Origin of the sequence: Acinetobacter sp. YH01019 (assembly GCF_013420285.1) — a bacterium.
Lineage (GTDB): Bacteria > Pseudomonadota > Gammaproteobacteria > Pseudomonadales > Moraxellaceae > Acinetobacter > Acinetobacter gandensis.
The window spans coordinates 1-57,671 of the sequence record NZ_VOYM01000011.1 but is presented as its reverse complement, the minus strand read 5'-3'; the positions used below and the strand labels follow the sequence as shown (position 1 = coordinate 57,671).

56 protein-coding genes and 2 pseudogenes (1 of these 58 running past the window's edge) are annotated in these 57,671 nt (G+C 39.2%); 11 read left to right on the top strand and 47 right to left on the bottom strand.

Annotated features, from left to right (window positions below; all coding sequences use genetic code 11):
• From FTT84_RS04710 to FTT84_RS04700, 3 genes are all read right to left on the bottom strand, one after another.
• On the bottom strand, positions 1 to 1,583 hold the 5' portion of the coding sequence (locus FTT84_RS04710; protein ID WP_067767448.1) for a malate synthase G. The gene continues 580 nt to the left of window position 1, outside the view; the window shows 1,583 of its 2,163 coding nt (coding positions 1-1,583); it begins with the start codon at positions 1,581 to 1,583; the stop codon falls past the left edge of the window.
• Between the two features lie 525 nt (positions 1,584 to 2,108).
• Positions 2,109 to 3,260 (bottom strand): cell division protein ZapE, encoded by a 1,152-nt coding sequence (gene zapE / locus FTT84_RS04705; protein WP_067767451.1) that lies wholly within the window; start codon positions 3,258 to 3,260, stop codon positions 2,109 to 2,111.
• Positions 3,261 to 3,344: 84 nt separating this feature from the next.
• Positions 3,345 to 4,352: an AraC family transcriptional regulator gene (locus FTT84_RS04700; RefSeq protein WP_180058804.1), complete on the bottom strand. Its 1,008-nt coding sequence runs from the start codon at positions 4,350 to 4,352 to the stop codon at positions 3,345 to 3,347.
• A gap of 154 nt (positions 4,353 to 4,506) precedes the next feature.
• On the opposite strand from FTT84_RS04700, the gene FTT84_RS04695 reads away from it, so the two are divergent.
• A complete protein-coding gene (locus FTT84_RS04695) occupies positions 4,507 to 6,036 on the top strand; it encodes an NAD(P)/FAD-dependent oxidoreductase (RefSeq protein ID WP_067767624.1) in 1,530 nt (509 codons plus the stop codon).
• Between the two features lie 50 nt (positions 6,037 to 6,086).
• Complete coding sequence (locus FTT84_RS04690) at positions 6,087 to 6,995, top strand: lysine exporter LysO family protein (protein ID WP_180080163.1); 909 nt, start codon at positions 6,087 to 6,089, stop codon at positions 6,993 to 6,995.
• Positions 6,996 to 7,071: 76 nt separating this feature from the next.
• Here FTT84_RS04690 and pyrF read toward each other — a convergent pair whose 3' ends face one another.
• The 28 genes from pyrF to FTT84_RS04550 form a co-directional block, all read right to left on the bottom strand.
• Complete coding sequence (gene pyrF / locus FTT84_RS04685) at positions 7,072 to 7,752, bottom strand: orotidine-5'-phosphate decarboxylase (RefSeq protein ID WP_180057025.1); 681 nt, start codon at positions 7,750 to 7,752, stop codon at positions 7,072 to 7,074.
• 252 nt (positions 7,753 to 8,004) lie between these two features.
• Positions 8,005 to 8,370 (bottom strand): lipopolysaccharide assembly protein LapA domain-containing protein, encoded by a 366-nt coding sequence (locus FTT84_RS04680; RefSeq protein WP_067767461.1) that lies wholly within the window; start codon positions 8,368 to 8,370, stop codon positions 8,005 to 8,007.
• A 26-nt stretch (positions 8,371 to 8,396) separates the two neighbouring features.
• Positions 8,397 to 8,699 carry an integration host factor subunit beta gene (locus tag FTT84_RS04675; RefSeq protein ID WP_067767464.1) on the bottom strand — a complete coding sequence of 101 codons (303 nt, stop codon included), beginning with the start codon at positions 8,697 to 8,699 and terminating at the stop codon, positions 8,397 to 8,399.
• Positions 8,700 to 8,861: 162 nt separating this feature from the next.
• Positions 8,862 to 10,541 (bottom strand): 30S ribosomal protein S1, encoded by a 1,680-nt coding sequence (rpsA, locus tag FTT84_RS04670; protein ID WP_067767467.1) that lies wholly within the window; start codon positions 10,539 to 10,541, stop codon positions 8,862 to 8,864.
• 107 nt (positions 10,542 to 10,648) lie between these two features.
• Positions 10,649 to 11,332, bottom strand: coding sequence for a (d)CMP kinase (gene cmk / locus FTT84_RS04665; RefSeq protein WP_067767470.1), 684 nt, complete (start codon positions 11,330 to 11,332; stop codon positions 10,649 to 10,651).
• A gap of 15 nt (positions 11,333 to 11,347) precedes the next feature.
• The gene (locus tag FTT84_RS04660) at positions 11,348 to 11,779 is read right to left on the bottom strand and encodes an SRPBCC family protein (RefSeq protein ID WP_067767473.1); all 432 of its coding nucleotides are present in this window, start codon (positions 11,777 to 11,779) and stop codon (positions 11,348 to 11,350) included.
• Positions 11,780 to 11,806: 27 nt separating this feature from the next.
• Positions 11,807 to 12,358, bottom strand: a complete 552-nt coding sequence (tadA, locus tag FTT84_RS04655; protein ID WP_067767476.1) for a tRNA adenosine(34) deaminase TadA — start codon at positions 12,356 to 12,358, stop codon at positions 11,807 to 11,809.
• A gap of 3 nt (positions 12,359 to 12,361) precedes the next feature.
• Entirely contained in the window at positions 12,362 to 13,486 is a 1,125-nt protein-coding gene (locus tag FTT84_RS04650; RefSeq protein ID WP_067767479.1) for an enoyl-CoA hydratase/isomerase family protein, read from the bottom strand.
• The gene (gene ung, locus FTT84_RS04645; RefSeq protein WP_067767482.1) at positions 13,483 to 14,196 is read right to left on the bottom strand and encodes a uracil-DNA glycosylase; all 714 of its coding nucleotides are present in this window, start codon (positions 14,194 to 14,196) and stop codon (positions 13,483 to 13,485) included. Before ung ends, FTT84_RS04650 begins: the two co-directional genes overlap by 4 nt.
• A gap of 38 nt (positions 14,197 to 14,234) precedes the next feature.
• Positions 14,235 to 14,831 (bottom strand): 6-carboxytetrahydropterin synthase, encoded by a 597-nt coding sequence (locus tag FTT84_RS04640; protein WP_067767484.1) that lies wholly within the window; start codon positions 14,829 to 14,831, stop codon positions 14,235 to 14,237.
• Positions 14,832 to 15,004: 173 nt separating this feature from the next.
• Positions 15,005 to 15,952 (bottom strand): type II secretion system minor pseudopilin GspK, encoded by a 948-nt coding sequence (gene gspK / locus FTT84_RS04635; protein WP_180057039.1) that lies wholly within the window; start codon positions 15,950 to 15,952, stop codon positions 15,005 to 15,007.
• 36 nt (positions 15,953 to 15,988) lie between these two features.
• The gene (gene gspJ / locus FTT84_RS04630) at positions 15,989 to 16,618 is read right to left on the bottom strand and encodes a type II secretion system minor pseudopilin GspJ (RefSeq protein ID WP_067767490.1); all 630 of its coding nucleotides are present in this window, start codon (positions 16,616 to 16,618) and stop codon (positions 15,989 to 15,991) included.
• Entirely contained in the window at positions 16,615 to 16,995 is a 381-nt protein-coding gene (gene gspI / locus FTT84_RS04625) for a type II secretion system minor pseudopilin GspI (RefSeq protein WP_067767493.1), read from the bottom strand. Before gspI ends, gspJ begins: the two co-directional genes overlap by 4 nt.
• Positions 16,985 to 17,542, bottom strand: coding sequence for a type II secretion system protein (locus FTT84_RS04620; protein WP_180080161.1), 558 nt, complete (start codon positions 17,540 to 17,542; stop codon positions 16,985 to 16,987). The genes gspI and FTT84_RS04620 overlap by 11 nt, the downstream gene beginning before the upstream one ends.
• 9 nt (positions 17,543 to 17,551) lie before the next feature.
• Positions 17,552 to 18,166: a TetR/AcrR family transcriptional regulator gene (locus FTT84_RS04615; RefSeq protein WP_067767499.1), complete on the bottom strand. Its 615-nt coding sequence runs from the start codon at positions 18,164 to 18,166 to the stop codon at positions 17,552 to 17,554.
• Between the two features lie 44 nt (positions 18,167 to 18,210).
• Positions 18,211 to 18,984, bottom strand: coding sequence for a TatD family hydrolase (locus FTT84_RS04610; RefSeq protein WP_067767502.1), 774 nt, complete (start codon positions 18,982 to 18,984; stop codon positions 18,211 to 18,213).
• 31 nt (positions 18,985 to 19,015) lie between these two features.
• Positions 19,016 to 19,357 (bottom strand): PilZ domain-containing protein, encoded by a 342-nt coding sequence (locus FTT84_RS04605; RefSeq protein ID WP_067767505.1) that lies wholly within the window; start codon positions 19,355 to 19,357, stop codon positions 19,016 to 19,018.
• Between the two features lie 15 nt (positions 19,358 to 19,372).
• On the bottom strand, positions 19,373 to 20,356 hold the full coding sequence (locus tag FTT84_RS04600) for a DNA polymerase III subunit delta' (RefSeq protein WP_067767508.1): 984 nt from the start codon (positions 20,354 to 20,356) through the stop codon (positions 19,373 to 19,375).
• Positions 20,357 to 20,368: 12 nt separating this feature from the next.
• A complete protein-coding gene (kdsB, locus tag FTT84_RS04595) occupies positions 20,369 to 21,130 on the bottom strand; it encodes a 3-deoxy-manno-octulosonate cytidylyltransferase (RefSeq protein WP_067767511.1) in 762 nt (253 codons plus the stop codon).
• 3 nt (positions 21,131 to 21,133) lie between these two features.
• Positions 21,134 to 22,147 carry a tetraacyldisaccharide 4'-kinase gene (gene lpxK, locus FTT84_RS04590; protein WP_180080157.1) on the bottom strand — a complete coding sequence of 338 codons (1,014 nt, stop codon included), beginning with the start codon at positions 22,145 to 22,147 and terminating at the stop codon, positions 21,134 to 21,136.
• 3 nt (positions 22,148 to 22,150) lie between these two features.
• Positions 22,151 to 23,878: a lipid A export permease/ATP-binding protein MsbA gene (gene msbA / locus FTT84_RS04585; RefSeq protein ID WP_180080154.1), complete on the bottom strand. Its 1,728-nt coding sequence runs from the start codon at positions 23,876 to 23,878 to the stop codon at positions 22,151 to 22,153.
• A complete protein-coding gene (locus FTT84_RS04580; RefSeq protein WP_067767521.1) occupies positions 23,878 to 24,300 on the bottom strand; it encodes a biopolymer transporter ExbD in 423 nt (140 codons plus the stop codon). Before FTT84_RS04580 ends, msbA begins: the two co-directional genes overlap by 1 nt.
• A gap of 14 nt (positions 24,301 to 24,314) precedes the next feature.
• On the bottom strand, positions 24,315 to 24,956 hold the full coding sequence (locus FTT84_RS04575) for a MotA/TolQ/ExbB proton channel family protein (protein ID WP_067767524.1): 642 nt from the start codon (positions 24,954 to 24,956) through the stop codon (positions 24,315 to 24,317).
• Positions 24,957 to 24,987: 31 nt separating this feature from the next.
• On the bottom strand, positions 24,988 to 25,875 hold the full coding sequence (locus FTT84_RS04570; protein WP_180080151.1) for a ParB/RepB/Spo0J family partition protein: 888 nt from the start codon (positions 25,873 to 25,875) through the stop codon (positions 24,988 to 24,990).
• Positions 25,872 to 26,654 (bottom strand): ParA family protein, encoded by a 783-nt coding sequence (locus tag FTT84_RS04565; RefSeq protein ID WP_067767530.1) that lies wholly within the window; start codon positions 26,652 to 26,654, stop codon positions 25,872 to 25,874. Before FTT84_RS04565 ends, FTT84_RS04570 begins: the two co-directional genes overlap by 4 nt.
• 24 nt (positions 26,655 to 26,678) lie before the next feature.
• The gene (rsmG, locus tag FTT84_RS04560; RefSeq protein WP_067767533.1) at positions 26,679 to 27,311 is read right to left on the bottom strand and encodes a 16S rRNA (guanine(527)-N(7))-methyltransferase RsmG; all 633 of its coding nucleotides are present in this window, start codon (positions 27,309 to 27,311) and stop codon (positions 26,679 to 26,681) included.
• 84 nt (positions 27,312 to 27,395) lie between these two features.
• Complete coding sequence (gene murU / locus FTT84_RS04555; RefSeq protein WP_067767536.1) at positions 27,396 to 28,085, bottom strand: N-acetylmuramate alpha-1-phosphate uridylyltransferase MurU; 690 nt, start codon at positions 28,083 to 28,085, stop codon at positions 27,396 to 27,398.
• On the bottom strand, positions 28,085 to 29,098 hold the full coding sequence (locus FTT84_RS04550; RefSeq protein ID WP_180080148.1) for an aminoglycoside phosphotransferase family protein: 1,014 nt from the start codon (positions 29,096 to 29,098) through the stop codon (positions 28,085 to 28,087). Before FTT84_RS04550 ends, murU begins: the two co-directional genes overlap by 1 nt.
• Before the next feature lie 120 nt (positions 29,099 to 29,218).
• On the opposite strand from FTT84_RS04550, the gene FTT84_RS04545 reads away from it, so the two are divergent.
• Both FTT84_RS04545 and FTT84_RS04540 read left to right on the top strand, forming a co-directional pair.
• Positions 29,219 to 31,690: an LPS-assembly protein LptD gene (locus FTT84_RS04545; protein ID WP_180080145.1), complete on the top strand. Its 2,472-nt coding sequence runs from the start codon at positions 29,219 to 29,221 to the stop codon at positions 31,688 to 31,690.
• Positions 31,690 to 32,997, top strand: coding sequence for a peptidylprolyl isomerase (locus FTT84_RS04540; protein WP_180080142.1), 1,308 nt, complete (start codon positions 31,690 to 31,692; stop codon positions 32,995 to 32,997). Before FTT84_RS04545 ends, FTT84_RS04540 begins: the two co-directional genes overlap by 1 nt.
• A gap of 128 nt (positions 32,998 to 33,125) precedes the next feature.
• On the opposite strand, the gene hfq is transcribed toward FTT84_RS04540, so the two are convergent.
• The 4 genes from hfq to tsaE form a co-directional block, all read right to left on the bottom strand.
• Positions 33,126 to 33,641 (bottom strand): RNA chaperone Hfq, encoded by a 516-nt coding sequence (hfq, locus tag FTT84_RS04535; protein ID WP_067767545.1) that lies wholly within the window; start codon positions 33,639 to 33,641, stop codon positions 33,126 to 33,128.
• 92 nt (positions 33,642 to 33,733) lie between these two features.
• Positions 33,734 to 34,678 (bottom strand): tRNA (adenosine(37)-N6)-dimethylallyltransferase MiaA, encoded by a 945-nt coding sequence (miaA, locus tag FTT84_RS04530; RefSeq protein WP_180080139.1) that lies wholly within the window; start codon positions 34,676 to 34,678, stop codon positions 33,734 to 33,736.
• 6 nt (positions 34,679 to 34,684) lie between these two features.
• Positions 34,685 to 36,709 carry a DNA mismatch repair endonuclease MutL gene (gene mutL / locus FTT84_RS04525; protein ID WP_067767551.1) on the bottom strand — a complete coding sequence of 675 codons (2,025 nt, stop codon included), beginning with the start codon at positions 36,707 to 36,709 and terminating at the stop codon, positions 34,685 to 34,687.
• Positions 36,699 to 37,178: a tRNA (adenosine(37)-N6)-threonylcarbamoyltransferase complex ATPase subunit type 1 TsaE gene (tsaE, locus tag FTT84_RS04520; RefSeq protein WP_067767630.1), complete on the bottom strand. Its 480-nt coding sequence runs from the start codon at positions 37,176 to 37,178 to the stop codon at positions 36,699 to 36,701. The genes mutL and tsaE overlap by 11 nt, the downstream gene beginning before the upstream one ends.
• A 129-nt stretch (positions 37,179 to 37,307) precedes the next feature.
• Here tsaE and FTT84_RS04515 point away from each other — a divergent pair, with 129 nt between their 5' ends.
• The 3 genes from FTT84_RS04515 (at position 37,308) to FTT84_RS04505 (ending at position 39,216) form a co-directional block, all read left to right on the top strand.
• Positions 37,308 to 38,216 (top strand): RluA family pseudouridine synthase, encoded by a 909-nt coding sequence (locus FTT84_RS04515; protein ID WP_373684993.1) that lies wholly within the window; start codon positions 37,308 to 37,310, stop codon positions 38,214 to 38,216.
• A 112-nt stretch (positions 38,217 to 38,328) separates the two neighbouring features.
• Positions 38,329 to 38,676: a type II toxin-antitoxin system RelB/DinJ family antitoxin gene (locus tag FTT84_RS04510; protein WP_180080133.1), complete on the top strand. Its 348-nt coding sequence runs from the start codon at positions 38,329 to 38,331 to the stop codon at positions 38,674 to 38,676.
• Between the two features lie 96 nt (positions 38,677 to 38,772).
• On the top strand, positions 38,773 to 39,216 hold the full coding sequence (locus FTT84_RS04505; RefSeq protein WP_067767559.1) for a GNAT family N-acetyltransferase: 444 nt from the start codon (positions 38,773 to 38,775) through the stop codon (positions 39,214 to 39,216).
• 168 nt (positions 39,217 to 39,384) lie between these two features.
• Here FTT84_RS04505 and FTT84_RS04500 read toward each other — a convergent pair whose 3' ends face one another.
• Positions 39,385 to 40,092, bottom strand: coding sequence for a pseudouridine synthase (locus FTT84_RS04500; protein WP_180080130.1), 708 nt, complete (start codon positions 40,090 to 40,092; stop codon positions 39,385 to 39,387).
• Between the two features lie 151 nt (positions 40,093 to 40,243).
• On the opposite strand from FTT84_RS04500, the gene FTT84_RS04495 reads away from it, so the two are divergent.
• Positions 40,244 to 40,699: a DUF441 domain-containing protein gene (locus FTT84_RS04495; RefSeq protein WP_067767565.1), complete on the top strand. Its 456-nt coding sequence runs from the start codon at positions 40,244 to 40,246 to the stop codon at positions 40,697 to 40,699.
• 58 nt (positions 40,700 to 40,757) lie between these two features.
• Here the strand turns inward: FTT84_RS04495 and FTT84_RS04490 are convergent, their stop codons facing one another.
• From FTT84_RS04490 to hrpA, 9 genes and pseudogenes are all read right to left on the bottom strand, one after another.
• Positions 40,758 to 41,921: a CynX/NimT family MFS transporter gene (locus FTT84_RS04490; protein WP_180080128.1), complete on the bottom strand. Its 1,164-nt coding sequence runs from the start codon at positions 41,919 to 41,921 to the stop codon at positions 40,758 to 40,760.
• 90 nt (positions 41,922 to 42,011) lie between these two features.
• Positions 42,012 to 43,029: pseudogene (locus FTT84_RS04485) on the bottom strand (diguanylate cyclase domain-containing protein).
• Between the two features lie 201 nt (positions 43,030 to 43,230).
• Complete coding sequence (locus tag FTT84_RS04480; protein WP_180080126.1) at positions 43,231 to 43,560, bottom strand: gamma-glutamylcyclotransferase; 330 nt, start codon at positions 43,558 to 43,560, stop codon at positions 43,231 to 43,233.
• A gap of 18 nt (positions 43,561 to 43,578) precedes the next feature.
• Positions 43,579 to 44,499, bottom strand: coding sequence for a LysR family transcriptional regulator (locus tag FTT84_RS04475; RefSeq protein ID WP_067767570.1), 921 nt, complete (start codon positions 44,497 to 44,499; stop codon positions 43,579 to 43,581).
• Between the two features lie 231 nt (positions 44,500 to 44,730).
• Positions 44,731 to 46,446: an AAA family ATPase gene (locus FTT84_RS04470; RefSeq protein ID WP_180080124.1), complete on the bottom strand. Its 1,716-nt coding sequence runs from the start codon at positions 46,444 to 46,446 to the stop codon at positions 44,731 to 44,733.
• 90 nt (positions 46,447 to 46,536) lie between these two features.
• Positions 46,537 to 48,567 carry a hypothetical protein gene (locus tag FTT84_RS04465; RefSeq protein WP_180080121.1) on the bottom strand — a complete coding sequence of 677 codons (2,031 nt, stop codon included), beginning with the start codon at positions 48,565 to 48,567 and terminating at the stop codon, positions 46,537 to 46,539.
• 134 nt (positions 48,568 to 48,701) lie between these two features.
• Positions 48,702 to 49,466, bottom strand: a complete 765-nt coding sequence (locus FTT84_RS04460; protein ID WP_067767579.1) for a 1-acyl-sn-glycerol-3-phosphate acyltransferase — start codon at positions 49,464 to 49,466, stop codon at positions 48,702 to 48,704.
• 9 nt (positions 49,467 to 49,475) lie between these two features.
• On the bottom strand, positions 49,476 to 50,591 hold the full coding sequence (locus FTT84_RS04455; protein WP_067767582.1) for a beta-ketoacyl-ACP synthase III: 1,116 nt from the start codon (positions 50,589 to 50,591) through the stop codon (positions 49,476 to 49,478).
• 30 nt (positions 50,592 to 50,621) lie between these two features.
• Positions 50,622 to 54,542, bottom strand: a complete 3,921-nt coding sequence (hrpA, locus tag FTT84_RS04450; protein WP_180080118.1) for an ATP-dependent RNA helicase HrpA — start codon at positions 54,540 to 54,542, stop codon at positions 50,622 to 50,624.
• Between the two features lie 544 nt (positions 54,543 to 55,086).
• On the opposite strand from hrpA, the gene ahpC reads away from it, so the two are divergent.
• The 3 genes from ahpC to FTT84_RS04435 all read left to right on the top strand — a co-directional run bounded on the left by ahpC (position 55,087) and on the right by FTT84_RS04435 (position 56,837).
• The gene (gene ahpC / locus FTT84_RS04445; protein ID WP_067767636.1) at positions 55,087 to 55,650 is read left to right on the top strand and encodes an alkyl hydroperoxide reductase subunit C; all 564 of its coding nucleotides are present in this window, start codon (positions 55,087 to 55,089) and stop codon (positions 55,648 to 55,650) included.
• A 279-nt stretch (positions 55,651 to 55,929) separates the two neighbouring features.
• Positions 55,930 to 56,406 carry a hypothetical protein gene (locus tag FTT84_RS04440; RefSeq protein ID WP_180080116.1) on the top strand — a complete coding sequence of 159 codons (477 nt, stop codon included), beginning with the start codon at positions 55,930 to 55,932 and terminating at the stop codon, positions 56,404 to 56,406.
• Between the two features lie 224 nt (positions 56,407 to 56,630).
• Complete coding sequence (locus FTT84_RS04435) at positions 56,631 to 56,837, top strand: KTSC domain-containing protein (RefSeq protein ID WP_081410344.1); 207 nt, start codon at positions 56,631 to 56,633, stop codon at positions 56,835 to 56,837.
• A gap of 77 nt (positions 56,838 to 56,914) precedes the next feature.
• On the opposite strand, the gene FTT84_RS04430 is transcribed toward FTT84_RS04435, so the two are convergent.
• Positions 56,915 to 57,508, bottom strand: coding sequence for an O-methyltransferase (locus FTT84_RS04430; protein ID WP_180080113.1), 594 nt, complete (start codon positions 57,506 to 57,508; stop codon positions 56,915 to 56,917).
• Between the two features lie 52 nt (positions 57,509 to 57,560).
• Positions 57,561 to 57,671, bottom strand: a pseudogene (locus FTT84_RS04425) (IS701 family transposase); the annotation flags it as partial.

Genomic DNA, 57,671 nt, shown 5'->3' with positions numbered 1-57,671 from the left:
TCTGGATGCTCAATCTTCGTTTTGTACATATCAAGCAACATATCTGGTTTTGGCCACATGCCTTTACCGATTTGCGCTTTACCACGTAAGCCTGCTTGTAGACCGATCATCACGTTACGGTTTTCGTAAGCTGGGAACCAGATTTGAGATTTCACTTCGCCTTTACGAACGAATGGACCTGCTTCCATGAAAGTATGGATTTCGTCACCTGTACGGTCCATGAAACCTGTATTAATAAAGATCGTGCGATCTTTCGCTTGTGCGATACAGTTTTTCAAGTTCACAGAAGTACGACGTTCTTCGTCCATGATACCGATTTTCAAAGTCTTCGCAGGTAGACCAAGCGCTTGTTCAGCACGCTCAAATAATTCAACTGCAAATGCAACTTCTTCTGGACCGTGCATTTTTGGTTTAACGATGTACATAGAACCTTTACGAGAGTTCTTGTTTTCGTTTTCGCCCTTGATGTCTGCAAACGTCAATAACGGTGTGATCAATGCATCCATGATGCCTTCGTAGATTTCAGCACCATCTACAAGGATCGCAGGGTTTGTCATCAAATGACCCACGTTACGAAGAAGCATCAATGAACGACCGTGAAGCGTAGTTTCACCACCGATCAAGTTTTTGTGCGTACGGTCTTTGTTCAATGTACGAGTAACAGTTTTACCATTTTTCTCAATAGACTCAGAAAGTGTACCTTTCATTAAGCCTAACCAGTTACGGTAGCCTTCAACTTTCTCTTCAGCATCAACTGCAGCAATTGAGTCTTCCAAATCTTGAATTGTGGTTACCGCAGCTTCAAGAACTAAGTCTTTAACGCCAGCAGCATCTGTTGAACCAATTGGACTCGTCGCATCAACTTCAATGATTACATGTAAACCATTGTTTAAAAGTACGATTTCAGTTGGTGCAGCTTCGTCACCATTAAAACCAACAAACTGAGCTTCTTTCGCTAAAGTTGCAGTTGAGCCATCTTTTAGGCTTACAACTAACTTTTTGCCCTCTACCGCATATTTAGTTGCATCTGCATGCGAACCATTAGCTAGCGGGAAAGTTTCATTTAAGAAGTTTTTAGCAAATTCGATAACTTTTGCGCCACGAGCTGGGTTATAGCCCTTACCTTTTTCCGCGCCGCCTTCTTCAGAGATCACGTCAAAACCGTAAAGCGCATCGTAGAGTGAACCCCAACGTGCATTCGCAGCGTTTAAGCAGTAACGTGCATTACGCACAGGTACTACCAATTGCGCACCAGCCAATAATGCGATTTCTTCGTCTACATTTTCTGTGCTGATTTGAAAATCTTCTACTTCTGGTAATAAGTAGCCAATTTCAGTAAGGAAAGCTTTGTAAGCTTCGAGTTCAAATTTGTTGTTGCGGTGCCATTCATCAATTTTAGCTTGAATGTCGTCACGCTTAGCCAATAGTGCTTTGTTCTTTGGGCTAAGATCGACAACGACTTGTTCAAAGTTTTTCCAGTAAGTTTCACTATCTAAACCTGAACCCGGTAGTGCTTCATTTTCGATGAAATCGTAAAGTTCTTTAGCAATCGCTAACTTGCCTTTTTGAATACGTGCAGTCATTGTCTTTCCTGATATTGCTATTTTTTATAACAAGAGATTCTAGTATACCCATTTATACTTTGCTGAATAGTACTATCACATTCCTAAATAATGATCATTTTCTATGTAATGAAATACCCTCATCATTCAACATAATAAAGATCAGAAATACGACGTCATCATCAGCCTGAATACCTTTTTACAGTGTATAAAGTTTTTGAAATGTCGAAATTAGACTTAAGTGCAGAATTTTGTTCTAAAACTGAACAAATAGACCCAAGCATCTAACAAACTCACTCGATTAAGCCATGAAATACGCTGAATGTCGATGCTGCAACTTCAACCAATCAGTTTAAATTTAACGCTTTTATCGTTGAATTATTAAACAGCCCGACTTCTTATTAAATGATGCTTTTATCTTGCGAAATCGCTTTTAAAGTCGATTGTTCGTTCTACATTTTTTCTTATCTATACAAGTAATCTAAAACTAAAAATCAAAAAAAAGAACGCCATCAAGACGTTCTTTTTTCATTACAACAAAAACTCTTAATTTTCTACGGTAGATTCTGGTGCATTGATTTGACGATGCGATGTTTGAAGATAATCATCAGACTGCATTTCAAGCAAACGTGAGCGGGTACGCTCAATTTCAAATGCCAACTTCTCACCTTGATAAATATCAATAATACTATCTTCAGATGTAAGGAGTAATTTTACGCCACGATCATAGAATTCATCGACCAAATAAATAAAACGACGTGTACCTTCAGAAAGGTAATCTGTTAAATGCGGAACATTACTCACCAAAACCGTATTATAAATATTGGCAATTTCAATAAAGTCTGCAGGACTACGTGGCTTCAAGCATAGCTCAGAATATTCACACCAAAGCACATCCTCAGTATGGCCAATCGTTTCCACAATTCGATTATTAATTAAAATTGCTTCTTGTGACTGCACCTGTGTTTGCGTCAATGCTGTAAAGCGCTGTGCCATCCACAACTTATGTTCGTGGGTTAAGGGTGATTTAAACAACTGTGCTTGCTTCAATACACGTAAACGGTAATCCACACCTGCATCGACATTTAAAATCACGCAGTTCTTTTTCACCATTTCAATGGTCGGAATAAAACGGTCACGATGAATACCATTTTTATATAAACCATCTGGTGCAATGTTTGAAGTTGCTACAAGTGTGATTCCACGTGTAAATAATTTCTGGAACAAGTCACTTAAAATCATTGCATCAGTAACGTTCGATACAAAGAACTCATCGAAACAAATCACCACAGCTTCTTTGTAAATTTGATCTGCAACAAGCTCTAATGGATTACGTTGTCCTGATAGCTTATTTAACTCGCGATGCACATATTGCATGAAGTGATGGAAATGCATACGGGTTTTACGGCGAAATGGTACAGATTCATAGAACTGATCCATTAACCATGTTTTACCACGACCTACACCACCCCACATGTACACACCCTTCGGTGCAGTTTGACGGCGGAAGCGACGGAATGCTTTTTTCGACGCTTTAAAACGCTGTATTAATTCCTGCCAAACACGATCCAGCTCATGCACTGCTTGCGCCTGCTCTTGATCTGGTAAAAATTGACCAGATGCTAAAGCTTGAGCATAACGCTCAGCCGGTGAAATCGGTGTGAAAGAGGTGTTTTGTGTAGACTGAAATTCGGACATATCATTGAATACTTTTTTGGGCTACATAAATTATAGCGGAGATTGAATTTGAAGATATAACACTTTGGCATTAATCAACTTAGGCTATTTGTTATATTGACGCGGACTATGACCAAACCAGCGTTTAAATGCGTGATTGAACGCCGCCGGCTCAGAATAACCGAGCAATTCTGCAATCATTTCAATTGAATACTCATTATATTCAATCAGGCGTAAAGCCTTATCTTTAATAATATCTTCACGAATTTGCTTATAACTGGTATTTAACTGCTGCAATTGATGACGTAAAGTTCGTTCCGGCAAATTTAGTGCCTGTGCAGTTGCCGCCATACTCGGCATAGCTCCACTTTGCAATTCTAAATAATCCTGAACACGTTGAATTAGTGATGGTGCATTTTCATCAGCAGACAAACGCTCTAGCTCAGTAATACATTTCGACTCATACAAACGAAAGGTAATAATATCCGCCGATGGAATACGGATATCTAATACATTTTCATCAAACCAAAAGGCAGCACATGGTGCTCCAAAACGAACTTGGGTTCCATAATAGTCTGTGTACATTTGCAGCTTTTCAGCTTGTTCAGGTTGAGCAAATGGCAAATCTATTTCAACTTGAGGCGTCGAAAGCCCCATCATCTTATATAAGTCACGAATGAACTTATACGTCCCAGAAATTTCAGACTGCGCAAGTAAAGCACCCAAAGGTGAATACACATCTTGCGGCTGATAGCATAGTGCAACTTTATGGTTACTCATTTGCAAACTCAACCGTCCAGTTAAGTGCGTCAGTTGTTGAAAACGAATACCTTGATTAAGTGCTTGGCGTAATGTGTCACTGGTGACCAAAAGCATCAGCAATGGACCATATCCAGCGAGTGCATAATGCTGCCCTATATAAAGTCCTTGCTCAGGTTCTACATCTTTACCTATAACTTTAAGGACATCCCATTCCAAACTCGGATGTATAACAGATGTGGGATCAAGTGCATCAACACGCAGCCCAATGCTTTGCAAACGCTGATCTACATCTACGCCTGCTTTACGCATACCTTGCACTAAATACATCAGGCTGAGAATAGATCGCTTCATAGACTCTAGAAAATATAAATTTCTTCTTTTTTACTACAAAATGATGACTTTGAAAATTGCCGTTTTGATCAATATTCCTGTCATCACTATCATATGCTTTGAATAGCTAGGTCATATATGCTAGTTAAAAAATAAGCATGGATTTCTCAGCATGATGCCAGAAGCAACAACAAAAACATCTCAAAACAAGACCACACCAAACACACTTCGCACTCAAGTTGCCATTATTGGCGGCGGTTTTGGTGGAATAGCGATGGCGATACGCTTACTCCAACAAGGCAATCAAGACTTTCTAATTTTAGAAAAAGCCAATGAGTTCGGCGGAACGTGGCGTGAAAACCGTTATCCAGGCGCTGCATGTGATGTGCAGTCACATATGTACTCTCTTTCATTTGCACCTAAAACAGATTGGTCTAAACGCTATGCTGAAGCCCCAGAAATATTTAGCTATATCCAAAGCGTAACTCAAGAATATAACCTCAAACAATTCTGCCGCTTTAATTGCGAAGTTTTATCTGCCAAGTATGATGAGCAAAACTGTGAATGGAAACTTGATTTAAAAGATCAATCTACACTGATTGCTCAATATGTCATTTTTGCTTCAGGCCCACTGCATGTACCGCAAATTCCACATATTCAGGGTATTGATAAATTTAAAGGCAAGGTTTTTCACTCCTCACAATGGGAACATGACTACTCACTTGAAGGTAAAACAGTTGCTTCGATTGGCACTGGTGGCAGTGCAATTCAGTACATTCCTGAAATTGCCCCTCAAACTAAGCAACTTTACGTTTTTCAACGGACTGCTGCTTGGGTCATTCCACGTGATGAACGTAGTTATCATGGTTTAGAAAAATCATTATTTAAAAAATATAATTGGTTTCGAAAAATTCACCGTGCTCGCCTGTATTGGACCAACGAATCACGTGTCGTTCCAATTGTTAAGCCTATGACCATGAAATACGCACAAAAACTTGCTGAGTTATATATTAAATATCAAGTAAAAGATCCTTCTTTGGCGCAAAAGTTGATACCCAACTACATTATGGGCTGTAAGCGTATTCTTATCTCTAATAAATATTTTCCAACCTTTAACCGTAAAAATGTGGAATTGGTAACAGATGCCATTCAAGAGATCACTGAAAATAGCATTATTACCAAAGATGGAAAATCCCGTGAAATTGACTGCTTAATCTACGGGACTGGTTTTATTACTGACCCACGTATTTATCTCAAGTCCTTTGAATGTATTGGTGAAGAAGGTAAAGAACTGAAGCAGCAGTGGCAAGATGGCGCAGAGAGTTATTACGGCATTAGTACTAAAGGCTTTCCAAATTTGTTTCAACTATTAGGGCCAAATACTGTACTTGCACATAACTCTGTGGTCTTTATGATCGAAGCGCAAGTCGAGTATATTTTACAAATGATGAAACTGGTTTCAAAGAGTAAATCCAATGCCATTGTGGTTAAAGATGAAACTCAAAACCAATACAATGATTATGTGCAACACATGCTTGAAGGTACAGTTTGGCAGTCAGGTTGCGTCAGTTGGTATCAACAAAATGGTGGTAAAAACTTTGCATTATGGCCAACGTATACATGGAAATACTGGCTTGCTACACGCAAAGTTAACCCGGCAGACTTCAGACTTTTAAGTAAAAGCAAAGCAAGTCATGCAGCTTAAGCAATAACAGTTCATAATAAGCAGATATTGATTATCTGCTTATTGATTTTATGCAATCTTTTTGGTTAATTTTTCAACTCTTAGCATGCCTAGGATTAGGTTTTCTTTTTGCTAAAAGACTTCCAAGCTGGTTAGAAAAACTAGCTTTCAAAATACTTCCCTATTTCACCTATGTTTTACTATTTGCGATTGCAATCGAATTTTCTGAAACAATTCATACCATTACTGCGCCTTGGCAAATCCTTTCATCAGCTATGCTCATTGCTCTAAGCACATCGGTTGGTGCTTTTATTTGTTGTTATATTTTATTTAAATCATTGGGCTATCAACCCAGTCATGGCAAAGTATCCATGCAATTGGTCACGAGCTCACTGATTAATATCAGCTACGCATTTATCGCCCTAGGTGCTGGCTATGCTTTCGCTGAAATCGTCGCATATTTCCATATTAACCCACACATCAGTACATGGAATTTACTTTTAGTTTTTATGTTCCTGATTGGACTTGACCTTGCTTATTCTCCACTCGACCGTTCTTGGTTAAATTGGAAAATTTTCCTCGTGCCTTTAGGTTGTATTGTTGGGTCATTAATTGGAGCATTTATTGCTGCATATTTTTTACCTAATATAAATTTAAAAGATTTAATTATGCTGTCTCAGGGTTATGGTTTCTATTCCATGACGGGTATTGTGGTTACAGAATTAAAGAATGCACATTTAGGCAGTATTGCACTGATGAATGATTTATTTAGAGAAATCTTTGCAATCGTATTTATGTATATTATTGGCTGGCGTTATCCACGATCAGCTATTTCATCTGCAGGTGCAACAGCAATGGACGTTACATTACCAATGGTGAAACAAGCCTGTGGTAATGATTTTATTCCACATGCAATGGTAAGTGGTTTTATCTTATCAGTACTCGCACCAATATTTGTGAGTATATTGGCAGCTATCTAACCCCTCACCTAAATCCTCTCCCAAAGGGAGAGGAGCTCCTCCTTCCCATGGCAGAGAGTTAGAGAGAGGGTAAATATTAAAGTGTCGCTAAAATATCTTTCATTGTCTGACGCATATTTTCCGACTTGGTAATCGGACGACCAATCACCAAATGGGTAGAACCATCAAGCATCGCTTGTTTCGGTGTCACAATACGTTTCTGATCATCTGCTGCTGAGCCTTCAGGACGAATACCAGGTGTAACCAAAGCAAAATCATTTCCCAATGTATCACGCAACATTTTTGCTTCTTGTGCTGAACATACTACGCCATCCAGACCACTTTCTTTTGTCAGTGTTGCAAGACGCTTCACATGCTCAAACGGCTCTATATCTAGACCCAAATCTTTTAAGTCTTCGCGACCCATTGACGTCAAAACAGTTACGGCAATTAACTGTGTATTATAACTACCCGCTTTTAAACGCTCTACACAAGTTTCCATCATTTTACGGCCGCCAGACGCGTGAACATTCACCATCCAAACGCCCATATCTGCCGCTGCACATACCGCTTGTGCTGTGGTATTCGGAATATCGTGGAATTTTAAATCCAAAAAGACTTCGAAACCTTTGTCATGTAATGCTTTAACAACAGATGGTCCTTCGTGAGTAAATAGCTCTTTACCAACTTTTACCCGACATAATGCAGGATCTAACTGCTCTGCAATTGTAAGTGCGTCATATTGGCTTTTAGCATCTAATGCAACAATGATACTCAAGAGATCTACCCTTCATTCTGACAAAATAAAAAGCATTATAAATACATTCCACGTGCGCAGATAGTCATAAAACTCAAGTTAATTGAATCGTTTAATTTAAACCAAGCTATGTAATTATTTTATATAGAATATGTGAGTTTGAGAAAATGAAATCCCATAAAAAAACACCCTAGTATTCACTAGAGTGTTCAAAATAATAAATTTAAGTGACTGTTAGAAAATTAACAGTACACCTAATCAGCAAATATTGCTTTATAACGGATTTGAAGGATGCTCATTCGCATCAATATCTAATACTGTCTTTTCATGACGAGTATGAGCTGCAGCTTCAGCAGCAGCCAGTTGAGCAGTTTGAATCTGCTCCTTACGTAGACGGTCAATATCTTTACGTAAACGCTTAATTTCCCAATTGTTCTGAAATACTCGGAACACTTGAACAGCAATTAAAAGACCTAAAACTATACCTAAAGCAAGTGTTAAGAGTAGTAAAAGCCCCAATCGCATTGCAGGTACTTGTGTAAACAACAAGTCTACTGAAAGCTCAGTTCCATTTTGTAGAACCATCGCCAATGAGTAACCAAAAAGTACGACTAATATAACGACCAATACATAACGCATAAATACCCCTAACTTTCTTTATAGTATTAGTTTGCTGATTCGTTTACCGCATCACGTAAAGCCTTACCTGGTTTAAAGTGAGGTACAGCTTTAGCAGCAACTTCTACAGACTTACCAGTCTTCGGGTTACGACCTACACGTGGTTCACGGTGGTGCAAGGCAAAACTACCAAAACCACGAATCTCGATTCGATTATCAGTTGATAATGCTTCAATCATCTGATCAATCATAATCTTAACAGCTTCTTCCACTAATGGTTCAGCTAGGTGTGGATTTTTAAGAGAAATACGCTCTATTAAGTCAGACTTATTAAGTGCTTCAGTAGTCATCTGCGACCTCTTTAATTATCAAGCTATTTAGGATCTATTCGCCGATAATAACCTGTTTAAATACAAAACGGTAGCGTAATAATCACTTACTACGCTACCGTTACAGTAATTGTGTAAAAAGTATTAATTAACTTACATTAACAATACAATTCAAACGCTTACTTAGTGGTTCATTTGAGCTTTGATCAAATCACCAATAGTCTTAGGACCATTGTCTGAAGTTGCTGTAGCTGTCTTGTTAAGGTTAGCTACTGCTTCTTTTTCTTCAGCTTCGTCTTTCGCTTTGATAGACAAGTTGATAGAACGTGATTTGCGGTCTACGTTGATGATTTTCGCTTCAACTTCTTGACCAACTTCAAGGAACTTAGTTGCATCTTCAACGCGATCGCGGTTGATTTCAGATGCTTTAAGAGTCGCTTCAACTTCGTCAGCCAACTTAACAGTAGCGCCTTTAGCGTCAACTGCAGTTACAGTACCCTTAACCAATGCACCACGTTCGTTGTTCGCAAGGAAATCATTGAACGGATCGTTGTTCATTTGTTTGATACCAAGGCTGATACGGTTGCCTTCAGCGTCAACTGAAAGGATAACCGCTTCAACTGTGTCACCTTTCTTGTAACGACGGATAGCTTCTTCGCCTTGTTCGTTCCAAGAGATGTCTGACAAGTGAACTAGGCCATCGATGCCGCCTGGTAAACCAATGAAGATACCAAAGTCAGTGATAGATTTGATCGTACCAGAAACTTTTTCGCCTTTGTCGTGGTCTTTAGCAAACTCTTCCCATGGGTTAGCACGAGTTTGTTTGATACCAAGAGAAATACGACGACGTTCTTCATCAACTTCAAGAACCATAACATCAACTTCGTCACCGATCTGAACTACTTTAGATGGGTGGATGTTTTTGTTAGTGTGATCCATTTCTGAAACGTGTACTAAACCTTCAACACCTTCAGCGATTTCTGCGAAACAGCCGTAGTCAGTTAAGTTAGTAACGCGTGCTTTAACGATAGAACCTTTAGGGTAACGGTTCATGATCGCTAACCATGGATCTTCGCCTAATTGTTTAAGACCTAAAGATACGCGGTTACGTTCACGGTCAAATTTAAGTACTTTAACAGTAACTTCTTGGCCAACTTCAACAACTTCTGAAGGGTGCTTGATGCGTTTCCAAGCCATATCAGTGATGTGAAGAAGACCATCAATACCGCCAAGGTCAACGAATGCGCCGTAGTCAGTAAGGTTTTTGATTGTACCAGTAACTGTTTGACCTTCTTCAAGCTGAGCAAGAAGAGCTTCACGGTCAGCTGAAGATTCAGCTTCCATAACAGCACGACGTGAAACAACAACGTTGTTACGTTTAGCATCAAGTTTGATTACTTTGAATTCTAACTCTTTGCCTTCTAAGTGAGTAGTATCACGAATAGGACGAGTATCAACTAAAGAACCAGGAAGGAACGCACGAACTGGACCGATGTCAACAGTGAAACCGCCTTTAACCTTACCAGAGATAACACCAGTAACGATTTCGCCGTCTTCAAAGATTTTTTCAAGTTTAGTCCAAGTTTCAGCGCGCTTAGCTTTTTCGCGAGAAAGAACTGTTTGACCCATACCGTTGTCAAGAGCTTCAACAACAACGTCTACAGTGTCGCCAACTTGAACTTCAAGTTCACGTTGTTCATTTAAGAATTCAGCGCGGTCAACAATACCTTCTGATTTAAGGCCAGTGTCAACTGTTACCCAGTCAGAATCGATGTTTACTACAACGCCTTGGATGACAGCACCCTTTTCAACGTTGAGGTTTAATTCGCTTTCTTCAAAGAGGGCTGCAAAAGATTCGGTCATGATATACCTGATAAAGTCAGCGGTCTTGGATCAGACAAGGCCGGTTTAATTAAGCGTCTACATAGTCCGTATAAGACTGATCAAGCTATGCTTCTGCTGAAAATTCTTTAGTTTGCTAATTGCTGATCGATGTAATTCGTCATCAGCGTGAATACTTCATCAATGGTTAAATTTGAACTATCAATGAAATAAGCATCAGGAGCAGGCTTGAGTGGAGCGACTGTGCGTTCCATATCTCGTTTATCGCGCGCTTCGATATTAGCTAAAATGTCGCTTATTTTAACATCCACACCCATAGCCTGCAACTGATTTACTCGACGCTCGGCACGAGACTGCGCAGAAGCGGTTAAATAAATCTTGGCTTGAGCATTTGGAAAAATAGTTGTAGCCATGTCGCGACCATCTGCAACCAATCCAGGTGATTGCGCAAATGCGTGCTGACGCTCTAACAGTGCTGTTCTAAGTGCTGGAATTGCAGCTACTTTTGATGCAAACTCACCAACACGTTCTGTACGAATAATTTTAGACACATCTTCGCCGTCCAAAAGAACGCTAATGCCACTTTCATTTGTGACAAATTTTATGTCTAAATTTGTTGCAATTTTTACGCATGATTCAAGTTGAGTGTCTAATGAATCAATCAAATCTTGCTTGTGCAATGACAATCCTAATAGACGATACAATGCACCTGAATCAAGCAAATGATACTGATAATGGGCAGCAATCTTTGCTGCTAAAGTACCCTTACCCGAACCACTTGGGCCATCAATTGTGATAATTTGAACTGTCATTGCGTTTCCACTTCGTTAAACGGTTTTTGCAAGTTTTGAAAAACCAATTTTAATCGCTGACTGTAGTTGTGCAAGGATTAATTGGCTAACAAATGGTGCTCGTGCCTGTAATTCAATCGTATAAGTGACCAAAGTACGGTTAGCATCAAGTCTTTCAAACTGAATAATACCCAAATGGTGTTTCACCAATGGGTTTTTAATAATTTTATATTCAATCCGTTGATTCGGTTCTAATAACGTAATTTGTTCTTGCAATGGTTTGATTGGACCAAAGCCCATACGGCGTACAGAACCCACTCCATCAGGACGCTCAGGGTCTGCTGAGTCTTTGACACGCACGACTTGTATCGGTGCAAATGCAACATTGTATGTTGCATGTTTAGATAGCAATTCGAAAACTTTCTCAATCGGTGCATTGAATTCTTTTTTTACTTGAATCGACTTCATGGTTGAACCTATGTTTATTTGACAATTTTAATTGTCATTCGATATTACCTGATTTTGCTGTAACTGTTCAGTGTTGTTTATTTTTTCCTGTAATTTTAATTCACGCTTTTGAGCCCGACGCATTTTAAAAAAAGTACTCAACTGTGCCGAGCATTGCTCTTGTAGACATCCTTGCTCGAAGGAAAAAATATGATTGTAATAACCTGCACTTAATAACTGACGCGCACTGACCAAAGAGCCTGCTTTAGGCTCAATTGCACCAAATACCACACGCTGAATACGTGAATGTACCAATGCCCCCACGCACATGGTGCAAGGCTCCAATGTCACATATATAGTCGCATCATCGGGTAATCGATAATTTTCTAAATTTTTACACGCTTCGCGAATCGCCACGATTTCCGCATGTGCAGTCGGATCTTGCATAGAAATAGGCGCATTAAAACCTGCACCTATCACCTTGTTTTGACTCACAATGACTGCACCAACTGGAATTTCTTGAAGTTCTGCAGCTTTTGCAGCCTGCTCATAGGCAAGCTGCATCCAATACTCGTCACTAAATTGTATTTGTTCAGACATGTATTAACTAATAACACCATAGTGTTTCAATAAAGCGTTCCAGCTTTCAATATTTGTCACAGGTGGCTCGTCTGACAAAATACCTTTAAGTGATAAGTCAGCACCTTTCTTCCACTCAGGAGAAAGGTCTTTATCAACCAAACGCGCACGAACACCTTCAATAAAGTCTGCGTGACGAATTTTCCAGTCTGAAATTTGAGTTTCAAGCTCAAATACTTCATTCCATGAATGTACTTGCTTGCCCCATTGCCACAATAGCCAAGTTAAAGCAGCTGTTGCAGGAGAACCCTTTTGCAAGTTTTCACTTGCTTGGCGCAACCAATCACTACGTGCATCACTCAGACCAATAATCGACTCATAATCATGCTCGAAGTTATGACCACGACACACACTTTGGATCACATCTAATGAATTTTGTAATGGCCCTGGCCCAACTGGACGATGCATACTATTAAGCGTGTCATCAATCGCGCGAAAATCACCTGCTGGATAATGACCCCAATCAATATTAACTACAGTTTCAAGCACATTATCACGCTGTGCATCACAAATATGTGTCGCCCAACCAATACCATAGGCACCTGCCGCCGTCATAATTGAACCTGTCAAACCAGTAAACAGGCCAATTGCACCACGATCAGCAAGGAAACGTGTAGCACCTACGTCAGGATATAAGCCAATATTAATTTCAGGCATAGCCAAACGCGAATAAGGCGTTACTAAACGAAAAGGTGCGGCCATAAACAAGCCGAGACCACCGCCCATCACATAACCCTCACCCCAAACCAATACAGGTTTAGCATAGTTATGCAATAGAAGGTCAAGCGCATATTCTTGTTCAAAAAATTGATTCGCCGTTTCAACTTCATCATTTACGACCAACTGACGAAGCTTACGAACATCACCACCCGCACAAAACGCTTTAGGCGTTGTGGAATCCAACCAAACCGCTTTTACAGATGCGTCATGTTCAAAGTCCTGAAATACTTCGAGTAGCGCGCTACAGATAGATTCATCTAAAGCATGAAGCGATTTTGGACGGTTCAAGCGCACAATGCGCCAACCGTTTTTCGCTTCTTCTACAATCAGATCTGGGTGATAATTTTTTGAAACGGGAGAATATGTCATGCGTCCAGCTGCCAGTCGATCGGCTCAATGCCATTTTGTTTAAGATAATTATTAGATTTTGAGAACACTTTACAACCGAAGAAACCACCACGGTTTGCAGCCAATGGAGATGGATGAGCTGCCTTTAGAACCAAGTGTTTATTTTGGTCGATACGTTGTCCCTTACGTTGTGCATATGCGCCCCAAAGTATAAAGACGAGATGTTCACGTTGTTCATTTAAAACATCAATAACATGGTCTGTAAAATCTTCCCATCCACGTTTTTGATGTGAAGTCGGTTGCCCAGCTTCAACAGTTAATACGCTGTTAAGTAAAAGTACACCTTGCTCTGCCCAGCGTGTTAAATCTCCATGCTTAGACACAGGAACCCCTAGGTCTGTATTTAATTCATGGAAAATATTACGCAAAGAAGGAGGCAAAGCAAGCCCCTTCTGTACTGAAAAACTTAAACCATGTGCCTGATTTGGACCATGATAAGGATCTTGCCCTAAAATCACCACTTTTACATTATCTAATGGTGTTGTATTCAGCGCATTAAAAATCAAAGCATTAGGTGGATAAATCACTTTATCCTGTTTCATTTCTTGTAGCAGAAAGTCTTTTAACTCATCCATGCGTGGGCTAAGTAAAAAATCACTCAAACCTAATTTCCAGCCGGCATCAAGCTGAACTTTTGCGAGTTTTGCTTGCTGCTGTTCTGTTAAAGACATCACTGTTACCTAATCCTAATTACAATTTTAAATATAAATTAAAGCTTCACTTGCAAATCCACAGTTGGATTTAGGAAAGTTTGACCTTGCTTTAATTTTTCATACATTTGGGTATCATTCCATTCCGCTTGCACTTGTTCTGAAAAGACAATTTGTTCAAGCGATAACAGTCCCATTTGACTATTTTCAATATCTTCTAAAAAGCTTTGCGCGTAGCCGGTGTCAGTTTCATGCACAATAACAGAATAAACTTCAACATCCCCTTCACCATTTTGGGTTTCAGTCGATTTTAAAACCTGCTGCGCCAAATAGAAGAAAATACGAGAAAACTGTTCTGCCGAAGGTGAAACTGGTAAAGCCACCCAACGTGCACTAAATTGTTTACAAGCTTTAATATATTCAGCGTCGTCATGCTGCCAAAAACAAATGGCATGATCAAAACTATCGAATAAGTCTTTAATCACACCTTTAAGCAGTCCAAAATCATACACCATTTGACCATGATCTAATCTTGATGCTTTCAGCAACAGTTCAACTTTATAGCTATGCCCATGAATTGAGCGCTTGCAACGGTCTGACGTGCAATTACGCACAATATGCGCATTTTCAAACTTAAATAACTTACGAATTAACATATGCCGTAATGCAATCAAATAATCTGTGGGTTCTCATCGATTATAAAGCAAAAGTAAAACAATGAGCATTAATTTTGCTGTTCAGCTAGATTGGCAAAACTTATCATGATTTTTTTGATTGCTCCTCGTTTTAAATACATCTAGTCTTCTAAAGATTTTATTCAGAGTCTTGATTAAAATGGCGCCATATTGCGATAAGCCACATAAACCTGCTTTTCTTGACGCACCAAGTCACTGGTAAATTGCTTCTTACGATCGCTAAGCATCACTTCAATTTGTGCTTTGAAATAATTTGATTTCACCCCAAGCTGGCTACTCACCAAATCACGATTTTCCTGACTCACTTGTGAAAACGGTTCTATAGCCCACAAATCCGTAACATTTGAAAAGTGTTCAAGTTTAGCCGAGCGTTGTTGCAAAACTTGCTCAATCGTCACTGCATCCAAACGCTCATCAATAGTCGACAATAAGAAAGCCGAAGCCGTATTAATATTCACCGTACTTTCATGTGTAGGTAAAGCACTGACATATTTTTCAATTAATCTGTATTTTCCATTTTCGAAGCCGCGTATTGATTTGAGCTCGGCTATATTGTGAAATTTAGTATTGGGTGGCAAAGGCGAATCATTCAAACTACGGTAATAAGATAGTTCCGCGCCCATTGGCCCAGCATTTTCATCATTCTCATCTTGCCAATCAATGACCGCCTGGCTGATTTCAGCAGGCAAACCTACACGCTGTAATATCTTTTCAAACCACAGCTTTGCCTTTTCATTTACAGCATCGTCAGCGGTTACCAAGCTATTTAGATTAAATTTTCCTGAGTCATCATGCAGCATGCCAGAAACAGTCCCATCTTCAACAGGAAATGCGGGCATCGGTTTCGCCCAATTTTCCTGTAAATGATCCACATCCCCAGCATTTTCTGCATCATTCACCAGCATTTCAGAAAAGAATGCTTCTGCACTTTTCGCATAAAGTAGAGACTGATTTTGACGCATTAAATACGCAGTATTTTCCGCCGTACTTGCTTGTTGTTGGGCAATACCTGCCGCCACAATCGTTGCTAAAGCAACCATGACCAATATGGTGAGTAAAGCGATCCCCTGCTGATGTTTCATTATTTCAGTCCAGCATCGTTATTCTTATTGTTTATTTTAACGACCATCTTTTTTATCCTGTAAATAATCTGTATTTAACAAACTAAATAGCCATTCATACTCCGTGCCACTAACTGCCAAATTTATTTTTATGCCGCGTGGCAACATTGCAAAAGAATCTTTATTGTTTGTATCCGCAGCACGATCAGGCCAACTGTCCGATTCACTGGGATTTAACACGACAATTTTAAACTGCTCAACATTATCTAGTAGCACACTAGAATCAGGTTGATCATTCCCTGTTTGATTTAAATTTCTAAATTTTAGTCGATAGAGTTTTTTTTCATCTGCACGATACTGATATTCTATTCGTTCGTCTGGTGCAAGTCCCTGATTAAGTGGATCAGTTACACCGGTTTTACTAAAATTAAATCGACCATTTTGTAATACTAGCGCTGGCTGTATTTCACCATTAATATTGGCTGTCAAGGGAACCGCTTGCACGGTATCTCTTAATATCTGCTGATACGCCTCTTGCAACTGACTCAATTTGGCCTCGTGCTCAGCATTTCGCTCTTTCACTTTCACTACATAATCAAATACTTTCCATCCCAAGGCAGATAGTACTGCGAAAATAGCGATCGCAACTAACAATTCAACTAATGTGAATCCATATGACCTTTTCATGATTCAGCCACACGATAATTAAAGAAAACCAAACTGGTAATTCCAGCCGCCACATCGCCAGTGTCAGCATTCAATAAACTGACTTGCACATCAACGCGTTGAACATTTGGACTAATCGTCGCTTGAGCTTTTTTATCAATCTGCCAGCGTTCGCCTTGCTGCGTAACTTGCTTGGATGCTGTCCCACTCATCCATTCACGATTTATTTCCATGTAGGCAATTTCATTTAAAGCAACAAATTGTGCTTTAGAACGTAAAACTGCATTTGCAGTAGCTTGAGTATACTGCATTGCAACATTGGACAACGCCATGGCTGCGGTTGCAAATATTGCAAGCGCAACCATCACTTCTAGCAAGGTAAATCCTTTAGCCCGCATTTATTTTACCTAAATGGTCTATTTCTATTTCTTCACCAATGGGACGTTCTTCGAAATAGAATTGAATGCGTACAGGTTTGACTTCTCCATTACCCAACCATATTAACTGAGGTGCATCATGATTTAGTAAGTCTGAATTATTGGCCTTTTCATATTGCCGATCTAATGACTGAATTGAAAATGAAACATGTTCTGGTAATTTTTTTGCCTCAAAATCTTTATAAGTTTGCCATTTATTATTTTGGTTCAATAGGCCATTTTGCTGTCTTTGTGCTTCTGGAATATATTCTTGTACCGCATAAATTGCTTGATTCACATCTGTCGCAGTTTTTTGCTCAAGGGCTAAAATACGAGATTGATCATTGGATTCACGTAAAATTCTCTTCAGATCTAATACAAATACTTCACGCGCTTGCATGGCGTTTCGCTGATCAGTCCCACCAATATTCAACAATACCAATGAAGCCATGATACCCATGATCACAATCACCACCATCAATTCTACGAGGGTGAATCCACGAACCAATGATGGTGATGTTATTTTCATAAGCAGCCTTTACGCAAACTGTGCAACCGCATGTGTTTGTTTCGGCAATGCCAAGGCTTGATCAATATAAGCTACACGCAAAGTATCACGTGAACCTAAATAGCGCTGGTAGAAGCTAGAATTTAAAATTGCTGCTGCGCCATGCGTTAATGACCAAATCGAAGCCAAATAATCACGTACAGGCATTTTGCTTTCAATGGATTCTAAGTAACGTTCAGTCATGCGAATGATTAAACGTAAACGTTGTTTACGCACTTGGTAAAGCTCACTAAATAAGTGCTGAATACCAACACCTGTAGTCGATAAGCGCTCTTCAATTTGGTGAAATAAAACTGTACGTTCTGGATGATGTAAATGATGCAACATAAAGAATGCGAGATGCTCAGGAAAAGCCTTGTCGGTATCCTTAATCATTTCGAGCAACATGCGCTCATTACGAATAATGAGCAGCATATAAAGTTCATCTTTACTTTGAAAGTGTTTGTATAGTGTCCCTTTTGCAAGGTCGAGCTCTGCTGCTAATGCATCAAGCGTCATACCTGCTTCACCATTTTCTAAGAGCAATTGTTCTGCTACTTGGAAAATTAATGCTTCTCTTGCTCGAAATTGAGCCTGACGATCCATCTTCACCCTATACTCTCTTTTACTCTTATATCAATTCAAATTATTTACTTAAGATTGAGGAGATTTTCAAAGTTTTGCATTGTTATGAAAGCCATCTCTTCAACTGACTTATCATATACATCACTTAAAGCTTTGGCTACATAGGGAACGTATTTAGGTTCATTAGACTTTCCTCTATAGGGCATCGGCGCAAGGTAAGGACTATCGGTTTCAATCAGCACGCGATCAAGCGGTACCTGCTTGGCAACATCACGTAAATCTTGAGCATTTTTAAACGAAACTATGCCTGAGAATGAAACATAGTAACCACAATCTAAAACTGCTTTTGCTGTTTCCCAGTCTTCAGTAAAACAGTGCAAAATACCATGCGTTGATTTCTCAGCACGTATGATATCTACCGTATCATGTTTCGCAGAACGCGTATGTACTACAACAGGTTTCTTTACTGTTTGAGAAGCATGAATATGACGTGCAAAACAGTCTTTTTGTTCCGCAATAAAATCGGTGCTGTGAAAATAGTCGAGTCCAGTTTCACCTATCGCCCACACTTTTTCTGATTGAGCCAATTCAACCAGAGTATCGACAGTAGCTCGCGCCATTGTGGCCGGATCTTCACATGGATGAACACCAACTGAATATCCGACATCCGTATGGCGAGCAGCAATTTTTGAAAGTTCAATATGATCATCAAGGTCAACTGAGATACTCATAAATTTTGAGACCCCAGCAGCTCGAGCCTGCTCCAATGCTAGATCTAAATTACCATCATAGGGTGTTAGGTCAAGCATGGTTAAATGGCAATGGGTATCTACAAACACAATATGTACCTACTAGTTATCAACGTTATGACTACATAGTGTAACTTCTACGTCCTTCAGATTTAAGTCCTGCAAGTAGTCGTTCTGCTTCAGTTTTGAAATAAACACCTTTTTCGCCACCAAGTTGAATACCAAAACCTTGTGGTTTAATACCATTTTGCTTTTGCGAAACCCAAATAACTTTACCTGTCAGTGGAATTTTTATACTTTGCTCTGGCAAGGTCGCCAATAAAAAAACTTCTTCACCTAATTTGACTGTTTGCTTGGATGGTACAAATAATCCACCACCAACAACATATGGCATATAACTCGCAAATAATGTTTCCACATCTGGAATATTTGCATGGATAATCCCGCCCATACGTGGTTGCATCGATCTTCCCCTTTTTTAAATATTCATCAGTTTAATGCAAAGCTCATCTACGACCAGATTCCCCTGTACGTTCTGCTCAATGAACCGCTTAGACTGCTGTAATTCAGTATAAATATTAAAAAGTGTTTCAAGCGTATACTGCTCCGCAAGCACACCAAAATCCAAATCAATATTTTTAATGGATTGATTCAGCTTGACACAAATTATATCGGACAACAAGTATTCAAACATTTGACTAAAATCACTAAAACTCAGTGCTTTATTCCACTTGGTCGCAATTGCCATGGGCATATTTTTTTGCATGACCAATTTTAGCCAATCGTGTATAAATTCTTGTCGTAAATTCAACCACTCACTATTTGCAACTTGAATGGCTTGTAACGGCATCTGACTCGCTAAATTCATTAAAACTTGGCGTTGCGTCTCACCACTGTCAGGCAAATGTTGCAAGAGATAATCCTGCGACAGTGTCGGCTCAATTCGATCAAGTGCATAATGCTGCATACGACTACGTATGGTTGCAGGCAATTTTAAGTAATGTTCAGCCAATAAAATAATGACAATGCGTTCACCCGGTTCTTCGAGTGTTTTAAGCAACGCATTAGATGATGCAATATTTAATGCCTCCGCAGGCTCAATTAAAACTACGCGCCAACCGTCCACCGTTTGCTGAACAAATGGTAAGAGATCTCGTATTTTTTCAATTTTAATTTTTGCATTTTGCTTTTTATTGTCTTCATCAGTACTAATATGGACAAAATTGGGATGCGTATCCGACTTTAACCACTGACAACTTCCACACTCGCCACAAGGCTGCTTTTGTTCATCACGCTTTTGACACAGCACCCATGCAAGAAATTGTTTTGCAAATGCTTCCTTACCACAGCCTTTTTTTCCATATAGCAAGATACCATGCCCTAACTGCGGAAAACGTCCCGTCAGTGTTTCCCACGTATTTTGCTGCCAAGGATATACTTGCGCCACAATTTCATTTTGCATCAACGACCAACCCTATTCGAAGTTTGAAACATCCATCTGATTCAAACGATCAAGATCAGCTTGTGTATCCACACCCGGTGGTAAATTTGCTTCTGCTATTGCAATGGCAATACGATGACCATTTTCAAGTACACGTAGTTGTTCAAGACTTTCTAATTTTTCTAATACACCCATATCCCATGTCACATACTCTTGTAAGAGTTTCACACGATATGCATACAAACCTAAATGGCGATAAGCTTGATTATGCAATTGCTGTTCAGCTTGTTTAGCACCATCACGATCATAAGGGATAGTCGCACGACTGAAGTACAAAGCTTGATTATGTTTAGACATTACCACTTTTACAATGCTGTCACGCTGAAACTCATCCAAGCTATGAATAGGCTCACACAATGTAGACATTGAAGATTCAGGTTGATCTTCAAGTAATTGCGCAACCTGTTTTACCAACAACGCTGGAAGTAGTGGCTCATCACCTTGCACATTAACAATGATGTCTTCATTTGCCCAACCTTTAATTCGAGCAACTTCACTTAAACGATCGGTACCCGATGGATGCTCAGCCGATGTCATCACAACATCTACGCCTTCCGCACGACAAACAGTAGCAATACGCTCATCATCTGTTGCCACACAAAGATCATCAAATCCTGCTACTTTCTTCGCTTGATCGACTACCCGTAGAATCATTGGACGACCATGAATTTCAAGTAAAGGCTTACCTGGTAAACGTGAACTTGAAAAGCGTGCAGGAATAACAATATGTTTCATAAATCAAATGCCTTCAGGAAGTTTTAAACCCAGTTGCTTCAACTGCTGATGTAGAGTTTCATAGCATGCAGGTGAAAGTACCGCATCCACTGGGACAACCCATATTTCTCGTTTAAAATTTGGATTTTTTTTCAATATTGCCAATAGTTTGACAGCATCTTTTTCAGTGGTAATGATTGGATTTGCATCTTCAAATTGCAGGTCTTCTAATTCATATTCGTAATGATCAGGAAACTCATGACATTGGAAATGCTGTATCCCCATCTTTTCTAAAGTATTATAAAAACGCTGGGGAAATCCTATTCCAACTACCGCATAAAAATCTTTATTTGGATCGAATACAGTATCTAGATCTTTATTCAATAAATATGGCTGTGAAGACTCTAAATGCATATTTAAATCTGTTTGAGGATTTGAGGAATGCTCAATCACCGTACCCGTTTCTAGGCGCTTTTTAGGTTCGCGTAAATAACCTTCAGGCAATAGCTTTTCATTGCCTAAACCACGGTTATTATCTAGAACAATCCATTCTAACTGTCGTGCTAAGGCCCAATGTTGAAGTCCATCATCACAAATAATTAGATCAAGCTGATGTTTAGACAGTAACAACTCAATACTTTGCTGACGATTTGAACCAACCGCCATCGGTACACCTGTGGACTGGACTATCAATGCGGGTTCATCACCTACTGTTTCAGCTGTAGCATTTAGATCCACATAAGCTGGAAAAGGCCCTTTACCACCATAACCGCGGCTGATCACACCAACTTTGATGTCTAAGCTATTTAGATAACTCACCAAATGAATAAGTAATGGTGTTTTACCACTACCACCAACAGTAATATTTCCAATAACCATAACTGGAATAGGTGCGGTATAACTAGATTTTGCACCTATTTTATAAAGTTTTTTATTGAGTAAAAAACCACCACGATAAATCCATGACAAAGGTCTAAACACAATGAGCCACTTTGCCTGTTCATTCCAAGCATCCTGAATCATTTGTGCAAGTGACATGGCTTAGTTTTCCTCAAAATTACGCTGATGAAGTTGAAAGTAGGCACCTTGCTGCGCGATTAATTCAGCATGCGTACCTTGTTCAATAATACGCCCTTTATCCATCACCACAATACGATCAGCATTTTCAATAGTGGATAATCGATGAGCAATCACGATTGTTGTTCGATCTTGCATCGCCGCATCAAATGCTTGCTGAATATAATATTCTGACTCGTTATCCAGGGCACTTGTTGCCTCATCCAAAATTAGAATTGGTGCATTTTTCAAAATTGCACGTGCAATCGCAATACGTTGTCGCTGACCACCTGATAAATTCAGGCCTTGCGCACCTAATGGCGTGTCATAACCTTGTGGTAGATCCATAATAAAATCATGAGCAAAAGCAGCTTTCGCTGCGGCGATGACCTGTTCATCTGTCGCATGCTCTAACTGGCCATAGGCAATATTTTCACGAACTGTGCGGTTAAATAAGACAACTTGCTGATTCACCATCGAAATTTGGGTGCGCAGGCTATTTAATTCGAGATCATTAATATCATGTTGATCTAACAGCAACTGACCAGAAGTAACATCTTGGTAGCGCACTAATAAGTTCACCAGTGAAGTTTTACCTGCACCTGAACGCCCAACCAATGCAACAGTTTCGCCTGCATTCACCTTAAGGTTAAAATCATGAATTGCATGATGACCATCTGCATAGATTAAATTTACATTCTTAAATTCAACATCACCTTTCAACACTGGTTTTAATGTGCCGTTATTGGCTTCTTCTGGCATATCCAGCAATTCAAATACCGAATATGCTGCAGCCATACCGCGCTGAAGCTTTTCGTTAACATCCGTCAATGTTTTAATCGGCTTGCTCAACATACCTGCCGCTGTAATATAGGCAACAAACTCACCAGCTGAAGTATCCTGCAAAATTTCTGGGCGTAAAGCGATATACATGACAATACTGAGCGCAATAGACATGATCAGCTGAACAATTGGACTATTGAGCTGCTGTACTACCACCATTTTCAGGCCACGGCGTAAATTTTCCATCGAGCTTTCGTGAAAACGTTTTTGCTCATAATCTTGGCCTGCAAAGCCTTTTACCACCAAATTACCTTGAACTGTTTCCTGTACCACATGGTTCACATCCCCCATAGTACTTTGCACTTGCATAGATAATTTACGCATGCGTTTCGAGGCTTTACGTATAATTAAACCAATGATTGGGCCAAAAATTAAAATACATAAAGTTAGTCGCCAGTTGGTATATAGCAAATAGCCCAACAGTGCGATGGTAATAAGACCCTGTTGTACAATGGTTTTTAGCGACTCAGACGATGCTGCCGTCAATTGTTCAACGTTATACATAATTTTTGCAGTGATATGACCGCTCGAATTGTCTAAATAATATTGTGAAGGCAAACGCATCAACTTAGCGAAGACTTGCTGACGAATATTAAAGATTAAGTTTCGAGAAATCACTGCGGTAAAATATCCACCCATGAACAAACCGAGTCCACGGAAGAACATCAATAAAACCACCAAGAGTGGAAATAAGGTTGTAAAGCTTTGATCTTTGTTTTGTATAGCTTCAATAATGCGTTCCAATAATTTTGCGACAGAAACTTCCGTCGCAGCATTAATACTGAAACCAAGCAAAACAAGTAAGCCTATTGCCCAAAAAGGTTTTAAATAACTTAATAGGCGTAGGTAGACCTTAAAATCGTGCTTCACTAATAACCTCGAGTTGGTACTTTGGTACTGATGTTAATATTTACAAAGCCTAACTGCCCTGCAACATCCATCACGCGAATCACATCCTGATGCGTGGCTTTCGCATCAGCAGCAATCACAAACATTAAATCACGACGATCATTCGATATCTGTTTAATTGCCGTATTTAAATCTGAAACTTCCTTACTTGCCAAGGATTGCCCGTTGACCGAGTAATGCCCTGTAGAATCCACCACCACTTCAACTTTTTGATCATATTGTTTTGGTGGAACACCTTGTGCATCCGGAAGTGTTAAATTCATTCGACTCATCTGATTAAAGGTTGTCGAAAGTAATAAAAACACCAAAATAAACATCAAGCAATCAATCATCGGAGTGAGGTTGATATGAATATCTTCAACCTGACGGCGTTTAAATTTCATTTTTCCGCCTCCATTCAGCTGGCTTTCTGAATGTCCTGACTTTCGACTTCAGGGGCTTTTTTATAGAACAAAGCAGCATGAAACAAAGTCGATTGCTGCTCAAGTTCAGCAACATATTCTTGAACCAAACGCTGGAAATAACGATGTGCAAATAATGCAGGCACGGCAATCAACATACCTGCAGCTGTGGTAATTAATGCTTTAGAAATACCCGGCATCATCAATACTGGATCACTATTGGTTCCAATATCAATCATCAAAAACGCTTCAATAATACCAATGACAGTACCCAGCAAACCCAACAACGGAGCAACCGCACTTAAAGTTCCCAAAAAGTTAATGTTTTTTTCAAGATAACCAATTTCTTGAGATGCGGTCACTTCCATTTGCGCACGTGCGTATTGCTCAGATTGATTTTTACTTGCATAACCTGCAGTCAAAACACGACCTAACGTACTCTGTTGCAAGTCTTTACTTTGCTCCATGTGTTGAACCACATCTTTCACAGAAGAATTAGCCTTCATATATAAAGATGATGGTAAAACCATTGATTTTTTTAAGCGAATAAAACGCTCAATGGTAATGGCAACAGTAAAGATTGAACAAATCACGAGTGGGATCATTAACCACCCACCCGCTTTGACTAATTCCCACATTTGATTTTCCCCAAGTAAATAGACTGTAAAATTATTCAGCCAAACAAATATTTAGAATGCCGTCGAGTTCTTCAAGATTATGGTAGCTAATCACAAGCTTACCCTTACCTTGTTTATTATGATCAATTTTTACTTCAGCACTAAAACGATCTGAAAGTCGTTGTGTAAGTTGCTGTATGTCTGACGAAACATTTACTTTTGCTTTAGGTTGTTTCGGTGCATTTAAGTCACGAACATACTGTTCGGTTTGACGCACGGACATGCTTTTTTCAATGACCATTTCAGCGACTTTTAATTGGTCTTTGGCTTTCAAGGTCAAAATTGCACGTGCATGCCCCATATCAAGTAAGCCTTGCTGCATAAAATCTTTCACTGGTTCTGCCAATGAAAGTAAACGCAATAAGTTACTGATCGTGGTACGAGCTTTACCTACTGTATCCGCAATTTCTTGGTGACTTAAACCAAACTCATCATGGAAACGTTGTAATGCCATGGCTTGATCAATTGGGTTCAGGTCTTGACGTTGAATGTTCTCAATCAGTGCTAATGCAATTGCAACTTGATCTGAAAGATCCCGCACAATTGCAGGAACTTCTGTTAGTCCAGCAAGTTGCGCAGCACGCCAGCGACGTTCACCTGCAATAATTTCATAGGGATGTTTTTCGTCTTCAACACGACGAATCACGATCGGCTGCATGACTCCATGCTTTTCAATTGAAGCCGCAAGTTCTTGAAGATCTTGTTCTTTAATAAAGCGGCGTGGTTGATATTCACCACGCTTTAATAAATGAACATCAATTTGCTTCAACTGGCCATGATCTAATGCTTTCGCTTCTAACTGTAGTTTTTCTTTTTGGATCGAACCAAGTAAGGCATCTAAACCACGACCTTTAGCCAGTCCACGTTTTTTTACGGTCATGCTTTACTTCCTTTTTTCACTTTGGTTTTTTTTAACATTTCAGCTGCCAAGTTCAAGTAAGCAACTGCACCCTTTGAGCTTTTTTCAAAATAAATTACAGGCAAACCGTGTGCAGGCGCTTCCGCTAGACGGATATTACGTGGCACTACAGTTTCATAAAGTTTTTTGCCAAAATATTGTTCTAATTCTGCAGAAACATCACGAGTCAAAGCATTACGCGCATCATACATCGTACGTAATACACCCACGATCTCTAAATCTGGATTCAATGCTTGTTGAATACGATCAATGGTTTGCGTCAAATCTGCTAAACCTTCCAATGCATAATATTCACATTGCATTGGAATAAGCACACCGCGTACCGCTGCTAAAGCATTGACCGTAATTAAACTTAAACTTGGCGCACAATCTACAATAATGTAGTCAAAATCTTTTTCTACCGTTGCCAAGGCCTCACGTAAAATAAACTCACGTCCATCTTGGTCAGCAATCGCAAGTTCCACACCTGCTAAATCACGGTTTGCACCTAGAACTTTATAACCCACTTCAGCTTTATGAATTGCTGTTTCAATGGGTACTTCACCCAAGAGTACATCCGTCACTGAGTACAACAAGTCGTTCTTTTGAATGCCCGACCCCATCGTGGCATTACCTTGCGAATCCATATCTACAAGTAATACGCGTTTTTTTAATACGGCCAATGACGCAGCCAAATTCACTGCAGTTGTGGTTTTACCTACGCCACCCTTTTGGTTTGCAATCGCAATAATTTGAGCCATGGTAACCCCAGTCCTTTGAAAAATTTAAATACGTTTTAAGAAAATTAAATGGCGTTGTTCATCCAATCGTGGAACTTTTAACGCAACGATATCAATTTTGAACTCACTTTTCAGTGTTTCAACTTCTTCTTCTGGGATTAAACCTTTCATTGAAGCAATAATACTTTGCTCATGCATATACGGTTTAGATGCATCTACAAAATCAGTCAATGAAGCAAAAGCACGACTGGTAATCACATCAAATTGCCCTAGTTCATTGATGCTGTCTTCATTCTCAACACGCGTTTGAACTGCAATGACATTTTTTAGTTTTAGGTCTGCAATAAATTGTTTTAAGAATCGAATTTTTTTACCGTTTGCATCTAATAATACACATTCACGATCTGGCTGACACAGTGCAATGATCATGCCTGGCATACCACCGCCTGTACCAATATCGAGTAAACGGCCTGCTGGCAAGTCGTTCAAAATACTCAAACTATCCAGCAAATGCTTCACCAACATTTCTTTTGGATCACGAATTGCGGTCAAGTTATAGGCTTTGTTCCACAGCACTAAGGCATCTTGATATTTCAGCAATAGATTTAATGCTTCTTCACTCAAATCTAAGCCAAGCTTTTGACTACCTTGCTTTAAGTCTTGAAAAAAAGGATGCATAAAGAAGACATCTCAATAAAAATTAACTGAAGTATACCGATTTCTAAGCCGTGGAACAGTAGCTAACGCTTAGCGAATATGCACTTAAGCGTACATGCCCTGACGAATCTGTAGATCTAGATCACTTAATCGCTCAGGTGTGCCAACATCTACCCAAGCTGCTTGCATTTTTTCTGCAGAAATTTTTCCATCTAGCATCGCATCTTTTAATAATGGAGCTAAAGGTCGTTTTCCTGCATCCAAACCATCAAACATTTTTGGGTTAATGACCGCTACGCCACTATAAGTCAGTGCCTCACCTTGTTGTCCTTGCTCAAAGGTATAACTACGCCCATTTGCCAAGATAAAATCGCCTTTGGGATGTTGAGCAGGATTAGTCACAAAAACAAGATGTGCAAGATCTGCACCTAAGTTCACATTCAGTAAGGATGAAAAATCAAAAGTTGTCCAAACATCACCATTCACCAAAATAAATGGCTCTGTCCCAAGCAAAGGTAAAGCATTAATAATGCCACCTGCTGTTTCTAAACCTTCTGCTTCACGTGTCCAGCGAATAGTTACGCCAAATTGAGAACCATCACCTAATGCGCCAATCAACACATCGGCTAGCCAAGCAGAATTGATAATAATTTCAGTCACGCCAATTTTTTTGAGTTTTTCAATATGCCAAACAATCAGTGGCTTTCCACCCACTTCAAGCAAAGGCTTGGGCTTATATAATGTTAAAGGACGCATCCGGTTGCCTAGACCCGCCGCTAAAATCATGGCTTTCATTATGCAACAACCTCGTAACTACCGTATTTAGCTTCAAATTTCGGCAATACTTTAGCTTGAATAAACTGAATAAATGGTTGTAGTTCTGCATACGGCTTACTTTCTTCAAGTAAATACCACATCACACGAGGTAAATCTTTCAAGTAGCCTGATTTACCATCACGCTCAAACAAACGAACAAAAATACCCAAAATCTTGATATGACGTTGAATCGCCATCAGGTCAGCATCTTGTTTAAATTGTTCAAAGTCACGACCTACTTTTGCCGACGCAGGTAACAAGTCATAAAACACTTTAAACCAACCATACACACGTTCAGCATTCCACTGCACATAAGCGTCTCGAGTGATTGAAATAAGGTCATAAGTATCCGCACCAATCACTGCATCTTGGAAATCAATGACACCTTGATCTTGCTCACCATCGAGCATCATTAAATTACGACTATGGAAATCACGATGCACGATGACTTGTGGTTGTGCCAAAGCAGCATTGGCTAAAATCGCAAAGGTACGCTTAATTAAAGCCGACTCTTCGGTAGTTAGTTGAATTTTTAATGAAGGCAATAACCAATCAGTTAAAAGCTCCATTTCAGAAATCAGCTTTTCATAAGCATATTCTGGAAAATGGTTTACACCATCAATTGACTGTAATTGAATCAACTGTTTAAAACTTTGTGCGTAATGTGCGTCTACTGTTTGATCATTGAGCAATGTCGACAGTAAAACATCACCAAAATCTTCCAGCAATAAAAAGCCTTGCTCTAGATCTTTTGCCACAATATGGGGTACACGAACGCCATTCGCATCAAAAAATTCATCAATCGTCACAAAAGGCACACAATCTTCTTTTTCTGGTGGTGCATCCATCAGCATAAATGTTTTATTATTCAATTTGATTCGTGCATAACGACGGAAACTTGCATCGCCTGCTAGAAAGTTAATTTCAAATTGATCTGAACCAAGTACAGATGAAATCCATGTTTGTATCAATTGTTCACGTTGTGTATTCATTTGCGATAAATTCTAATACAGGCTGAGTTTTTAAAGTGCTAAGTGTAGCTACTTATCAACTTTTTCTCTATGATGCGACAATAATTAATTGCGATTAAGCATACTTGGTTAATGAGACAAATGAAGCAACAGTTTAAATTCAATCCTTTAGCGACTGCGATCTTAACCCTTCTTTGTGGTAGCTCTTTACCAAGCTATGCAGCGTCTGTTTCTACCACTTCCACGGAAGATGATACTGAACAGTTGAAGCAGACAATTGCCGAAGCATACCCGGGTCAGCAGTTCTTTGAACAATATTATGTTGATAAATCTGCCCCAGAAGCCCAAATCCGAAATACCAATCAACTTAGCTCTGCATTTTGTACTGGAACATGGATTACACCTGTAGCTCCAACCACCAAAGCTGTTGCCCCAGAAGATGCAACTTCAACAATTACTGCAGATTATGGTCACTTTGACCCAAATGGCGATTCTGTACTTGAAGGTAACGTATTAATCGACCAAGAAGGCCGTCAAATTCGTGCAGATCAAATCAAAATTGATAAAACGCAGACTTATGCAAATGCATCAGGCCGTGTACAAATGGCTCAGTCTGGTTTAATTTCACAAAGCGATTCGATTGACTACAACTTAAAAACGCAACAAGGCGACTTAAATAACAGTTTCTTCATCGCAGAAGAACAACATGCACATGGTCGCGCAGAAAAAATCGCACGCACTTCAACAAATACACTTGAATTAGAAAACGCAGAATATACAACTTGCCCGCCGGATGAGAAGCCAACTTGGAAAATCCAAGCGGATAAAATCAAACTTAATCAAGAAACTGGCCGCGGTGAAACCAAAGGTACAACTTTATACGTAAAAGATGTACCTGTGATGGCTGTGCCCTATTTCAACTTCCCGATTGATGATCGCCGAACCACAGGTATTTTAACCCCAAGTTTTGGCTTTACCAATGATGGTGGTTTTGAACTTGCAGTTCCAGTTTATTTAAACTTAGCACCAAATTATGATGCGACAGTTACACCGCGCTATATCGCAGATCGTGGCCCAATGCTTGAAGGTGAATTCCGCTATCTCACCAAAAACTTTGGCTCGGGGATGATTTTTGGTGGCTATTTAGCTGGTGACCAAAAATATGACGACCAAGATCGTAAAGATTTACACTTTCTACATAACTGGAAAATTAACGATCAATTCAGCACAAATCTCGAATATAACTATGCATCCGACAAAGATTATTTTTCAGACTTAAACAATAACCCAAACTCTAAGACAGACCTTAATTTACGTCGTGCTTGGGAGCTTAATTATAAAAATGGTATTCCCGGCTTAAAAGCACAGCTTAAAGTTGAGGACTTCCAAACCTTAGATAAAACAGTCAGCGATGAAGATCGTCCGTATGCGCGCTTACCGCAATTTTTATTAAATTACAAAACTGGTAATCCGCTAGGCTTACAATATGAGTTTAATAACGATACTGCTTATTTCAAGAAAAACTTACGTAATAACAATATCCCTGTAAGCAATAGCGAATCACCAATGTACGAGCCAAGTGGTGCACGTATTTACAATGACTTTAGTGTTCGCTATAACTACCGTACCCCTTGGTCTTTCGTCATTCCAGAAGCCACTATTCGTAATGTAAACACAATTTATGATCAAGATACGGTTAATGCACAAAACATTAGCTCGTCTAATGAAAGTAAATCTGTCGTAGTTCCTCAGTTTACGCTTGATGCTGGCCTGGTCATGGAACGTGAAGGTCGATACCTACAAACCTTAACACCACGATTCTTCTATGCTTATTCACCATATAAGAACCAAGAAACTAACCCTAACTTTGATTCAACTACTGCATCTATTAACTATGATCAGTTGTTTAGCCCACGTCGTTTCTATGGAAATGACCGCTTAGAAGACAACAATTTTGCATCATTAGGCCTAAGTTACAGCATATTTGATGATGTTGGTTTGGAGCGCTTAAAAGCCAGCGTAGGTCAAAGCTTCTATTTTGAAGATCGTCGTGTCACTTTGAACAATGTCACCGACAAGTTTGATAGCGAACGTCACACTGGCCCTGTTGTGAGCTTATCGAGCCAGTTATCTGATCGCATCAGTGTCAATGCGAATTCAGCTTGGATGGCAAATGGCGATAATGCTCAGCGCGATATCCAAATGTATTATGCAGGTGATAAAGGTAATCTTTATAACGTCGGTTATTTCTATCGCAAAGACATTCCAAACCGTCAAGATAGTTATGACCAAGCAGTTGCTTCATTTATTCAACCCATCCATAACAACTGGCGTATTATCGGGCATGCACAATACGATTTAGACAATAGCATTGCGCGCGAATATCTATTGGGTGTGAACTATGAATCATGCTGTTGGGGTGTTTCAGTATACGGACGTTCATATTTTAATGATTTGGATGATGTAACATCTTCTGATGTAAAACCTAAACGTGCCATTATGGCTGAATTCACACTTAAAGGTTTAGGTGGATTCAACAATAAATTAACCTCTTTACTTGAAAACCGTGTTTTAGGTTTTAACAATATTAATCAATCTTGGACAGAACGTTAATGAAGACAGAACAGTTAAAACAAATTTTTAAAGCAACAGCATTAGCACTTTGTCTTTCTGCTTCAATGCCGACTTTCGCTGATGCACAACCTAAAGATGAAATTGTAGCTGTTGTAGATAATAGCGTTATTTTACGTAGTGATTTAGATCAAAGCATTGCAGAGATTACACATCAACTTCAATCAAAAAAACAGACTGTTCCTCCGATTGAATATTTACAGCAACAAGCACTTGAACAACTTATTACACGTCAAGCTCAACTTGAACAAGTAAAACGCTATAACGTAAAAGCAGATGAAAAATCTCTCAATGAAGCAGTTTTAAAAGTTGCAAAAGATTCAGGTTCTGCAAGCCTTGAAGCATTTCAACAAAAACTAGATGCAATAGCACCAAACACCTACTCTTCGTTACGCGCTCGTATTGCTGAAGATATTGCACTGCAACGTCTACGCCAACAACTTGTGACATCACGTATTCAAATTAGTGATCAAGACGTTAAAAACTTTTTAAGCTCACCACAAGGCCAAGCTGCGCTTGGCAATCAAGTTCACGTCTTACACGTTCGTATTTCTGGTGGTGAAAATGCTGTAAAAATTGCTGAGGATGTACGTAAAGAACTTGCAACTAGCAATGATGCTAAAGCAATTAGTACTAAATTCAGCACCAAAGAAACTAAAGTAGATGCAGCAGATATGGGCTTCCGTAGCTTATCTGATATTCCAGACGAGCTTGCAGCGCGTGTTTCACCATTACAAGTTGGACAAACGACAGAATTGATTTCTGTACGCGATGGTGTTCATGTTCTAAAATTAATTGAACGCAAAGCATCAGATCAAAAAGCCATTGTTCCGCAATTTCAAACGCGTCATATTTTAATTCAACCATCAGAGGTTGTTAGCCCTGAAAATGCGAAGCAAATGATTGACAGCTTATACACACGTCTACAAAAAGGTGAAGATTTTGCTGTTATTGCCTCAACTTTCTCAAATGACCCTGGTTCTGCGGCAAATGGTGGTAGCTTAGGTTGGGTGAGCCCTGGGGTTATGGTTCCTGAATTCGAAGCAAAAATGAAAGAAACACCTAAAGGCGAAATCAGCAAACCATTTCAATCGCAGTTTGGTTGGCATATCCTACAAGTTACTGACACACGCCAACAAGACATGACACAAGAGGTTCAAGAGCGTATGGCGCGCCAACTCTTAGGTGAGCGTCAATTTGATACCGAGCTTGACAGCTGGTTACGTGAAATTCGAAACAATGCTTTTGTAGATATTAAAGACCCTGCTCTACAACGTAAATCGAAATAATACATAAAATAAAACCAGCCTAGGCTGGTTTTATTACGTCTCATTTTTACTAAAATTTAAAATATTTTTAGTCATTATTTCTAACAATAAAAAAAAGCCTCCCGATCGGGAGGCTCTTAATGACTCAATTAACGATTGTTGTTTTCGTCGTCTTGAGCATCATCAAATTTAGTTTCGCTTTCAAAACCAGCATTTTGACCACCGAAACCACCTTGAGCACCGAAACCACCTTGAGCACCGAAGCCACCTTGAGCACCGAAGCCACCTTGACCACCAAAGCCACCTTGGCCACCGAAACCACCTTGACCACCGAAGCCACCTTGTTGACCACCGAAGCCACCTTGTTGACCGCCGAAGCCGCCTTGTTGACCACCGAAGCCGCCTTGTTGACCACCGAAGCCAGCTGCACCTTGTGCACCAGCAGGAGCGCCAGCTGGACGTGGGTTACGTGCAGGAACTACAGTTGAAATCGCATGTTTGTAAACCATTTGGCTTACTGTATTTTTCAAAAGAACTACATATTGGTCAAATGACTCAATATGACCTTGCAATTTAATACCATTTACAAGAAAGATAGAAACTGGAATACGTTCTTTACGGAGAGAATTTAAGAACGGATCTTGTAAAGTTTGACCTTTAGACATGTTATAACTCCAAAAAATAATAAAAATCAGCGCAAAAACTACCTTTATTTTTCAATTAAAAATTATCAAAAAGGTAGTCCCTAAATTTTGCTTTATCCGTAGCAGTTTCGCAAGTCTTCTTGAGCCTGCTTCGCTGTTAAATATGTAGTAAATTTATGCGTTTCTTGCAAAGATCTTAACCAAGTATATTGACGTTTTGCAAGTTGTCGTGTCGCAAATAGAGCCTTATCCTCCATTTCACGCTGTTTTTCGCTACTTAGATCACTATTTCTTAAAAAATCTAATGCTTGACGGTAACCAACTGATCGCATAGCGGGCAAATTTTCATCTAAATCGTATTTTTCAATTAGCCCTTTCACTTCATTTAAAAATCCAATTTCCCACATTATTTTTAAACGTTGTGCTATCCGCCCGTGTAATTCTAAACGGTCAGGCAGTAAAGCGTAATTATGAAAATTGTAACGGTAAGGTAAATTTTTAGGCTGTTCAGCTTGTAATTTTGTAATAGGTTGTCCGGTCAATTTATAAACTTCCAACGCACGAATAATACGCTGCTTATCACTGACTTTAAACTTTTCACCTGCTAAGGGATCTACACTACACAATTCAGCATAAACAGCATCCCACCCCTTACACTCACCTTTCTCTTCAATTTCTGCACGCACAGCGTAATCAGCACTGGGTAAGTTGGATGACAATCCCTCAAGTAAAGCCTTGTAATACAACATCGTCCCACCAACTAAAATTGGGGTTTTACCGCGAGCATGCATATCATCAATTAATACACATGCATCCTCAACAAAATTGGCTGCCGAATACACTTCTAAAGGACTAATAATATCAATTAAATGATGCGGATATTGCTCCAGCTCGGCTTTAGTAGGCTTGGCTGTACCAATATCCATATCTTGATAAACGAGTGCTGAATCAACGGATATTAATTCAAAATTTCCACGCTCAAAGAGTTCACATGCCAGCGCGGTTTTCCCACTTGCAGTTGGTCCCATAAGATTGATGACCGGCAATTGATTTGACATGTACAACTACTCTCCTCGAGCAAAAAGTTTATCAAGCTGAGCCAATGGGAAAGCACGCCAAGTTGGGCGTCCATGGTTACATTGACTGGCAAATTCGGTTTGTTCCATCTGACGTAATAATGCATTCATTTCAGACAGGCTTAAAATACGGTGTGCTCGTACAGCACCATGACAGGCCATACCCGCTAAAATTTGGTCACGTTTTTGTAGCAATCCTGCCACTTGATCAGTTGGATCTAAATCATTTAATAATTCTGGAATCAACGCATCAAAATCAGCCTTATGTAAAATGGCAGGTACGCCACGAACGATCACCTGCTCATCGCCATATTGATCAATTTCAAGTCCTAAGCGTGCTAATTGATCTTTCAGCTCATCTACACGCATGGCTTGCATACGACTAATGCTAACTACTTTAGGAATAAGCAATTGTTGTGAAGTCCAAAATTCTGGTTTATCCCACGCTGTTTTCATTTGTTGCAATACAATACGCTCATGTGCAGCATGCATATCAACAATAATCAAACCTTCAGTATTCTGCGCCAGAATATAAATACCGTGCAGCTGCGCAATCGCAATACCAAGCGGATGCTCATCCACTTTCTGTTGAATATGGGCTTGCATGGACTGCTCGACATCAATAGCCGTATCTGATGTTTGACGTAAGGGTGCTAAATAGCTCTGTAATGCGTTATTTAGCTGTTTTGATCCATTATATGAAGCAACATAGCCATTTGTATTTATTGAACCTGTAGATGGGTGTTGCGCAGCAGAATAGCCATACGCAGCCACTTGTTCAGCCGATTCAGCATAATTCACCCCAGTGGGTGAGCTAAAATCGGTTAATCCACCCGCACTATCAGGATTAACAAAATTTGCAGCAGTTTGTGTTACAGCTTCAATATTTTGATGTAATTGAAATTGTTCTTGATGCCTTGGTTGCGCAATCAAATTTTCTTGAGCTTGGGGTTCAAGCTTCATGGCACTAGAAAGTTCGGCTGTCGCAGTTTGGAATTGCGCTAAAGTCGATTTAGCATAATGACGCACAAATTCATGGACTTCACGTTGGTTTAAAAAGCGAATTTCATGCTTGGTTGGATGCACGTTTACATCAATATTTTCAGGATCAACCTCCATAAACAGCAAGTACGCTGCATGTTGATGTCCATGTAAAATACCGTCATACGCCATGCGTAGCGCATGTGAAACCGTCTTGTCTTTCACAATACGACCATTTACATAAACATATTGCATATCGGCTTGTGCGCGTGCATCCGAGGGATGGCCTAGCCAACCGCTTAAGCGCATGTTGACACTATCTGCATCAATCCAGTACGCATTTTCGGTAAACTGACGACCTAACAACTGTTGTACACGCTGAAAACGTAACGCCCCACTATCTGCTACAGGCAGATTTAATTTAATGCTATTGTTGTGCTCTAAAACAAAACGAATATCAAAGTGTGTCAGTGCTAAACGACGGACAATTTCTTCAATATGTCCAAATTCAGTGCCCTGCTTTTTGAGAAATTTACGACGTGCTGGTACATTAAAAAATAAATCCTGTACCCGAATCGTTGTGCCTCTTTGTGCAGCAACAGGTTGAATCTCTTGATGATCAAAAGCTGTACCATTGACTTCAACCTGATAGCCAACACCATCTTCATTTTGACTACTAGTCAACGTCAACCGTGATACCGCAGCAATGGATGCCAAGGCTTCACCACGAAAGCCTAAACTCACAATCGCATGTAAGTCTTCTGCACTTTGGATTTTACTAGTCGCATGACGCATAACGGCCAAAGGGAGGTCTTCATGATGAATCCCCCGACCATTGTCAATAATTTCAATCAGTGTGCTACCGCCTTGCTCAACACGAATAATTAATTCTGTTGATCCTGCATCAATGGCATTTTCAAGTAATTCTTTGACCACAGATGCAGGGCGTTCAATCACTTCACCCGCAGCAATTTGGTTGGCTAGAGCAGGATCAAGGGTACGAATTCGGCGGGCACTGATGTCATTCAGCATGGTTGAATTTTTGCTCCAAAGCATTTTGCAAGGTTTCAGATGATGATGTTAATGTCGCCCTACGCGACATTTCATCTTCTGATTTTTCAATATTTATCACTAAATCGGCAGCTGGAATTTCGTCTCCACCTTTTGAAGGCCATTCAAATAAGAAAAGTGCATTCGGTGTTTCTAAGTAATCACGAATACCCATCAATTCAAGTTCATAAGGGTCATTTAAACGATACAAGTCAAAATGAAAAATATCTTTACCTTGAATATTGTAAGGCTCAACCAATGTATAGGTTGGACTTTTGACTGCGCCTTGATGACCCATTTGCTGTAAAAAATAACGGCTTAAAGTGGTCTTACCAGCCCCCAAGTCACCAATAAGGTAAATCACGCCCGTGGTAAAATGCGTCGACAGTACGGTAGCTAAGTTTTGGGTATCGACTTCACTATTTAAGTCCAAACTGAATGAATACTGCATATTACTCACAACATGTACATAAGAATTAAATATGATAGCATCGCGTTGCATGAAAATCATATGTCCTCACTTTGCTTTGGACATTTTTCACCACAACTAACCACCATCACTCAGATAGTTTAAAAGCTCTTGATGCAAAGCAACAATTTCACACCACCTATGATGAATGGCGTTAGTGCCAGCAAAGTTTTTCTAGACACAAACAAAGCAATTACAGCAACTGTTTTTGAATATTTATGTCAGCAATTTCAACACATTTCAGCTGATGAATGGACACAACGCTTTGCAGATGGTTTGGTCTATGATGCTGCAGGTGAAAAACTGCATATTCAGAGTCCATATATGGCAAATACACATGTGTTTTACTATCGTTTTTTAGCGCATGAAATCCATGTTCCTTTTGAACATCAAATCATCTTTGAAAATGAACACCTATTAGTGGTAGATAAACCTCATTTTTTAACCATGAGTCCAACAGGTCAATATGTACAAGAAACCTTATTGGTTCGCCTTAAAAATCAAACACAAAATGAAGATTTAACCCCTATTCATCGCTTGGATCGTGAAACAGCAGGCGTGGTTCTTTTTTCAAAGCGTGTAGAAACTCGTGGCGCCTATCAACAAATGTTTGCCAGCCGTGAAGTGCAAAAAACCTATCATGCGATTGCGGCTTATCGAAGTGAACTCACATTTCCAATGACAACCAAACTACGGATGGAAAAAGGAAAACCCTTCTATACCATGCAAGTCATGGCGGGTGAAGCCAATAGCGAAACCCACATTGAACTAATTGAATATCATGGGCAATGGGCAAAATACAGATTAAAGCCACATACAGGTAAACAACATCAACTTCGGGTACATCTCAACGCGCTGAATATTCCAATTAAAAATGATCCATTTTATCCGCAGATTGCACATAAAGCAGATGATGATTTCAGCCACCCTTTGCAACTGCTCGCGAAAGAAATACAGTTTATAGATCCTGTGACACAGCAATCATTTCATTTCTGCTCTGCGCGTGAATTGACACTGTAATCTAGTTGTCATTACATTTTATTGATAAAATACTTCCAAAGAATATTGAATTTATAGTATTTTTGATTAGAATAAATGCGAAAAGTTAAGTAATTTAAAGCTTTCTAAAAATATGAGAAAAACTGAAGTCTACCAAATCCGCCTCGATTCTCAGGAAAAGAAGCAAGCATTTGCCGTATTTAAACAATTGGGGATTACACCTGCCCAAGCCGTACGCCTATTTTTCAAACAGGTGGTTTTAACTAAATCCATCCCCTTCTCTATTGAAAATCAAAATATCAATATTGAACAGCTGATTAAATTACGTAAATTAAAACAGCAAGAATCACTGGCGTTATCGACCACTGAGATTAGCCCTGCTGAATTAGAAATTCTAAAAAATGATCCTTTGCTTGATGATGATCATTTAGATTTATTTGAAGAATTAAATGCCATTTTGGGTGAAAGTGACAAAACTTAACACTGTCGCATTTATAAACAATTTATAAATCAACCAATTCCAAAATTTCGATATGCTTCATGCAAGACTATAAAAATAGCATGGAGTATATAAATAATGATTGTTCGACGTGCCACTGATGCAGATCTCATTCCCCTTGCTGTTCTTTTCGATGAATATCGCCAATTTTATGGCTCATCTTCAAATCTCGATTTATCTTCGCATTTTTTAAAGCAACGTTTTGAAAATAATCAAAGTGTTATTTTTATTTGTTTAAAAGATGAAACGATTACCGGTTTTGTTCTGCTGTATTTAGGTTTTTCTTCCGCTGCTTGCTCGACCTATTATATTTTAGATGATGTCTATGTCAGCCCAGTTTTTCGTCGCCAAGGCTCTGCGCGCCAACTCATCGATACCGCAGTATTATTTGCCCAGCATGAAAATGCATTAAGAATTAGTCTTGAAACACAAAAAAATAATTATCACTCACATCAGCTTTATGAATCCATGGGCTTTGTTAAAGATGATGAATTTCAAACCTATCATTATTTTATTCGCTAAATTCTTTCACCAACATTTTTTAATTCTTAAACACGACTTATAGTTACTTTTAGTAGGCTAATTACCAAATAAAATCAACCTTATACCGCATCGGCTTTCTTATTTAAATGATTCCAAAAATCAGATTTGTATAAGAAAGCCCTTTTCAAATTGACAGATACTTTGAAATTACAGAGCACGAAACTTGGACTGTTCAATTTGCTCGGCGGTTAAATACATCCATTCACCTTCATCTAAGCCTTCCAAGCTTAGTTGTCCTACTTTCGCCCGATGTAGCTGTTCAACTTTATTGCCAACAGCGGCGAGCATACGTTTTACCTGATGATATACACCTTGGTGTACCGTCATTTCCAATTGATGTTCAGCCAATATTTTTACACCTGTGGCAGCAAACACACCGCTTTCATTCCGCAGTTCTACCCCGTGTTCTAACTGCTCAACTTGAGCCGTCGTCACCGCATCCGCCGTGTGCATTTGATAAACCTTTGGCACATGCTTTTTGGGATGTGTAAGTGCCTGCAAATATTGACCATCATCTGTTAATAGCAATAGCCCTGTCGTATCCTGATCAAGACGCCCAACACATTGCAAGCCACGATTTAGCAATACCTCATCAAAAAACTCAAATACACTAAAATGATGTGTAGCCTGATGCGAACACTCATAGCCTTTTGGTTTATTTAAAGCAATGTACACATGTTCCCGATAAGTATATTCATGCCCATACACTGAAAAAACCAAGTCTTTTAAATCAAGTTTTTGTTTTGGATTGGTTATCACTTCCGAATTAATTTCAATCGCACCGTTTTTAATTATTTGCTGACAATATTTACGAGAACCAAAACCTTGTGACTGCAGCATTTTTTCCAAAAACATAAACGGAACTCAATTGAAATTTCAGACTGACATTTTACCTTGTTTCAGCTTAGATAAGTTGCTGTTTGAACCGATTGTTGAATGCTTTAACTTTCTAGCGATAAAATTGGGGTAAAATAATGATCAAATTTAATTTCTCTCCCCAATCAACATGTCCCAATTAGACTTAAACTTAATCGTGCTTATCGTATTATTGGCATGCGGTATTTTCAGTCACAACACAGCCATTACTATCGCTGCTGGTGTACTTATCGTCTTTCGTATTACACCGTTGAGTGAATTTTTCCCGTACTTACAGCAATACGGTCTAAACATCGGCATTATTATTTTAACCATTGGCGTTTTAACGCCTATCGCCAGCGGAAAAATTCCAGGGGATTCAATTCTAAAATCTTTTCTCAGTTGGAAATCAATTTTGGCCATTGCAATTGGTGTCTTTGTTGCATGGCTCGGTGGCCGTGGTGTTAAACTTATGTCAAACTCACCTGATATCGTTGCTGGCCTTTTAATCGGAACTGTAGCAGGTGTCGCAATGCTGCGTGGCGTACCTGTTGGCCCATTGATTGCAGCTGGGATTTTGTCCCTATTGATCGGGATTAAACCTTAATTTTAAATAAAGCACACTGAATAGATATGCAGCAGAATTACAATCTGCCGCAATGACCTTATAACGATTTAAATAAACGTCGACTTAATAAAATACCGACCCCAGATAAACTTGCCATAATGACACCCGCCCAAACCCAAGTCTGAGTTTGATCTACAGTCAATGCTATCACGGGAGGTAACAAGAACTGAGAAATTGCTGAACATTGTAAAACCAAACCAACTGTCGTACTGATTGCAGCTTGATATGGTGCAAAATGGATCGCCTGTGCAAAGACAATCGCTGCAACCAATCCACCGAATAAAGAAAAGCTAAACACGCTCAAATATTGCAGAATAAATGGCAACTGATCTTTAAAAAGATAGAAACTTAGTGAACATAAAATGAGAACACCAAATCCAACTTGGACTAAAGTTTTAGCCTGAAAACCTCGATGTAACATCAACCCACAGCCAAATGTGCCAACGGCATTTGCAATAGCAACACTCGCTGTTAAAGCTCCAGCCAACTGTGCAGAAATATTATTCTGTACATAAATTGTCGGTAAAAATCCAACAAGTGCAAACCATTGCCCTGCATAAGTACCAAAAATAAGTGCTAACAACCAGGCCGAAGGATGCTTGAGTGTATGCTTGATTAATGTAAGGACTGAAACTGAGGCCAATTGCTGACTTGGATTTGGTACGAGCCATGCAATAATCAGCATCAATACAAAAGTTAATCCTGCGAAACTAAGCCATACAGCTTGCCAACCAAATTGCGCGATAACAAATGGTGCAACCAATAAAGCAATCCCCATTCCGCCGCCCATGTAAGAACTCCACAGCCCCATCTTGCTACTGATTTGCTCTAAAGGAACTAACTGACGAATAAATGCTGGGCCAGTCAAAGTCACAAGTAAAAAGCCAAAGCCTTCAATGACCCGTAAAATCAGTAACAGGCTTACACTTTGGGCAAAGCTACCAATTGCACTCGCAGCTACTAATAATGCCAAACCTAGCATAATACAGCGCTTAAAGCCTAATCTTTGAGTATAGCTACCAATAAGCAAGGCAAAGCACATTCCAGCGCCTTGTACCAAGGACAGCAATAAACCTGATTGAATGAGACTGATCCCCAACTGTTGCTGGAGCACTGGAATTGCAGGTGGTAATTTTCCAATATGCATTGCCGCAACAAATCCAGCAATGATTATGAGGAGATCTTTAGACAGCCATTTCATGGTAAGCAAACAAACACGGTAAACTTACCAATCAGCTTAACAAGACAATAAAATTATTTTAGTCGTAAAATCAATAAGCTAATATTTAAATCAAATATTTGAATGATCGTTAATTTGTTTACGCACGCGCTTATTCGCATACATTTTCAAATCTGCAAATTCAACCAATTGATCTATAGACTGTGCATCTTCTGGGAACAAAGCCAGGCCGACACTGGCACCAATTTTTAAACTGATTTTTTCAAAGATAAAAGGTAAACCACAATGCTCTGCGATACGATTCATCGCTGCTTGAGCACGTTCGTGATTGGCAATATTGGTTAAAATTACCGCAAACTCATCACCACCTAAACGTGCCACCAAATCATCTTGGCGCGTTTCACTGAGTATTCGCTGCGCAATTTCTTTTAATGCGGCATCACCAATACGATGTCCAAATTGATCATTAATCGGTTTAAGACCATCCATGTCAATCATCAAGATACCTAGGACTTTATTTTCTTGGCGTGCTTTCACAACACCTTGACGTAAAAAGTCGACAAACAACGCACGATTTGCCAAACCGGTTAAACTGTCTTGGGTTGCGAGTTTATATAATTCTTTAGCACCAAAACGAGTAGCATGATACATGGCAGCAGCAATTAGTTCAGACATTAAACTGAGTATATGCAAATCTTCTTGTTTAAATGCATCTACCTGCTCAGAATAGATTTTAAGTACACCGACAGCCTCATCACAGTGCAGCAAAGGTACAACCGCCAGAACGCAAGCCTACGCGGCGACATGCTTCACGATCAACCCGTGTATCATTCTCAGAATCTTTACAGTATAAAGTTTGCTTTTGCTCAATACACATACCAGACAAGCTATTCTGAATATGTAAGCGTAGTCCCAGTAAATGGCTCGCACCATTCGATACAGCACGATAAACCATATCACCATCTTCAGCCAGCTCAACAACTGCCCCTTTTGCATGAGTAATGGCCTGCGCTTGCTCAGCAACAACTGTCATGACTGCATTTAAATCTAAACCTAACTTTGCTATGGCAGTCTGCGTCTGAATTACAGACATCAGTTGACTTGGAGTGGGTCCAATTGGTTTAGACATTATATTGCTCAGACAAACAGCAGATGAATGGGAGTTAGCAAATTTTAAAAACTATTCTTTCACTTGTATAGCCAAGAGCACATGACTTTACAGCCGTTACATAAAAAAGCGTCAACTCATAAGTATAAAATATAGATTTAGCGCTTTAGAGACTGCTTGAATCTATGATCAATATGAACGATAGATAGAAATAAATTGGCCCTAGTTTGATTTTAAAGCATAGATTTGGCTTCGCATGGTCTCTCCATTTTCTAGCATCACCATGACATTCACACGCTCATATTCAGCACCTTCAAATTCATCTAATGCAGCCCAATGTTGTTCTAGATGCACGGAACTAAATACGTATCCATGTACTTGATCTTTCTGTGATGATAAGCGGATTCCTGGGCTTCCCATCGCTGCACCCCAGCCTTCATTTATCAATTCACCAAGCACATAGCCTTTTTGCCATGTCCCACCAATCGCTTCCATCACATGTGCATTTGGTTGCCCTAAACGTAACGTGCCATAAACAAAGAGATGCTGCATCATACTGACCTTCTACTCTTATGACGTATAGTAATGATTGCGCTTTTGCGAAAACTTCGCGAGCTGCTTTAAGAAACCTTCAAAATAACTTTTTTCAGTTTCTTCAGTGCGATAGCCAGCATAAAGCGTTCGACGTAACCCTTGTGGAGATACACAGTCTAAACGACGTGAAGTCACCCAACCTTTTTGTTCATATTCATTAACTACCCAATCTGGCAATGCCGCAATACCACGTCCACTCGCAACCAATTGAATCAACATCTGTGTTAAATCTGTGGTTCGCACTTGTTTAGGTAAAATATTCGCTGGAATAAATAGTTTTGCCATAATATCCAAACGATGCTTATCGACTGGATAAGTGATCAGTGTTTCTTCTGCTAACTCTTGTACCGTGATATGTGGTACTCGAACCAGTGGATGAGTATTAGAAAGAACCAAACGTGATTCATATTCAAAAATTGGGAAATATTCGATTCCTTTCAAACTGATTGGATCGGCTGTAATCAGTAAATCAAATTCGCCTGTTTGTAAAAGCTCATGCGGATTAGATTCAAAACCTGATGCAAAATCCAGATCAACATCCGGATATTGCTGACGATAGACATTCAGTAATGGCATTAACCAATCAAAACAACTGTGACATTCCGAAGAAAAAATAATCCGCCCCGTTTGACCATGCACAATACGTGTAATGTCTGATTGAGCAATTTGTACTTGCGGCAAAATATCATCTGCTAAGCGCAACAAACGTTGCCCAACATTTGAAAATGTCACTGGGCGTGTACGACGGTTCACCACTTCAACACCATACCAATGATCTAATTCTTTCAATTGATGTGAAATAGCAGAAGGTGTTAAACACAAATCATTGGAAGCCGCCACTAATGAGCCGTGTTCTCTTAGGGCAAGCATGGTTTTGAGATGACGTAGTTCCAACATGAAGATAATCTCGTATATAGCAGCAATGCTTTAAAATTTTATATATTCAGCAAAGCATAAATGAATTTATCTCATTTTATCATTTTTTAAATCAATTTTATTCAATATTTAAATTAAGTGAGAGTTAAATCATCACTTCAACTTCTTTTGCATAAATTTTCTTTTAAATTAAAAAAGCCAGATATCTTTCATCTGGCTTTTTAGCTTTAAGTTTATTGATGACAAAAGCATTTATTCGACAAATAAGAGCGCCAATCGCACCTGATCATATCCCATACGAGGACTGGTTAATTCCACAATTGGACGCAATTTAATTGTGCCATCATCATTGTAGTGTGCTGGATCTTGACGCTTATTCAAGCGTTTATAAATTTTGCGAACTTGTTCAACCACATCCTCACCAGGATGCGCAATTGAAATATCCAAACCTTGTTCTTTTTGCAAACGAGCTAAATGATTAATAATCGTCGCAGGTGTTAAGCCACGTTCCACAGCAATATCTTGAATTTCATAACCGTCTTCAAACAATTCTCGCGTTTGATCAAGGGTAGCTGTAGCAAAACTTTGCTTTGTACCAGATTTGGCTAATTTCTTTTCATTGCGCTCAATTTCCGTTTCATTCAACGTACCACCACAATGGCGAATAAAGGCTTTGTGTTGAACAGTCAAATCCGTATCAATGAAATTACTTTCAGCTTCATCTGACAATTCCTGAAAACGCTTATCTGCCTTAATCGCGAGACTATCTAACTCTAATGCCTGCTCATTAAAACCAAGTAAACGTAAGCCTTCGAGTGTTTTTAAACGTGATAAAGCTACATAGCCCTGACCATTTTCAAAAGTATGACTCAGGTTAATTTCAGCTGCTTCTAATGTCATACCTTGAGATTTATGAATGGTGATTGCCCAGGCCAAACGCAGTGGAATTTGCTGAAAACTCGCAATCGTTTTACCATCATCATTATCTACCGACCAAATTTCAGGCTCAACCACTAAGGTTGTACCATCCGTTAGTTTTACTTTCGGTAAAATGCCATATTCATCATCTTCCTCAAAGCCAACCACTTCCCCCAAACTGCCGTTGATATAGCCCACATCAAAGTTGTTTTTAACAAACATGACTTTGGCATTTTTCTTAAGCGTTAAGGTTTCTGGTGCACGGACAGATGATTTTAAAGTTTCTATTAGCTTATCATTCCCATCGCACTGCGCATCAAACTGTTTTGATTCTTGGTCAATTTCATTAAGATGCTTAAAGTTAATACTGTCGACGTCCATGTTATGGGTATATAAACGCGTAAAGGTTTCACCAATATCTTGACTGCGCGTTTGTTGTAAGGCTTGTATATGATTGTCGTTAATTTGCTGGGCACGAATCGCATTTAGAATATCATTGAGATAATCATTACCTTGTCGATGCTGCTCAGTTAAGTAGCAAACACGAAATTTTGCTTCAACCCAAGCTTCTGACATAAAGCAAAACTTATCGCGGTTACGCTCTCCATTGCGACCAACAGGCGGTAACTGAAAGAAATCCCCTGCCACAATCACTTGAATACCACCAAAGGCATCGTCACTTTCTTTAAAAAATTTTAGGACTTTATTGACCAAATTAAGTTGCTTCGCATGCAACATCGAAATTTCATCAATAATCAAAACTTGCGCATTTTCTAAATGTTCTTTTAAGTACTTGCGTTCTTTTAGGCGTTTTAGTTCATCTTCAGAGATTGCATCTTTAATGCCAATCCCTGCCCATGTGTGAATAGTCATACCATTCATATGTGTCGCAGCAATGCCTGTCGAAGCGGTAATAGCCACGGTGACTTTGCGTGCTTTAAGATAGTTAATATATTGATTAAGCGTATAAGTCTTACCTGCACCAGCCGAACCTGTTAAGAATACATTTTCGCCTGCTTTGAGTAGCTTGAGTGCAGTTTCCTGTTTCATAAGACCTATAACCATAAAAGAACGGCTATAGCCTAACGATTTTTGCCACAAAAGTTAAGCTCACTTGGCTAAATGCTTTGCTAAGGCTTCTTATTTTTGTTTAATACTATTGAACCACTGAATAAATTTCTTTGCGACTTCAATCACTTCAGGAGATGCTGGTGTGTTATCAGGATATTCCAACTGATCAAAGATCAATTCATGCTGCTGAATGGCACATCCGAGTGTCATATGTTGCTGTGTTTCAAGTTGGCTTACATGAAAAGCAACATATTCCCCCTCTACAATTTTGTTGCTATAACTCATAGCTAAACAATGTCGACAGCGTTTTGACTCCTCAATAATACGGGTGATAGAGCTCAGCTCTTCAAACGCCCACCCTTCAAAAACCAAAATCGACTGTGGACTCAAAGATGGCCAAATGATTGTGTCATATTCTTTTTTTAATTTATTGATAATTTCTTGTTTTTGAATAGTGTCATGCCATCGTACTGCTTGATAAAACAATCCCTTCCAACTAATATTTTTTGCTATATATTGCCCTGTAAAGACCGCACTTATATAGTCGCGGACATAGGCATCAAATACTGTGACACGCGTATGATTGGATTTTAAATAAAACAATTGTCGAAAATCATGCAATTGAATTTTATGATGATGTAATTGGTTTATAAAATCCCGATTTTCTTGCATTTCTACACGTATATAAGGGACAAGTGCTGTAGGAAGTGTAGCTATACATTCATTTAAATAGAGCATATACGCTTGCATCATACGACTAAGTGGCTGATAGACTTTTTTAATCGCTAAATCATTCAAACCAACACTTTGCCGCATGAATAACAACCATTCATCTAGATATAAAATAGACGGGCTAATAGCAATACGATGATCATCTGTCTTATTTTGTCTATCTTTTAAAATAAATTGCGTATTTTCTTTAGCTTCGAACCAGCCTTGATCTAAAGCTTGTGCAAAACAACGCTGGATAAACAGCTTAACAGCTATGAATTGAAAATATTGCAAAGTCGACAAAATAACTGTGGGATGAATGCGACTGGTATCCACAAAACTCAAGGCTGTCATCGCAACACGTACACTACTATGTTGAAAATGTTGACTGAGCCAATCAGAAACTAAAGCAGGCTGTTTGAATAACCATTTCACTGCCCGCTTACTGTCAAGTATCGGTAATTTTCCAACTTTCTTTTGCCATACTGAATTGTGATTTAAAAAATGCGCTTGCGAAAGTAAATCCTGCTTATGCCAAGCATCGCGTTGCATTAACCGTATAAATCCCAATAGATTAGGTCGCTCGTGTACATGATCCATTAATAAAATAATGTCATCTACATGTTCATTCAATTCATTTAAATTAAATCGCTCTGGATAAGCCAGTGTCATAATACGATAGATATCAGCATCTAAAAATTGCGCTGCTGAAAAGCAAAACTCATCATAACTATCCATTAAGGATTGAATGCTTAATAATGTCGGATCATCTAAATAACTCAAGCAAAACATCTGCTGAAATAGTGTCACTACTTGTTTTGGAATAGGTTGTTGCGTTTGAACATAATCACGCATCACATCATGTTGATAGCAGTTCTGCCTCATCATCAATTGATCAATAATCTCTGCTTGCACCAAACTCATCTGCGATATGAAATTCGATATGCGCTCAGCCCCATCTAGCCACACATATACATGCTCAAAAATTAAAGTCCGTAATTGCTGAGCTTTATTACGCAAAAAAAGTGAATGCTGCGTCTTTAAATCACCTGTTAGAAAATAAATATCATGTAAAAAAAAGTCTTCAAGCGCTTCAAACTGCGGATATTGACTGTAAAAAGAAGCTATTTTTATGGGTTTAATTGGACTTCGAGGAAATTGAGCACTCAAAGATTTTGTGCTTTGAAATTGAATCTCGCAACAACCATTTAACACACTTACTTTATGTGCAGTGGAATCAATTTTAAAAAGATTTTGTGCATTAATGGCACCCACAATCGCCAACTGCTCTTGATAAAGTTGTTCTAAAACAGGTGAAATACGAATAATCTGCAGAGCAGTTTCTTGTAAATGTTGTTCTCGTTGCGGCTTTGCACTGTTCCCCTTCATTTCCGCACCCAATGACCTTGATTATTTTTCAAGCTCATAATATATGCTGCTGAAATAGATTGAGCCAGTGATTTAGATCAATGGTATTAAAATGCTTGAAAACTCAACATGACGCAGAAGAAAAGTTTTTAATATTATTTGGAAGAATGATGTTGCGCGCGAACCTGTTTCAAATTGGCTAATGCGGCATATATATCGAGTTGTAGTTGTTCACGGTACAGTTTTAATTCATCAATGCTTTGAATATGCTTCAGACTCTGTCTAGGCATAAATTGAAAATAGAAAGGAATTCTTTTCGGGATAATTCGTTTTGGCAAAGATGGGATCACATCACCATGGCGCAATAATTGATCAAGTTTTTCTATTTTTAAAAGTTGCTTAAACCAACGATTTTCCACAATAGCACTGGCATCAAAACCCAATTCAAAAACTTCATCACCGCCTAACGCAGCAAAAGGCACAATGTCATAATCAAACTCTTGAGCCAGTTTTAAGAAGCCGTAACGCTGCTTCCAAATCAATTGATAAGCTTCACCTTTACGTTTTAATACTTCACGACCACCGCCAGGAAAAACCAAGATTGAATAACCTTGTTGCATCACGGATCGTACATAGTCTTGAATACCTCGCACGGCACCAAACTTTTTCACCATGCCACGCCATCCAGGCAAATAAAAATGGCTATGATCAGCAATACTGACCACAGCCACTTTATGTTCATTGTAGAGATAATCAATAATTAATGGTGAATCTAGAACCCCATAAATCGTGTGATTTCCTACATACATTGCAGGTTTAGATGCATCAATATATTCCGCGCCTAAAAATGTCGGTGTGAAATACATACGGGATAAAACGCTTAAACGCTTTATCCACTTTGCATCGTGCTCAACCTGCAACGTTATTCCTTATGCAGCGTCGTGCTTTTGCACAAGTACAGAACCGACTGAGTAGCCTGCACCGAATGAGCAAAGAACACCGTATTCACCATCGTTTACTTCGTTTGCTGTACGGTGTAATGCAATGATTACCCCGGCAGATGAAGTATTGGCAAATTCATCAAGAATGATTGGGACTAGATCTGGTTGCGCATGTTCTTTGCCCACAACCAATTTTAGAATCAATTCATTCATGCTGGCATTGGCTTGGTGTAACCAGAAGCGTTTCACATCTGTCGCAGCAATCTTATTGTCTTCAAGTTGCTTAGTGATCATTTTCGCAACCAATGGACAAACTTCTTTAAACACTTTACGACCGTCTTGACGGAAACGGTTATTGTCAATGTCAGCATCTACTTCGCTTAGGTTTAAGTAACCGAAGTTGTTGCGAATGTTGTTTGAAAATTGAGTGAACAGATCGATATCTAAAACTTCAAAGCCTGCTTTGGTTTCAGTTTCTTCAATGATTGATGCAGTTGCAACATCACCAAAGATGAAATGGCAGTCACGTAGACGGAAATCTGTATGACCCGAAGTAATCTCTACATTCACCAATAAAACACGACGTGCGCCTGCTTTAATCGCATCGTAGGCTTGTTTAATACCAAACGTTGCCGCAGAACATGCCACGTTCATATCGTAAGCATAACCTTGGATACCCAACGCAGTTTGAATTTCAATTGAAACGGCTGGATATGCACGTTGAATGTTAGAGCATGACAAGATCACAACATCGATGTCTTCAGCAGTCACACCCGCATTTTCCATCGCTTGCTTTGCAGCAGCTACGCCCCATTCCGCTTGAATAGACAATTCATCATTTGAACGTTCATGCAATACTGGACGTAAACGTTTTGGATCTAAAATACCGCTTTTTTCAGCAACATAACGTGCTTTTACGCCAGATGCTTTTTCAATGAATTCTGCACTTGAACCACGACGTGCTTCTAACTCGCCTGCTTCAATTTTTTCAGCGTTATCGCTGTTATACTGTTCCACATAAGCATTTAAAGCTTCAACTAACTCTTCGTTAGTAATTACGTCTTCTGGATGATAAAGACCTGTACCCGTAATGCGGATGCCCATGTAAAACTCCTTGTTCAGATTACCTATATCTTAACTGATTCCAAGCTTATCCCATACTTTTTGTAAGCGAGACGGAGAAATTGGCATCTTTGTCTTCATCGGTTGAGAGAATAAAGATATGCGTAACTCCTCAACCATGAAATACAATTCTTTAAGGCGAGTGTCGTTTTTAAACTTAAATAATTTTTCCATCCATGGGTCAACTTGATCAATGGCAGAATTGTCCCTTTGTAGATTATTTGGCAAGCGGTCTAAACGCAAGATCAATGCTTTCAAATAACGTGGAAATTCAAGCCACACATCGGAAGTTTTGCCATAAACAAAGTCCGCAAGTTGCATCAAATCCAACTGATCTTCAATGTCATCGATGTTCTTTCCGAACACAGAATCATCTAAAACCAACAATTTCCGGCGAATTTCCTGCCATTGAATGTAAGTTTCACTCAAAACAGCCAATGCCTGTTGTCCATGAGTTAAGAAAGATTTTTTTACATTTAAAATGAGGTTTTGATACTCCTGCACATTGACAGGAAGCTCATTTATTGAAAGCTGCAGTGTGGCATAAACTAACATTTGTTCAAGTTTTGCCTTATCCCCCAACGGCGAATAAGCCAATGCCAATGGTTTAGAAATTTGCTTTTTTAACTGTCGAATCAAATCGCCCAGTTGCATATGTACAAGATGAATGATCCCTTCACGATGCTGTTTTACCGCTTCAGCTTGATCATTGAAGGTTTGAATTACTACACCTGATTCGTCTTTTGCGGTTAATGCAGCAAAATCTTTCGATGGCACCAAGGCTTGGTATTGTTTCACCACAACGCCTGTGACTTTTTGCGATGCCTCAAACACAAAACTTTCTGGGAACGTTTTAAACTCGCCTTTCAGCTGTTTTACTGGACTATGAGTTTCTGTACGACAACGGGCTTTTAATTCATCCAGATCACGACCTTGCTCAATCACACGACCTTTTTCATCAATGACTTTAATTAGCGGTAATAAATATTGCTCAACTCGTTCCCACGAAAAATCTTTTTCCGTGATTTGCTCACCACGTAATTGGAATGCCAAGAAACTAAAAATATGCTCCCGTAAATGTACCGCATCCACACGATTCATTAACTTTTTCGCTGTGTCAGGAATGGGCACCAAATGACGACGTTTATCTTTTGGCAAAGCTTTGAGCAAGGCTTCGATTAAATCTTGACGCCAACCAGGAATGCCCCATGACCAAATATTTTCATCCACTTGCGGTAAAGCTTGCACAGGTATTTTAACAGTTGCACCATCTTCATCATGACTTGGGTCAAAGCGATAACTTGCTGCTAAACGCAGCTCACCATTGCGCAAATAGTCTGGGAATTGCTGCGTCGTTGGACGGTCATTCATCCAAAGTGCATCATCATCTACAAATAAATAACGCGGATTCTGTGGTTCGACAGTCGCACGCCAGTCTTCAAATGAACGGCGGCTAGCAACATCTTCCGGCACTTTAGACGCATAGAACTGGTAAATTGTTTCTTCATCCACCACCAAATCACGACGACGTAATTTATCTTCTACACGTTCAACTTCTTCAAGCTTCAGCAAATTGTGTTTTAAAAATGGCGGTGTAATACCTAAATGACCTGTGGTTAAGGCATCTCTTAAGAAAATTTCATGTGCGGCAGGCTGATCTACTTTTTCATAGTTGATTGGACGACGCGGCTCAATGATCAAACCAAATAAAGAAATTTGATCATAAGCATTCACCACACCGGCTTTTTTCGACCAATGCGGCTCAAAGTAATGATGTTTCAGTAAATCCCCCGCAGCCAATAAAATCCATTCAGGTTCAATTTTCGCTAAAGTACGAATATAAACTTGAGAGGTTTCCACCATCTCAAAAGCCATCACCCACGGCGTATTGGTTTTATGCAAAGTCGATGCGGGGAAAATACGTGCTTTTTGCTGACGCACTGCCATAAATACGTTGCGTTCATCAGTCTTATTAGCAATAAACGAAAGTAAACCTGTCAGCAGCGCGCGATGCAGATTTTCATAACTGGCTTTCTTTTCATTAAAAGAAAGTTTTAAGCCTTGCGCTAAATCGACCAATTGCTCGTGAGTCTTTTTCCACTCACGTAAACGCAGCCAACTCAGGAAATGATTGCGTGCAAAGGTACGACGTTTGTTCTCACTCATCTCACGGTTAGCCACCAAGGCTTCCCAGAGCTTGATATAAAATAAAAAGTCCGAATCCGCTTCGCGGAATAAAGCATGTTTTTGATCCGCTTGCATTTGTTTATCGGCAGGACGCTCACGCGGATCTTGCACTGCTAAAGCCGCAACAATAATCAAAACTTCATTTAGGACACCAAAATGTGCACCACCCAAAATCATTCGGGCAAGTCGTGGGTCAATCGGCATTTTTGCCATTTGTTGACCGATTTTAGTTAAAGCACCCTCATTGTTCTGTTTTTTGTGCTTCGTATTGTTTGCTGTCGTTTCTAATTTCGCTTGATCCGCTTTGGCCGATTTATCTTTTAATGCGCCAAGCTCAATTAACAGCTTACGACCATCATTCACTAAGCGATGATCAGGCGGTTCAATGAAGTCAAAATCTTCTAATTCGCCAAAACCTAAACTTTGCATCTGTAAAATCACCGATGCCAAGTTGGTGCGTTTAATCTCAGGTTCGGTAAATTCAGGGCGACTCATAAAGTCTTCTTCTGAATACAGACGAATACACACACCTGGTGCAATACGACCACAACGCCCTTTACGTTGATTGGCAGCCGCCTGTGATACTGCTTCAATCGGTAAGCGCTGCACACGTGAACGATAGTTATAACGCGATATACGTGCAAAGCCGCTATCAATCACATAGCGAATATTAGGTACGGTTAATGCCGTTTCCGCCACGTTCGTGGCAATAATAATGCGTCGTCCACCACCAGATGGATTAAAAATTCGTTGTTGCTCAGCTAAAGCCAGTCGTGCATACAAAGGCAATACTTCAGTATGGCGTGGGCCAAATTTCTGCAGGGTTTCTTGTAATTCACGAATTTCTTGTTCAGTACTGGCGAAAATCAAAATATCCGCATGTTCAGGATGGCCTTTTTCCTGTGCATCTTGAAAACATTCTTCTACCGCTGAAACCACGGCACGCGGTAAATTTTCTTCAAAATCATCAAACTCATCGTCATCACTGCCAACAATGCTCAGCTCTGAAATTGGACGATAACGGAGTTCTACCGGAAAGCTACGACCTTCCACTTCAAAGATAGGCGCACCATTAAAGTAATTTGAAAAACGATTTACATCTAAAGTCGCCGAGGTAATGATGACTTTTAAATCTTTACGACGTGGCAAGAGCTGCTTTAGATAACCCATAATGAAGTCGATATTCAGCGAACGTTCATGCGCTTCATCGATAATAATCGTGTCGTATTTATTTAAAAAACGGTCATTAGAGAGTTCAGCGAGCAAAATACCATCCGTCATTAAACGAACAATCGAATCTTGCGAACCTTGCTCGTTAAAACGGACTTTAAAAGATATTGACTCACCGAGCTTCTCACCAACCTCTTCAGCAATACGCTGTGAAACACTACGTGCAGCCAATCGACGTGGTTGGGTATGACCAATTAAGCCTGTTAAACCTCGCCCAGCAAGCATGGCAATTTGCGGTAATTGTGTTGTTTTACCCGAACCCGTTTCACCCGCAACAATAATCACCTGATGCTGCTGAATCGCTTCAATTAGTTTGTCCGCATACTGCGTAACAGGTAAATCTTGATTTAATTTAATATTGGGAATGCGGGCAATCCGTTCGCGGACTTTGGCATTTGATTTTTCAAACAGTTCTTCATACTGTTTTTCGTTGGCGTCTTTCCCCTTACGCAATCGATTTAAACGGTGTGCATCACGAACCATCACCATTTTTTCTACATTTAAATCTTTCGCCACCAAGAGAACGCCCTATCACTATCTTAAAACACGATATTCTACTCGGTTTTATAACGATTCCCAATGTAGCTTTCATTAAAGTCTTTGCATTCAAATCTTTTTTGCACTATTCCCAGGCCTGCAAGCTTCAACGTTTTAGATAATCAAATCACAACACCACTGAGCGACACAAAATTTTTAACCAATATAGATATAAATCAACACACGATATAAAAGTAAACCTTAAACAGCTTTTATATATTGAATGGATTCAAAGATTCATCGGAGAATTTAGGCCATTTTTTGAAAAAAATTAAAAAGCCCCCCTTGAATTAAGCACTAAACATCTCCATATCTGTACAGGGCATAATTCAAGTCTTTGTTGTCATCTAATCCACATATATGTTCGGTTAAATGAGAAGAAATACTTGTCTGTTGGGAAATAGCTAAACATAGGTTAATTCGGTTTTCCGATATTAGTTATGTAAAAATACTATTTCAGCAATAAGAAAAATTTCTGTACCCTATTGGAAATCAAATACAAACCTCAATCATGGAGACAATGATGAGCTTAATTAATACTGAAGTTAAACCATTTAAAACAACAGCTTTCCAAAACGGTCAGTTCATCGAAGTAACTGAAGCTGATCTTAAAGGTAAATGGTCTGTAGTATTCTTCTACCCAGCTGACTTTACTTTTGTTTGCCCAACTGAACTTGGCGACCTTGCTGACAACTACGAAGAATTCAAAAAACTAGGTGTTGAAATCTACTCAGTTTCTACTGACACTCACTTCACTCACAAAGCTTGGCACGATTCTTCAGAAGAAATCAAAAAAATCCAATACGTAATGGTTGGTGATGCAAACTGGACTCTTGCTAAAAACTTTGACGTATTAATCGAAGCTGACGGTCTTGCAGATCGTGGTACTTTCGTTATCGATCCAGAAGGTAAAATCCAAATCGTTGAAATCAACGCTGGTGGTATTGGCCGTGATGCTTCTGAACTTCTTCGTAAAGTTAAAGCTGCTCAATACGTACACGCTCACCCAGGCGAAGTTTGCCCAGCTAAATGGAAAGAAGGCGACGCAACTCTTGCTCCTTCAATCGACCTAGTTGGTAAAATCTAATCTGCATTAGATTGAACTGATTCAAAAAACCACGCAATTAGCGTGGTTTTTTATTCTTGTCATTTTGAAGTTATATGCATCTACATCACACAATAAGCCGAAAATCTGACACATGGCGATTTTTTAATATTATTGATGAATTTAGACAAATCCAAATTTACACACGCACTATAAAAAACTTGAAAACGACCTTTTTAGCTACTTATATCAATCTATAAAGTTCAGTATTTTTAACATAATATTTTATCCATTTCGCTTTAGGTTGGGAGAAGTTAATCAATGAAATGCATCATGCTATTTGCCTGCTTAGTCAGTTGTTCGATTCCTAGCTTTGCAGCCATCTATTGTGATGGTCAAATCAAACATCAAACGATCCGTGATGATATAAAAATTAAAAAAAATTGCTTATTAGAAGGTTTAATTATTTATGGTGACGTGATTTTACAAAATGGATCTAGCCTAGAACTCAAAGATAATCACTTGAACGGTAATATTGAAGCAGCAAACAACTTTTCAAAAATTATCGCTCAACACAATCACATCAGTGGAGATGTCAATTTTATCCAAGGGAAAAACATTCAATTACGTCATAATCAAATTTCTGGCGACCTAAAGCTAAATAAAAACAGTGGCACTATCGCGATTACGGATAATGAAATCGCAGGCAATTTAATTTGCGCAGAAAACACTTTCACAATGAATGGCAGTAACAATCAAGTCAAAGGCAACAAAAGCGAGCAATGCCGAACGTTCTAAGGACTCGAATTTTAGAATCATGCGCGAAAATATTTTACTTATTTCCACAATAAAGCATGCTATTTTTATGGAAAGTTTTACTATTTTTTAAGCTATGCTTATTCAGATAAAACTTTAATTTTTAACAAATCTGCAATACTTCAACATACGGATATAGCTTAGTTTCAAAATATAAAGACCTTCATCTGCAACACAACGATAACGATGCATTAAGGGGGATGTTTATGACTACAACTGCTGTAACTTCTTGGAAATATAGTTCTTCTTCACGATACTTAAAAATTTTTTATGCCAATGGTGCTGGCGATTTATTTTATCCAGTTTCACCATTTATTTATGATAATTTACTACGATGTAGCGACAAAACAGCATTTGTACACAAATACTTAGAATACGATCTACATTTTTCTAGGGTTTCTTTACAAGGATAGTTTTTCACAGTTTTCTAATAAAAATCAGGGCTAAACACCCTGATTTTACTTAACGTAATGATTTAAGTCTTTCTAGATTAATCTCGGAAAGTCACCATAAACACCCCTGCCCCAATGTTTAAAGTCGTACTCACAAAGCGATTATCTTGCTCAACCATTTTTATAAAGTCAGCCACATCATTCGCATGTGACAGAACATTATCCACAATCAATACACCACCTTGTTTATGCATAATTTGGGATAGATATTGCCAATATTGCACATAAGCATCACGTTCTGCGTCCAACAAAATCAAATCATAACTTTGCTTTAAATTTTGCAAAAAGATCAGTGCATCCCCTTGATAAAAATGAATATAATTAATCAATTGCAAATGCTGTGCGTGCTGTTTGGCTTGAATAATACGAGAATCATCTATTTCTATGGTATCCACATGTCCTTGTGTAGCTTTCGCTGCATCAGCCAACCATAGCGTTGAATACCCTGTTGATGTTCCTATTTCTAAAATCTGCTTTGCCTGCTTAAGGCGAATTTGTATCGCTAAAAATAATGCTGAATCTGGTTCAATATTGCGATAGCGCGCTAAACGATGATCTTGTGCAGCATCATGCGCGGTGAATGCAACATACAACTGCTGCATATAATTTTTGAAATTAGCATCCATGCTCATGGCAATATCCTTTCTTTCTATTACTTACAACTACTCTAGGACTTACGCACTATTATTTATAGATTCTCTGTGGTAGCAGATGATTTTTATCGAGAATAAAGTCATCAATGAAGTTTTTGATAACTGGTCTAAATAATTTCTTCTGCCAACGATATACATTTTC

Coding starts and splice junctions, on each gene's coding strand:
- FTT84_RS04505 (WP_067767559.1), top strand. CDS start 38,773: ATGATTGTTCGACGTGCCACTGATGCAGATCTCATTCCCCTTGCTGTT.
- murU (WP_067767536.1), bottom strand. CDS start 28,085: ATGAAAGCCATGATTTTAGCGGCGGGTCTAGGCAACCGGATGCGTCCT.
- hfq (WP_067767545.1), bottom strand. CDS start 33,641: ATGTCTAAAGGTCAAACTTTACAAGATCCGTTCTTAAATTCTCTCCGT.
- FTT84_RS04510 (WP_180080133.1), top strand. CDS start 38,329: ATGAGAAAAACTGAAGTCTACCAAATCCGCCTCGATTCTCAGGAAAAG.
- FTT84_RS04435 (WP_081410344.1), top strand. CDS start 56,631: ATGACTACAACTGCTGTAACTTCTTGGAAATATAGTTCTTCTTCACGA.
- FTT84_RS04475 (WP_067767570.1), bottom strand. CDS start 44,499: ATGTTGGAACTACGTCATCTCAAAACCATGCTTGCCCTAAGAGAACAC.
- FTT84_RS04620 (WP_180080161.1), bottom strand. CDS start 17,542: ATGAAAATAACATCACCATCATTGGTTCGTGGATTCACCCTCGTAGAA.
- FTT84_RS04605 (WP_067767505.1), bottom strand. CDS start 19,357: ATGCAACCACGTATGGGCGGGATTATCCATGCAAATATTCCAGATGTG.
- zapE (WP_067767451.1), bottom strand. CDS start 3,260: ATGTCCGAATTTCAGTCTACACAAAACACCTCTTTCACACCGATTTCA.
- gspI (WP_067767493.1), bottom strand. CDS start 16,995: ATGCGGGCTAAAGGATTTACCTTGCTAGAAGTGATGGTTGCGCTTGCA.
- FTT84_RS04600 (WP_067767508.1), bottom strand. CDS start 20,356: ATGCAAAATGAAATTGTGGCGCAAGTATATCCTTGGCAGCAAAATACG.
- FTT84_RS04495 (WP_067767565.1), top strand. CDS start 40,244: ATGTCCCAATTAGACTTAAACTTAATCGTGCTTATCGTATTATTGGCA.
- gspJ (WP_067767490.1), bottom strand. CDS start 16,618: ATGAAAAGGTCATATGGATTCACATTAGTTGAATTGTTAGTTGCGATC.
- FTT84_RS04640 (WP_067767484.1), bottom strand. CDS start 14,831: ATGTTAATTCGTAAGTTATTTAAGTTTGAAAATGCGCATATTGTGCGT.
- FTT84_RS04490 (WP_180080128.1), bottom strand. CDS start 41,921: ATGAAATGGCTGTCTAAAGATCTCCTCATAATCATTGCTGGATTTGTT.
- FTT84_RS04465 (WP_180080121.1), bottom strand. CDS start 48,567: ATGAAGGGGAACAGTGCAAAGCCGCAACGAGAACAACATTTACAAGAA.
- ahpC (WP_067767636.1), top strand. CDS start 55,087: ATGAGCTTAATTAATACTGAAGTTAAACCATTTAAAACAACAGCTTTC.
- FTT84_RS04575 (WP_067767524.1), bottom strand. CDS start 24,956: ATGTGGGAATTAGTCAAAGCGGGTGGGTGGTTAATGATCCCACTCGTG.
- gspK (WP_180057039.1), bottom strand. CDS start 15,952: ATGAAACATCAGCAGGGGATCGCTTTACTCACCATATTGGTCATGGTT.
- FTT84_RS04455 (WP_067767582.1), bottom strand. CDS start 50,591: ATGGGCATCCGCATTACGGGTACAGGTCTTTATCATCCAGAAGACGTA.
- FTT84_RS04680 (WP_067767461.1), bottom strand. CDS start 8,370: ATGCGTTATGTATTGGTCGTTATATTAGTCGTACTTTTTGGTTACTCA.
- kdsB (WP_067767511.1), bottom strand. CDS start 21,130: ATGAAACATATTGTTATTCCTGCACGCTTTTCAAGTTCACGTTTACCA.
- FTT84_RS04440 (WP_180080116.1), top strand. CDS start 55,930: ATGAAATGCATCATGCTATTTGCCTGCTTAGTCAGTTGTTCGATTCCT.
- FTT84_RS04470 (WP_180080124.1), bottom strand. CDS start 46,446: ATGAAACAGGAAACTGCACTCAAGCTACTCAAAGCAGGCGAAAATGTA.
- FTT84_RS04500 (WP_180080130.1), bottom strand. CDS start 40,092: ATGTTTTTGGAAAAAATGCTGCAGTCACAAGGTTTTGGTTCTCGTAAA.
- FTT84_RS04700 (WP_180058804.1), bottom strand. CDS start 4,352: ATGAAGCGATCTATTCTCAGCCTGATGTATTTAGTGCAAGGTATGCGT.
- FTT84_RS04550 (WP_180080148.1), bottom strand. CDS start 29,098: ATGAATACACAACGTGAACAATTGATACAAACATGGATTTCATCTGTA.
- FTT84_RS04570 (WP_180080151.1), bottom strand. CDS start 25,875: ATGACCGTAAAAAAACGTGGACTGGCTAAAGGTCGTGGTTTAGATGCC.
- FTT84_RS04430 (WP_180080113.1), bottom strand. CDS start 57,508: ATGAGCATGGATGCTAATTTCAAAAATTATATGCAGCAGTTGTATGTT.
- lpxK (WP_180080157.1), bottom strand. CDS start 22,147: ATGTCACTTGCACAAATGATTCAGGATGCTTGGAATGAACAGGCAAAG.
- FTT84_RS04580 (WP_067767521.1), bottom strand. CDS start 24,300: ATGAAATTTAAACGCCGTCAGGTTGAAGATATTCATATCAACCTCACT.
- FTT84_RS04660 (WP_067767473.1), bottom strand. CDS start 11,779: ATGAAGTCGATTCAAGTAAAAAAAGAATTCAATGCACCGATTGAGAAA.
- FTT84_RS04615 (WP_067767499.1), bottom strand. CDS start 18,166: ATGGATCGTCAGGCTCAATTTCGAGCAAGAGAAGCATTAATTTTCCAA.
- FTT84_RS04675 (WP_067767464.1), bottom strand. CDS start 8,699: ATGACTACTGAAGCACTTAATAAGTCTGACTTAATAGAGCGTATTTCT.
- tsaE (WP_067767630.1), bottom strand. CDS start 37,178: ATGCAGTATTCATTCAGTTTGGACTTAAATAGTGAAGTCGATACCCAA.
- FTT84_RS04545 (WP_180080145.1), top strand. CDS start 29,219: ATGAAGCAACAGTTTAAATTCAATCCTTTAGCGACTGCGATCTTAACC.
- rsmG (WP_067767533.1), bottom strand. CDS start 27,311: ATGCATCCTTTTTTTCAAGACTTAAAGCAAGGTAGTCAAAAGCTTGGC.
- ung (WP_067767482.1), bottom strand. CDS start 14,196: ATGTCTTTAACAGAACAGCAGCAAGCAAAACTCGCAAAAGTTCAGCTT.
- FTT84_RS04480 (WP_180080126.1), bottom strand. CDS start 43,560: ATGCAGCATCTCTTTGTTTATGGCACGTTACGTTTAGGGCAACCAAAT.
- FTT84_RS04540 (WP_180080142.1), top strand. CDS start 31,690: ATGAAGACAGAACAGTTAAAACAAATTTTTAAAGCAACAGCATTAGCA.
- FTT84_RS04650 (WP_067767479.1), bottom strand. CDS start 13,486: ATGACATATTCTCCCGTTTCAAAAAATTATCACCCAGATCTGATTGTA.
- mutL (WP_067767551.1), bottom strand. CDS start 36,709: ATGCTGAATGACATCAGTGCCCGCCGAATTCGTACCCTTGATCCTGCT.
- FTT84_RS04565 (WP_067767530.1), bottom strand. CDS start 26,654: ATGGCTCAAATTATTGCGATTGCAAACCAAAAGGGTGGCGTAGGTAAA.
- FTT84_RS04695 (WP_067767624.1), top strand. CDS start 4,507: ATGCCAGAAGCAACAACAAAAACATCTCAAAACAAGACCACACCAAAC.
- cmk (WP_067767470.1), bottom strand. CDS start 11,332: ATGACAGTTCAAATTATCACAATTGATGGCCCAAGTGGTTCGGGTAAG.
- FTT84_RS04690 (WP_180080163.1), top strand. CDS start 6,087: ATGCAATCTTTTTGGTTAATTTTTCAACTCTTAGCATGCCTAGGATTA.
- miaA (WP_180080139.1), bottom strand. CDS start 34,678: ATGTCAAATCAATTGCCGGTCATCAATCTTATGGGACCAACTGCAAGT.
- tadA (WP_067767476.1), bottom strand. CDS start 12,358: ATGTCTGAACAAATACAATTTAGTGACGAGTATTGGATGCAGCTTGCC.
- rpsA (WP_067767467.1), bottom strand. CDS start 10,541: ATGACCGAATCTTTTGCAGCCCTCTTTGAAGAAAGCGAATTAAACCTC.